Annotated in this window: 47 protein-coding genes (1 of these 47 running past the window's edge); 20 read left to right on the forward strand and 27 right to left on the reverse strand. The window is 36.0% G+C overall.

Going from position 1 to position 57,671, the window contains the following annotated elements:
* From DDY94_RS05065 to DDY94_RS05080, 4 genes are all read left to right on the forward strand, one after another.
* Window positions 1-57 carry the end of a sensor histidine kinase gene (locus tag DDY94_RS05065; RefSeq protein ID WP_111682953.1) on the forward strand. The gene continues 1,830 nt to the left of window position 1, outside the view, so only the last 57 of its 1,887 coding nucleotides appear in the window; its start codon lies beyond the left edge, outside the window; the stop codon is at window positions 55-57.
* Between the two features lie 45 nt (window positions 58-102).
* Window positions 103-726 carry a response regulator gene (locus DDY94_RS05070; RefSeq protein ID WP_111682954.1) on the forward strand — a complete coding sequence of 208 codons (624 nt, stop codon included), beginning with the start codon at window positions 103-105 and terminating at the stop codon, window positions 724-726.
* A gap of 75 nt (window positions 727-801) precedes the next feature.
* Window positions 802-2,487, forward strand: a complete 1,686-nt coding sequence (locus DDY94_RS05075; protein ID WP_111682955.1) for an ELWxxDGT repeat protein — start codon at window positions 802-804, stop codon at window positions 2,485-2,487.
* A gap of 313 nt (window positions 2,488-2,800) precedes the next feature.
* Entirely contained in the window at window positions 2,801-3,982 is a 1,182-nt protein-coding gene (locus DDY94_RS05080; protein WP_232817819.1) for a hypothetical protein, read from the forward strand.
* A 29-nt stretch (window positions 3,983-4,011) separates the two neighbouring features.
* Here the strand turns inward: DDY94_RS05080 and DDY94_RS05085 are convergent, their stop codons facing one another.
* The 3 genes from DDY94_RS05085 to DDY94_RS05095 are packed head-to-tail and all read right to left on the reverse strand — an operon-like array spanning window position 4,012 to window position 5,642.
* Window positions 4,012-4,734, reverse strand: a complete 723-nt coding sequence (locus tag DDY94_RS05085; RefSeq protein WP_111682956.1) for a VOC family protein — start codon at window positions 4,732-4,734, stop codon at window positions 4,012-4,014.
* A 12-nt stretch (window positions 4,735-4,746) separates the two neighbouring features.
* Window positions 4,747-5,127 carry a bacillithiol system redox-active protein YtxJ gene (ytxJ, locus tag DDY94_RS05090; RefSeq protein ID WP_111682957.1) on the reverse strand — a complete coding sequence of 127 codons (381 nt, stop codon included), beginning with the start codon at window positions 5,125-5,127 and terminating at the stop codon, window positions 4,747-4,749.
* Window positions 5,128-5,168: 41 nt separating this feature from the next.
* Window positions 5,169-5,642, reverse strand: a complete 474-nt coding sequence (locus tag DDY94_RS05095) for a methyltransferase family protein (RefSeq protein ID WP_111682958.1) — start codon at window positions 5,640-5,642, stop codon at window positions 5,169-5,171.
* A 142-nt stretch (window positions 5,643-5,784) separates the two neighbouring features.
* Between DDY94_RS05095 and clpB the strand changes: the two genes are divergently transcribed.
* The 5 genes from clpB (at window position 5,785) to DDY94_RS05120 (ending at window position 12,075) form a co-directional block, all read left to right on the forward strand.
* A complete protein-coding gene (gene clpB / locus DDY94_RS05100) occupies window positions 5,785-8,391 on the forward strand; it encodes an ATP-dependent chaperone ClpB (protein ID WP_111682959.1) in 2,607 nt (868 codons plus the stop codon).
* 163 nt (window positions 8,392-8,554) lie between these two features.
* Window positions 8,555-9,418: a TraB/GumN family protein gene (locus DDY94_RS05105; protein ID WP_111682960.1), complete on the forward strand. Its 864-nt coding sequence runs from the start codon at window positions 8,555-8,557 to the stop codon at window positions 9,416-9,418.
* A 301-nt stretch (window positions 9,419-9,719) separates the two neighbouring features.
* Window positions 9,720-10,382 carry a deoxyribose-phosphate aldolase gene (gene deoC, locus DDY94_RS05110; protein WP_111682961.1) on the forward strand — a complete coding sequence of 221 codons (663 nt, stop codon included), beginning with the start codon at window positions 9,720-9,722 and terminating at the stop codon, window positions 10,380-10,382.
* 28 nt (window positions 10,383-10,410) lie between these two features.
* On the forward strand, window positions 10,411-11,109 hold the full coding sequence (deoD, locus tag DDY94_RS05115; protein WP_111682962.1) for a purine-nucleoside phosphorylase: 699 nt from the start codon (window positions 10,411-10,413) through the stop codon (window positions 11,107-11,109).
* A gap of 75 nt (window positions 11,110-11,184) precedes the next feature.
* Complete coding sequence (locus DDY94_RS05120) at window positions 11,185-12,075, forward strand: histidine phosphatase family protein (RefSeq protein ID WP_111682963.1); 891 nt, start codon at window positions 11,185-11,187, stop codon at window positions 12,073-12,075.
* Here DDY94_RS05120 and DDY94_RS05125 read toward each other — a convergent pair.
* From DDY94_RS05125 to DDY94_RS05145, 5 genes are all read right to left on the reverse strand, one after another.
* Window positions 12,061-12,816 carry a DUF6503 family protein gene (locus tag DDY94_RS05125; RefSeq protein WP_111682964.1) on the reverse strand — a complete coding sequence of 252 codons (756 nt, stop codon included), beginning with the start codon at window positions 12,814-12,816 and terminating at the stop codon, window positions 12,061-12,063. The two genes, DDY94_RS05120 and DDY94_RS05125, sit on opposite strands and share 15 nt — an antisense overlap.
* Window positions 12,817-13,113: 297 nt before the next feature.
* Window positions 13,114-14,820: a hypothetical protein gene (locus tag DDY94_RS05130; protein WP_111682965.1), complete on the reverse strand. Its 1,707-nt coding sequence runs from the start codon at window positions 14,818-14,820 to the stop codon at window positions 13,114-13,116.
* 141 nt (window positions 14,821-14,961) lie between these two features.
* Window positions 14,962-17,181, reverse strand: a complete 2,220-nt coding sequence (locus tag DDY94_RS05135) for a BspA family leucine-rich repeat surface protein (RefSeq protein WP_111682966.1) — start codon at window positions 17,179-17,181, stop codon at window positions 14,962-14,964.
* 213 nt (window positions 17,182-17,394) lie between these two features.
* Entirely contained in the window at window positions 17,395-18,012 is a 618-nt protein-coding gene (locus DDY94_RS05140) for a response regulator transcription factor (RefSeq protein WP_232817820.1), read from the reverse strand.
* Between the two features lie 44 nt (window positions 18,013-18,056).
* The gene (locus DDY94_RS05145) at window positions 18,057-20,855 is read right to left on the reverse strand and encodes a sensor histidine kinase (RefSeq protein ID WP_111682968.1); all 2,799 of its coding nucleotides are present in this window, start codon (window positions 20,853-20,855) and stop codon (window positions 18,057-18,059) included.
* A 166-nt stretch (window positions 20,856-21,021) separates the two neighbouring features.
* On the opposite strand from DDY94_RS05145, the gene smpB reads away from it, so the two are divergent.
* The 4 genes from smpB to DDY94_RS05165 all read left to right on the forward strand — a co-directional run bounded on the left by smpB (window position 21,022) and on the right by DDY94_RS05165 (window position 26,582).
* Complete coding sequence (smpB, locus tag DDY94_RS05150) at window positions 21,022-21,480, forward strand: SsrA-binding protein SmpB (RefSeq protein WP_111682969.1); 459 nt, start codon at window positions 21,022-21,024, stop codon at window positions 21,478-21,480.
* A gap of 114 nt (window positions 21,481-21,594) precedes the next feature.
* The gene (locus DDY94_RS05155) at window positions 21,595-24,057 is read left to right on the forward strand and encodes a DUF5686 and carboxypeptidase regulatory-like domain-containing protein (protein ID WP_111682970.1); all 2,463 of its coding nucleotides are present in this window, start codon (window positions 21,595-21,597) and stop codon (window positions 24,055-24,057) included.
* A 71-nt stretch (window positions 24,058-24,128) separates the two neighbouring features.
* On the forward strand, window positions 24,129-24,650 hold the full coding sequence (locus DDY94_RS05160) for a nuclear transport factor 2 family protein (protein ID WP_111682971.1): 522 nt from the start codon (window positions 24,129-24,131) through the stop codon (window positions 24,648-24,650).
* 90 nt (window positions 24,651-24,740) lie between these two features.
* A complete protein-coding gene (locus DDY94_RS05165; protein WP_111682972.1) occupies window positions 24,741-26,582 on the forward strand; it encodes a Xaa-Pro dipeptidyl-peptidase in 1,842 nt (613 codons plus the stop codon).
* Here the strand turns inward: DDY94_RS05165 and DDY94_RS05170 are convergent.
* Entirely contained in the window at window positions 26,579-27,223 is a 645-nt protein-coding gene (locus DDY94_RS05170; protein ID WP_111682973.1) for a protein-L-isoaspartate(D-aspartate) O-methyltransferase, read from the reverse strand. The two genes, DDY94_RS05165 and DDY94_RS05170, sit on opposite strands and share 4 nt — an antisense overlap.
* A 142-nt stretch (window positions 27,224-27,365) precedes the next feature.
* Here DDY94_RS05170 and DDY94_RS05175 point away from each other — a divergent pair, with 142 nt between their 5' ends.
* From DDY94_RS05175 to miaA, 7 genes are all read left to right on the forward strand, one after another.
* Window positions 27,366-28,325, forward strand: a complete 960-nt coding sequence (locus DDY94_RS05175) for a Gfo/Idh/MocA family protein (protein WP_111682974.1) — start codon at window positions 27,366-27,368, stop codon at window positions 28,323-28,325.
* Window positions 28,326-28,371: 46 nt separating this feature from the next.
* Window positions 28,372-29,262, forward strand: a complete 891-nt coding sequence (locus DDY94_RS05180; protein WP_111682975.1) for a 3-hydroxybutyryl-CoA dehydrogenase — start codon at window positions 28,372-28,374, stop codon at window positions 29,260-29,262.
* 65 nt (window positions 29,263-29,327) lie between these two features.
* Window positions 29,328-30,566: a DUF1015 domain-containing protein gene (locus tag DDY94_RS05185; protein ID WP_111682976.1), complete on the forward strand. Its 1,239-nt coding sequence runs from the start codon at window positions 29,328-29,330 to the stop codon at window positions 30,564-30,566.
* Window positions 30,556-31,227, forward strand: coding sequence for a YggS family pyridoxal phosphate-dependent enzyme (locus DDY94_RS05190; protein WP_111682977.1), 672 nt, complete (start codon window positions 30,556-30,558; stop codon window positions 31,225-31,227). The genes DDY94_RS05185 and DDY94_RS05190 overlap by 11 nt, the downstream gene beginning before the upstream one ends.
* A gap of 11 nt (window positions 31,228-31,238) precedes the next feature.
* The gene (locus DDY94_RS05195; protein ID WP_111682978.1) at window positions 31,239-32,606 is read left to right on the forward strand and encodes an exonuclease domain-containing protein; all 1,368 of its coding nucleotides are present in this window, start codon (window positions 31,239-31,241) and stop codon (window positions 32,604-32,606) included.
* 23 nt (window positions 32,607-32,629) lie between these two features.
* Window positions 32,630-33,460: an ion transporter gene (locus tag DDY94_RS05200; protein WP_111682979.1), complete on the forward strand. Its 831-nt coding sequence runs from the start codon at window positions 32,630-32,632 to the stop codon at window positions 33,458-33,460.
* Window positions 33,453-34,358, forward strand: a complete 906-nt coding sequence (miaA, locus tag DDY94_RS05205; RefSeq protein ID WP_111682980.1) for a tRNA (adenosine(37)-N6)-dimethylallyltransferase MiaA — start codon at window positions 33,453-33,455, stop codon at window positions 34,356-34,358. The genes DDY94_RS05200 and miaA overlap by 8 nt, the downstream gene beginning before the upstream one ends.
* A gap of 35 nt (window positions 34,359-34,393) precedes the next feature.
* Here miaA and DDY94_RS05210 read toward each other — a convergent pair whose 3' ends face one another.
* From DDY94_RS05210 to DDY94_RS05295, 18 genes are all read right to left on the reverse strand, one after another.
* Window positions 34,394-35,104, reverse strand: a complete 711-nt coding sequence (locus DDY94_RS05210; RefSeq protein ID WP_111682981.1) for a response regulator transcription factor — start codon at window positions 35,102-35,104, stop codon at window positions 34,394-34,396.
* 9 nt (window positions 35,105-35,113) lie between these two features.
* Window positions 35,114-36,682: a sensor histidine kinase gene (locus DDY94_RS05215; RefSeq protein ID WP_232817821.1), complete on the reverse strand. Its 1,569-nt coding sequence runs from the start codon at window positions 36,680-36,682 to the stop codon at window positions 35,114-35,116.
* Between the two features lie 67 nt (window positions 36,683-36,749).
* Complete coding sequence (coaE, locus tag DDY94_RS05220) at window positions 36,750-37,343, reverse strand: dephospho-CoA kinase (protein WP_111682982.1); 594 nt, start codon at window positions 37,341-37,343, stop codon at window positions 36,750-36,752.
* Window position 37,344: 1 nt separating this feature from the next.
* Complete coding sequence (locus DDY94_RS05225; RefSeq protein ID WP_157957254.1) at window positions 37,345-38,229, reverse strand: YbbR-like domain-containing protein; 885 nt, start codon at window positions 38,227-38,229, stop codon at window positions 37,345-37,347.
* 78 nt (window positions 38,230-38,307) lie between these two features.
* Window positions 38,308-39,309, reverse strand: coding sequence for a glycosyltransferase (locus tag DDY94_RS05230; protein ID WP_111682984.1), 1,002 nt, complete (start codon window positions 39,307-39,309; stop codon window positions 38,308-38,310).
* Window positions 39,310-39,360: 51 nt separating this feature from the next.
* Window positions 39,361-41,115, reverse strand: a complete 1,755-nt coding sequence (locus DDY94_RS05235; RefSeq protein WP_111682985.1) for an FG-GAP-like repeat-containing protein — start codon at window positions 41,113-41,115, stop codon at window positions 39,361-39,363.
* A gap of 46 nt (window positions 41,116-41,161) precedes the next feature.
* Window positions 41,162-42,865 (reverse strand): FG-GAP-like repeat-containing protein, encoded by a 1,704-nt coding sequence (locus DDY94_RS05240; RefSeq protein WP_111682986.1) that lies wholly within the window; start codon window positions 42,863-42,865, stop codon window positions 41,162-41,164.
* A gap of 79 nt (window positions 42,866-42,944) precedes the next feature.
* A complete protein-coding gene (locus DDY94_RS05245) occupies window positions 42,945-44,426 on the reverse strand; it encodes a T9SS type A sorting domain-containing protein (RefSeq protein WP_111682987.1) in 1,482 nt (493 codons plus the stop codon).
* Between the two features lie 242 nt (window positions 44,427-44,668).
* Window positions 44,669-48,706, reverse strand: coding sequence for an FG-GAP-like repeat-containing protein (locus DDY94_RS05250; RefSeq protein WP_111682988.1), 4,038 nt, complete (start codon window positions 48,704-48,706; stop codon window positions 44,669-44,671).
* A gap of 192 nt (window positions 48,707-48,898) precedes the next feature.
* Entirely contained in the window at window positions 48,899-50,041 is a 1,143-nt protein-coding gene (locus tag DDY94_RS05255; RefSeq protein WP_111682989.1) for a T9SS type A sorting domain-containing protein, read from the reverse strand.
* A 177-nt stretch (window positions 50,042-50,218) separates the two neighbouring features.
* Window positions 50,219-51,034: an enoyl-ACP reductase FabI gene (locus tag DDY94_RS05260; RefSeq protein ID WP_111682990.1), complete on the reverse strand. Its 816-nt coding sequence runs from the start codon at window positions 51,032-51,034 to the stop codon at window positions 50,219-50,221.
* Between the two features lie 49 nt (window positions 51,035-51,083).
* A complete protein-coding gene (recN, locus tag DDY94_RS05265; RefSeq protein WP_111682991.1) occupies window positions 51,084-52,736 on the reverse strand; it encodes a DNA repair protein RecN in 1,653 nt (550 codons plus the stop codon).
* 79 nt (window positions 52,737-52,815) lie between these two features.
* On the reverse strand, window positions 52,816-53,703 hold the full coding sequence (gene porD, locus DDY94_RS05270; RefSeq protein ID WP_111682992.1) for a type IX secretion system protein PorD: 888 nt from the start codon (window positions 53,701-53,703) through the stop codon (window positions 52,816-52,818).
* Window positions 53,696-54,907, reverse strand: a complete 1,212-nt coding sequence (gene coaBC, locus DDY94_RS05275; protein WP_111682993.1) for a bifunctional phosphopantothenoylcysteine decarboxylase/phosphopantothenate--cysteine ligase CoaBC — start codon at window positions 54,905-54,907, stop codon at window positions 53,696-53,698. The genes porD and coaBC overlap by 8 nt, the downstream gene beginning before the upstream one ends.
* Window positions 54,908-55,004: 97 nt before the next feature.
* Window positions 55,005-55,331 carry a DNA-directed RNA polymerase subunit omega gene (locus tag DDY94_RS05280; protein ID WP_111682994.1) on the reverse strand — a complete coding sequence of 109 codons (327 nt, stop codon included), beginning with the start codon at window positions 55,329-55,331 and terminating at the stop codon, window positions 55,005-55,007.
* Window positions 55,332-55,342: 11 nt separating this feature from the next.
* Window positions 55,343-56,143, reverse strand: coding sequence for an outer membrane protein assembly factor BamD (locus tag DDY94_RS05285; RefSeq protein ID WP_198658914.1), 801 nt, complete (start codon window positions 56,141-56,143; stop codon window positions 55,343-55,345).
* Window positions 56,144-56,251: 108 nt separating this feature from the next.
* Window positions 56,252-57,136 carry a 4-hydroxy-tetrahydrodipicolinate synthase gene (gene dapA, locus DDY94_RS05290; protein ID WP_111682996.1) on the reverse strand — a complete coding sequence of 295 codons (885 nt, stop codon included), beginning with the start codon at window positions 57,134-57,136 and terminating at the stop codon, window positions 56,252-56,254.
* Window positions 57,136-57,654: a DUF6913 domain-containing protein gene (locus DDY94_RS05295; RefSeq protein WP_111682997.1), complete on the reverse strand. Its 519-nt coding sequence runs from the start codon at window positions 57,652-57,654 to the stop codon at window positions 57,136-57,138. Before DDY94_RS05295 ends, dapA begins: the two co-directional genes overlap by 1 nt.
* Window positions 57,655-57,671 lie beyond the last annotated feature (17 nt).

The following is a 57,671-nucleotide window of genomic DNA, read 5'->3' on the forward strand; positions in this document are numbered from 1 at the left end:
TTCATTTCAACCCAAAACGATGGCACAACCGTTTATTTTAAGGGAAAAACCACCTAAAAAGGTAGTAACAGTCGAGATCGGTTAGTTTAATTTTGTAGAAGCATGAAACATAAAGTTGTACTTATAGAAGATAATATTCCCTTGAGAGATGGGTTTAAGGAAGTGATAGACGGCACTCAAAATTTCAAGGTTGTCGCTAGCTACGCACAGTGCGAAGAAGCACTCAAGAACCTTTCTTATGACAATCCTGATATTCTTCTTGTTGATATTGAATTACCTGGCATTAATGGTGTTGAAGGCACAAAACGAATCAAGCAACTAAAACCAAATACCGACATCATTATGGTAACGGTTTATGAAAATTCAGAGATGGTTTTCAATGCTCTATGTGCCGGTGCTTCGGGCTATTTAACCAAGAGTATTACTCCAGATGAATTAATAGAAGCCTTAAATGAGACGGTGTCTGGAGGAGCGCCAATGAGTATTAAGATTGCCAAGATGGTTGTGGGTTCTTTCCGAAGGAAACAAAGTAAAATAGCGCTTTCAAATCGCGAAAAAGAAGTACTAACGCTTTTGGCAGAAGGTAATAGTTACGATAGTATTGCCGAGCAGCTATTCATAAGTAAAAACACCATAAAATTTCATTTGAAAAACATCTATATTAAGTTGCAGGTAAATTCTAATATTGAAGCTGTTAATAAAGCAAATAAGGAAAACCTCATCTAATTCTACCCATATGGGTAGCACAAGCAAATAGGTCTAAAAGTAATTTTATCCCATAACTTTTAAAACCTATTTATTATGAAAAAATATCTACTCTTTACTTTGTTAACTACGACTATATTATCACAAGCACAGGTTAGTTTAGTACTTGATATTAATCCTACTGGTGATGGTGTTGCAGTTTACCCCAACAATAGGATATCTTATAATGGCTCACTACTATTTGCTGCGGATAATGGTGTAAATGGTATGGAACTTTGGATTTCCGATGGCACTGAAAATGGAACATTCTTATTGAGAAATATCAATAACGCTTTTGATAGTAACCCTAATGGTTTCTATCTTATGCCTACAGATGGTAGAGTCTATTTTTCAGCATCTGGTCTTGGTGAAATTGGAGTAAATCCAAATTTTGAACTTATGGTTACTGATGGTACGACTAGCGGAACTATAATTCATAGAGAATTCAATCAAGAAAACTTTCAGTCTGTTCGTGGGAGTGACCCGTCAAATATCACATCCTTAAATGATAAATTAATTTTTTCAGCACGGTTTAGATGGTTAAGTGCTAATATCGATTGGGGTACCGAATATTGTTTCGCAAGTACGCTAAGTAATGGCACAACGCCTTCAACTTCTGACGGATTTGGTGTTAATTTAAACGCAGGAGCATCAAGCAGTCTACCGTCCAATTTCGTTGAATTTAATGGTGATATGTACTTCAGTGCCACAAGTTCTTCTGGAGCTAATTTCAATGTTGGAAGAGAACTATGGAGAACCAATGGTGTGCCAGGAACCAGTGGAAGTGGAACAGCCCTTGGAGTAGATGCGAATCCTGGTCCTGATAGTAGTAATCCAGAAAATCTATTTGTTTATAATAATCGATTGTATTTTACTGCTAACGTACCAGGTTTCGGTAATGAAATCTTTAGAATAACTTCAAATGGCAACTTAACTAATTTGAAGAATATTAGCAGTGGTGCTGCAAGCAGTGACGCCTCTAATTTCACCATTATGAACGGTACCATTTTCTTTACTGCCAATGATGGAATCAACGGTAGAGAAATTTGGTCAAGTACTGGCTTTCCTTCAACCACAAATTTGCTAAGTAACATTAATCCTACAGGAAATAGTAACCCAAATGAATTGTTCGTTTTTAACGGTAAATTATATTTCAGCGCTGATAACGGTACTAATGGCGTAGAACTCTGGGTTTCGGATGGTACAAATGCAGGTACACAAATGCTTGCGGATATTAATCCAACAGGAGAAAGTACACCACAAGGTTTTACAGAATATAACGGTAAACTCTATTTTAATGCTGACGATGGCGTTAATGGTCGTGAGTTATGGGTAACTGATGGAACCACCGTTGGTACTCAATTAGTGGAAGATATTTGGACCGGTGTTGCAAGTAGTGATCCATTAGATTTAATAGTAGTAAATAACATTTTATTCTTTTCAGCAAATAATGGCTCTACAGGTTATGAACTCTTTAAATACGAAGACCCAACACTTTCAGTAAACAATCAAGAGCTATATAATACTGTAACTTTTTCCCCCAACCCAACAATTTCAAGTTTTACTCTAAATACCAATCAGACCATTTCATACCTAAATATTTTCAACCTTCGAGGGCAACTGGTAAAATCCTTTATTGGTAGTCAAAACGACTACAACATCGAAGATTTAAATTCTGGAATTTACCTCGTAACCCTTCAAACAAAAAACGGAAGTATCACCAAAAAACTCATCAAAGAATAACACTTGATATGCAATGTTTGCGAGTTGGCGTTCTGCAAAAGAACGCCGACTTTAAAACTACCCATAACGTGTAGTTTAGCCTAAGACTCTGCTTTATATCTTGTATTCACAAAACAACATGGATAAAATAGAAAAATACAAGCTCGAAATATTTCTGGTCACCTTTTACGGTTTGATAGGTTTTGTTACATGGCTTCTTTTCAGTTAAGTCATTGTAGTAGTTGAGGAGAAAAAAGCATTCATTTATTGAATGCTTTTTTAGTTTGGCATAGAGATTGGATTTCAATTTATATAACCCTTAAAACGCAAGATTATGAAACGATTTTTACTTTTAACAGTCCTTGTTTCGGTACTCGTATCTTGTAGTGCCAAAAAACAAATTGAACAAGCAATCAGTCATGGTAATTATGACGAAGCAATTTCCGATGCTTTGCAAAAACTAGAAAACAACAAAGACAAAAAACGTAAGCAAGCTTATATTTTTATGCTCAAAGATGCTTACGATAAAGTCTTATCTGAGGATTTGGTACAGATTGCACATTGGGAAAAAGATGGCAATCCGGAGTTATATAAAACCATTTATGAATCTTATTCTGATCTCGAACAAAGACAAGCAGCTATAAAACGCGTTATGCCCTTAAAAATAGATGGAAAAACCATTCACTTTAGCTTCAATGATTACAGCGAAGAACTTGTAGACTATAGATACAAAACATCAGACTATTTAATGGATAAAGCCCTGGATCTCTTAGATTCTGAAGATAAAATCAATGCACGTGAAGCCTATAGCTTATTTGAATATGTAGATCGTATTAATCCAAATTTTGAAAATGTTAGAGACCTTATGCTAGAAGCTCATTCGGTAGGAATGGATTATGTACACGTATCCATCTCAAATGAGACTTATCAAGTTATTCCTCAGCGTCTTGAAGTCGAACTTTTAGATTTCAACACTTATGGTCTTAATCAGTTTTGGACGACTTATCACGCCATTGTAGACGATAGCATAGACTATGATTTTGCTATGGAGCTTCAACTTAAAAGAATTAATGTCTCTCCTGAACGTATTAATGAAAGACAATTGTTGAGAGAGCGCGAAATTATTGATGGCTGGGAATATCTATTAGATCAGTACGGTAATGTTGTTCAAGACAGTTTAGGAAATGATATCAAAGTTGATCGAATTATCAATGTTAGAGCGCGATTTTTTGAAGTTATTCAGACTAAATCAGCTCAGGTGATAGCAGAAGTCGTATATACAGATCTAAAAAGAAATCAAGTAATGGATAACTTTGCTATAGATAGTGGTTTTACTTTTGAAAATGTTTTTGGTCGATTTAGAGGCGACCGAAGAGCACTTAACAGAGGCGACAGAGCCTTACTCATGCAAGACCAGATTCCATTCCCAAGTGATGAGCAAATGGTATTCGATTCTGGTGAAGACCTTAAAATGAAACTAAAGCACATCATTAGGAGCTATCGTTTGAATAGTTAAATAAAAACCTCCTGATTATAGGAGGTTTTTTATGATACTGCTCTAATATAAAAAAACGCCTCGCCTGAATTATCAGTCATTAGAATACGTTGGCCTTCATCCAAGATCTGATGACCGCCATTTTTAATTACTAACTGTTGAGTGTCTTCAAGATTGGTAACACCATAAGTGCATACCCAATATTCATATTTTCCTTTGAATTCGTTAGAAATTACTCTAGCATCTGCAATGTAATCTGAATTTCGACTTTTTATTTTGAAATGTTCTGAACTCGTTTTCTCAAACGTCCAGTCAAAAATACCTTCATAGAATGGTATGATCTTACTGATGTCCGAAACATGAAGCTCGTTCCAAATTAAAGTATTCGCAACATTATCGGTCCGAGTAGACTTCAAATTATCACCTTCATAAATAGTAAATCCCGCACCTTGAGGATCACGAATTAAGGCAACTTTGCCAAAACCAGAAATAGTCTGCTGCATTTCTACAATACCTCCAAGGGCTTTTGCATTCTTAACTGTTTCTTCAACTGAATTTACCTGAATGTAAGTCATCCAAAAATGCGGCATACCCAAGGCTTGAAATTTTGCTGGGGTTTCATATAAACCAGCCACCGCATTATCACCACTAAAACCAACATAATAATCTGCCTCCAGATAAAAGGTCCAACCGAACACTGCTTCGTAAAATGCCATGCTATCCTTTGGCAAATACGTAGATAAATCAGAAAATACGATGGTGTTTGGTTTCATAGATATCTTCAATTAAGACATAAAACGACTTAAATCAAGGTCATTAATTGCCCCATGAGATGCGTGTGCAACGGCAACTCCATTCTTAATAATTAACAATTGAGGCGATTGATGCATCACTTGAAACTTATAACCCACTTCATTAGAAACATCACGAAAACTCAATAAATCAAGGTAATATAAATCAACATCAGCAGATTCATCATACAATTCTATAAACTGATTCATTACCATTCTGCTAATTCCACATCGTGTAGAATGTTTGAAGATTAATTGTGTTTTTATCTTAGACTGTTCTTCAATCATCTTTAATTGCTCTAAAGAATTAAGGGCAATCCACGGTAGTTCTTTTTCTTCTTTTGGAGACTTACTCCCAAACATTTTTTTAAACATATTTCTTTTCTGATTTCTGCAATAGCAGATATTCAACTTAATTAAATCCAGCGCCTTACCTCATTCATATAACGTAAGTAATCCGATTTAAAATCTCTTGTTAGTCTCGGTTCTTCAACAAAAATTACAAACAGATGAAAGGCGATTGCAACACCTATTGCATATACAAGCAGACGTAATGAACCCGTAAACATAACTTCACCAACCAGCACCAATAACATCCCTACATACATAGGGTTTCGGCTATATTTATACAATCCTTTTACAACGAGTGCTTTTGTTCTGCGAACTGGCGACAGTGTTCCTCTACCATCAATAATAAAACGATAAACACAATAAAGTGCAATGCACAGACCGGCTATTATTAAGATAATTCCAAGATATTTAATTAATCCTAATTCAGCATTAATTATTAAGTCAAATCGTCGTCTCAATAACAAATACGGAATTAACCCAACCACTATTCCTGGTTGAAGAATAAAAAAGATAAGATTCTTTATATAGAGTGAAAACATATCCCATTAAAAAGGACAAAACGTCACCCGAAAGCACACTATATCAGTCATTTTGTCGTTTTTTTCTTGCCAATCTTCAATGGTAAGATTATTGAATAAAGATAGTCAAACACAACAAAAAAATTGAATAACATATAAAAAGATGAATTTTAATAATTATACCATAAAGTCACAAGAGGCTATACAAAGAGCACAGCAGATCGCTCAAAGTTATGGCCATCAGCAAATTGAAAATGAACATATTTTCAAGGCACTTTTTGATGTTGACGAAAATGTATTACCATTCTTACTTAAGAAGCTGAATGTTAATATTCCTATTCTTCAACAAATATTAGATAAAGAATTAGAGAGTTTCTCAAAAGTTTCAGGAGCAGATCTAATGCTTTCTCGTGAAGCTGGAAAAGCATTAAACGAAGCGTCTATTATTGCTAAAAACATGAATGACGACTTCGTATCGATAGAGCACCTCATCTTGGCAATTTTTAAAACGAAAAGTAAAATCGCTCAGATATTAAAAGATCAAGGTGTAACTGAAAAAGGCCTTAACGCGGCTATTCAGGAATTGAGAAAAGGAGACCGAGTAACGTCTCAAAGTCAGGAAGAAACCTACAACTCTTTAAATAAATACGCGAAAAACCTTAACCAATTGGCACGCGATGCCAAACTAGATCCTGTTATAGGTCGCGATGAGGAAATCCGTAGAATTCTTCAGATTCTATCACGTAGAACAAAAAACAACCCGATTTTAGTAGGTGAACCCGGAACAGGTAAAACAGCCATTGCAGAAGGTTTAGCCCACCGCATCATTGATGGTGATGTTCCTGAAAACCTGAAGGACAAGCAAATTTTTGCACTCGATATGGGTGCCTTAATCGCTGGTGCTAAATTTAAAGGTGAGTTTGAGGAACGTCTGAAAGCGGTTATTAAAGAGGTCACAACGAGTGAAGGCGATATCGTTTTATTTATTGACGAAATTCACACTCTAGTTGGCGCTGGTGGTGGTCAAGGTGCTATGGATGCCGCCAATATCTTAAAACCTGCACTAGCACGTGGTGAATTGAGAGCAATTGGTGCTACGACCTTAGATGAATATCAAAAGTATTTCGAGAAAGACAAAGCTCTTGAGCGTCGTTTTCAGAAAGTAATGGTTGAAGAACCTGATACTGAAAGTGCAATTTCCATCTTAAGAGGTATTAAAGAAAAGTATGAAACTCATCACAAAGTTCGCATAAAAGATGAGGCCATCATTGGTGCTGTAGAGCTTTCAAACCGATATATCACAAATAGATTCCTTCCAGATAAGGCCATTGACCTTATGGATGAGGCAGCTTCAAAATTAAGGATGGAAATCAATTCAAAACCTGAAGAACTCGATGTTCTCGATAGAAAAATTATGCAACTTGAAATTGAGCACGAGGCCATCAAACGTGAAAAAGACGAATCAAAATTGAAGTCTCTAAAAGCCGATTTAGCAAATCTCAAAGAAGAACGTAATGAGCTTAATGCCAAATGGAAAAGTGAAAAGGAAATCGTTGAAAACGTTCAGAATATAAAGCAGGATATCGAAAACTTTAAGCTTGAAGCAGAGCGTGCTGAGCGTGAAGGTAATTACGGAAAGGTTGCGGAGATCCGATACGGAAAGATTAAGGAAGCTACCGAGCAACTTGAAAAATTCCAGAAGCAGTTAGTTGAACAACAAGAAACAGCTCTGATCAAAGAGGAAGTTACTTATGAGGATATTGCTGATGTTGTGGCCAAGTGGACGGGGATTCCGGTAACCAAAATGATACAAAGTGAGCGTGAGAAATTGCTAAAACTTGAAGACGAACTGCACAAGCGCGTAGTCGGGCAAGAAGAAGCCATCGAAGCTGTAAGTGATGCCGTTAGACGCTCTAGAGCTGGTTTACAAAACCCACAAAAACCTATAGGTACTTTCTTGTTCCTAGGAACTACTGGTGTTGGTAAAACAGAATTAGCAAAAGCTTTGGCGGAATATTTATTTGACGATGAAAATGCCATGACACGCATTGATATGAGTGAATACCAAGAACGTCATGCGGTTAGCAGACTTGTTGGTGCGCCTCCAGGATATGTTGGTTATGATGAAGGTGGCCAGTTAACTGAAGCCGTGAGACGTAAACCTTATTCGGTGGTTTTACTAGATGAAATAGAGAAAGCACATCCAGACACCTTCAATATTTTATTACAGGTATTGGATGAAGGCAGATTGACAGATAATAAAGGTCGTATCGCTGATTTTAAGAATACCATTATTATCATGACATCCAATTTAGGAAGTCAGATCATTCAAGAACGCTTCGAAGCTACTAAAGATATTCCAACAGCCATTGAAGGTGCAAAACTAGATGTGCTAGGCTTACTGAAACAAAGTGTAAGACCAGAATTTTTAAATCGAATTGACGATACCATTATGTTTACGCCACTTTCAAAAGCTAATATTGTGGATATTGTTGGTCTTCAACTTAAAAGCGTTACTAAGATGATTGCAAAACAAGGAATCACATTCGATGCTACACCTGAAGCTAAGGCGTATTTAGCAGAAAAGGGATATAATCCTGAGTATGGTGCGAGACCTGTAAAACGTGTGATTCAGAAAGAAGTTTTGAATCAGTTAAGTAAAGAAATACTTGCAGGACGTGTCACTACGGATAGCATTATTTTGCTTGACGAATTTGACGATAAATTAGTTTTTAGAAATCAAGGCGACCTGGTCGTTGAAGAGTTATAAACAGACTGTAACAAACAAGCTAGTTATCAGTCTATAATATGATTGGTTGGTTTAAGCAACACTGAAAATAATTTGAAAAGCTATCGAATTTTGGACGTGTTGCTTTCCTTTTGTAACAAATTTGATCTCTAGGCTACAAATGGAATAAAAAATAATACATTAAATGAAACGAATCTTATCGCTAAGTATTGTGGCACTATTATCCATAGTTGCTACATATGCACAGAAATTAGAAAATTCAACACTTTGGAAAATTGAAGGAAACGGCTTAGAACAGCCATCTTATTTGTTTGGTACAATCCATCTTACCTGTGATGCAACCATTGAAGCTGATGTTCAAGAAGCCTTAGATCAGACGTCTAGAATTGTCTTGGAGTTAGACATGGATGACCCCAATATGTCGCTCAAAATGATGAAGGGGACTTATCTTCCGGATGGGCAGACTGCTAAAGATTTTGTTTCAGAAGAAGATTTTGTTGCCTTAGACTCCCTTTTTACAAAAAATATGGGAATGTCGATGAAATTGATTTCTAACGTTAAGCCATTTTTCTTAACGTCAATGCTTTATCCAAAGTTAATTGACTGTCCGATGCAATCTTTTGAGTTAGAGCTTATCAAAATAGCTAAGGAACAAAACGAAGAGATCGATGGATTAGAAACCATTGAAGATCAAATGAAGGTTTTTGAAGATATTCCTTTGGAAGATCAATACGCCGACTTAGTGCGAATGGCTAAAGAAAATCTTGAATATGATAAAACACTATTTGCTAAAATGCTAGATGTCTATAAAAGCGAAGACATTGAATCCTTATTAAGCATTATGGATGATGAAAGCTATCAGACCGTTTCAGACCATCAGGATGTGCTTTTAGAAAATCGTAATAAGAATTGGATCTCTAAAATTGAAGATTACGCCAAAGAGGAACCTACATTTTTTGGTGTCGGAGCTGGTCATTTAGCAGGAGAAAATGGCGTGATTAATTTATTGAGACAAGCCGGATACACCGTAACCGCTTTTGAATTATAAATCATTAATAAAATGAATAAGCCTCAAGTTTTTGAGGCTGTTTTTTTCATTTAAAATAGGTTCATTTTCGAATCAATTTAAGCCCTTGTTTTACAGATATTTGTCTATGAAGTGAATTATTTTTCGATGAAATGCACAATAATATTTTAGTTTTAACGTGTATTTTAACGGATAAATCATTAATTTTATCGAGCTATTTAATTCCAACACGACTTATTACTTAGTTAATCTTGTCTAGTTTTCCCTCCAACTGAAAGGGAATTACTATAGTTAATTATTTTATAAACCCTACTTATAATAAATGGATTTAAATAGATATATAGATCATACATTATTGAGTCCTACAGCGACTGAAACAGACATTCTTAATCTTTGTGAAGAAGCATTAAAATATAATTTCTATTCGGTATGTGTAAATAGCAGCTATGTACCTTTTGCAAAACAAGCCTTAGGCCGTTCAGATGTAAAGGTTTGTACTGTAGTTGGTTTTCCCTTAGGAGCCATGTCTACTGAAGCAAAAATATTTGAAGCCAAAAAAGCCATTGAGCAAGGTGCCTCAGAAATAGACATGGTGATGAATATTGGTCGCTTGAAAAGTAAAAACCACGTAGCAGTACTCAAAGATATCAGTGATGTGAAACGGGCTATTGGCCTTACACCTCTAAAGGTTATCTTAGAAATTAGTGAGCTATCGAAGAATGAGATTGTAAAAGCTTGCGAAATTTGTATCGATGCCAAAGCCGATTTTGTAAAAACCTCTACAGGATTTTCAAAAAGTGGTGCCACACTTACTGCTGTAAAGATCATGAAAAAGAGTGTAAAAGATCAATTGAAAATAAAAGCTTCTGGTGGAATTAGAGATGCCGAAACTGCCTTAAAATATATAGAAGTCGGTGTTCATAGAATTGGTGCTTCATCGGGAGTTGCCATGATGACTAATCAAACATCACATTCTACCTATTAGTTTCAAACACTTTGCTTAACTTTATGGCATGAGTGTACATATCGGTGCCAAAAAAGGCGAAATTGCAGAAACCATTTTATTACCAGGAGATCCCTTAAGAGCCAAGTGGATCGCTGAAACTTTCCTTGAAGATTACTTTTGTTTCAATGAAGTAAGAGGCATGTATGGCTATACAGGAACTTACAATGGTAAGCGTATTTCAACAATGGGAAGTGGTATGGGAATTCCAAGTATTTCGATTTATGCTAATGAACTCATTAAAGATTTCGGCGTAAAGAATCTTATTCGCGTTGGAAGTGCAGGGTCTTACCAGAAAGAAGTAAAGATCAGGGATGTGGTCTTAGCCATGGCGGCTTCATCAACATCAGGTGTTAACGAGCTGCGTTTTGGTGGCGCTGATTATGCACCTACGGCAGATTTTGGATTATTTATAAAAGCTGTTGAAGTAGCAAAATCTAAAAATATTCCAATTAAAGCAGGGAATGTTCTATCATCAGATGAATTCTATGAAGACGATATTGAATCTTATAAAAAATGGTCCAAATTTGGTGTTCTATGTGTTGAAATGGAGGCTGCTGGTTTATATACTGTTGCTGCAAAACACAATGTAAATGCTTTAGCGATACTCACTATTTCAGATTCACTTGTAACTGGAGAACATACCACAAGTAAAGAACGCGAAACAACCTTCAAAAGCATGATGGAAATTGCTTTAGACCTAGCGTAGAGTTATTTAACATACTTTTTGAATCTCATCTCCTTTTCTAATTTATCTTTGAAGGACTAACTATTAGTTCTTATTATGAAATCGATCATCACTACCCTATTGCTCCTATTCACGTTTATATCTTTTAGTCAAGATACTTCTGATAAAGCACAGATTGAAGCTACGCTCAATAATTATATTGACGGATTTTATCAAGGTGACACCACCAAATTAAAAGCCGCATTAAAACCAAGACTTTATAAATTTGGATATCTGAAAGATAAAGAAACCGGCGAGTATAAATACTATCAGCATTTAAGTTATGAAAATGCACTGAAGCTTGCACAAACACTTAAGGATCAGGGACGCACAAGAGATGAGACTAAAATGCGTAGTGTGAAAGTGCTTGAAATTAGCAATCATATTGCAGCTGCAAAAGTGACCGCCGCTTGGGGTCTAGATTATGTATTGCTCTCTAAAGATGATGGCAAATGGTTAATTGAAGAAGTGATATGGGAAGGACCATTTGAAGAAAAATTTATTGAAGAACCAAAAACCACAACTTACTATTTGATAAGGCATGCTGAGAAGGATAAATCAGATATATCAAATAGAGATCCACACCTCACTGAAGACGGCGAAAAACGTGCTAAAGAATGGGCTAGCACATTTAAAGATGTCGAATTTGACATGATTTATTCTACAGATTACAATAGAACAAAAGAAACGGCAAGACCAACAGCAGAGATGCATAATATAGACATTACCTATTACGATCCTCGAAGTATGAAAAAAGAAGATTTTTTAAAAGAGACTGCCGGTAAAACCGTTCTAATTGTAGGTCATGGTAATACAACACCAATGTTCGCTAATTTACTATTAGGTGATAAAAAATACGAGCAAATGAGTGAGGACAATAATGCCAATCTTTATATTGTTACAATTACTGAAGATTCAAAAACTTCAACATTGTTAAAGGTCAATTAATTCAACCTCAACATTTTCAAGTTCTATTTTAGATAATAAGATCAATTGATCATTATCAAAGGCCTTACCTAGGTTTTCAAGACTTGTAGATTCGTCTTCAGGTTTATAATTGCTATAATCTACAAAACGTAAGCCGTCTATAAATCGTTCGTTATAGGCTTTTCTAAAACGTAATCCCTTGCCATCATCCTCATTAAAAGAATAGGCTAAATAGTCGGGTTTAAAACTCTCTTTGTTTACCCAATAAATAAAGACATCTTCAAAATCTTCACCACCACCATTTTCACTGAAAGTCACCTTAATTTTGAAGTAGTCCTTTTTCTTAATCTGCTCCGCGCCTATAAGCTCTTTGTTTACAGCAGCGTCGTTTAAACCAAAAGGTAAAACTGAAAAATAGTGAACAGAATTTACCGAAGCCGAATAGACCGTTTTAAGGGAGTCCGACAAGGCTGCTCTATCGTTGTTTACGAAGCGTTCAAATCCATTATTCGACAAGAGGTCAAATACCGAATCTTCTTCTATTTTAAACATCCGGATCAATGAAAAATTACCTTTATTCCTTCTCGCTACATAGTATTTATCCCTGAAATTAAAACGAATCACAGATGCTTCAAACTTTTCACCACCAGAAATTTCAATAGACTTGTTGATTATTTCGTCAGCCGTAAGTGTTTCGACCTTCGCATTTTCCTGACAGGACAACATCAAAATTGCAACTAGGATAATTGAAATATACTTCATGAACTTGTAGAATATTATAAGACTTCAAAATTGCAATTTATTTCTCAAATACCACCACTTTAGGGTAGTTGATTACTTGTGAATTGTTATTAGGTTTATTAAAAATAAACGCACTACTATGAATACTTTCACAACAATTTCTACAAAAATTTTGTCATTATCCGTTCAATCTTCTTTTGAATTAGGACAACAAGTCGGAAAATTTGTTTTCTACTTGGGTATTTTAATATTGATTATCTACTTGGTTAGACGATATAAAAAGCGCAATAACAACTAATTTATTTCAGAAATCTATCATTACATTTTTTTGCAACTGATACGCTGTCTTTGGTCTGCACCTCCCCATTTCTGAGGCGCGGACCAGCCACCACTTCCATTTTTAAAACTTCTGAAGGAATAGGTCTGCCAACCACATTTACCATCAGCTGTGGTATAAGTGAAAGATGCCTTCATTTCGCGATAGGGTTCTTCAAACGTTGGCTTAAATAGTTGCCAGTCTTTTTGAATATAAGTCTTCTTGAATTGCTCTTGAAATCCTTGTCGATTCATTTCTGAAATCAACTGCGCCTCTAGTGCACTATTACTCAATTTAGCGGTTGGTAGCGGTGCTGATTCTAATAATTTATCCATTTGAAGTCGTTCTACATTCTTGTAATAATCCGGTCCCTCACCTTGAGCTAAATCAATTTTAAAACTCCCCTTATACTCTACATAGCCCGTTTTTGAACCAGAAGACTTTATTTTAACGTTATAGGTTTTGAGTCGTTCAGATTCGAGGCTGAGACCACGTGCCATCAGAATTGGCGTTATATTTTTACATTTTGTTGGAATTCTCAAATCTGAATCCGCATTAGGAATGAGCACAAATTGAACATAACTCTGATCCTTATTTACATTATCATCTATAGAAACCTCATAGTTTGAATAGCTCGATACTTCCCACGATTCGAACCTACGATTTAAGAAATCGCCTTTAGTATCTTCCACCTCAATAGCCATTGTACCACCTTTCCCATAGCCCTTCCAGCTACTTACAGCATCTTTTATAGACGCTGGTAGATAAATTGTAGCTATGATAGCATCTCCAGGTTTAAAGGTTGGATTAATCTCAACACTGCTCTCATCTCCTGGCGAAAACCTTGTTCGTGTAAAAACAACTTTTTTCAAATTTTCCTTATGAAAATCGGAGGTGAAAATATCACCCATATTGGCATTCGCCTTAGACAATTGCTTGTCTGCAAATGCCAATAGCCGATCTACATTGCTATTATCACCAGCAATATTCTTCAATCCGGTTGCCGCTTTTTTCACAGTAGTTGCCATAGCTATCAACTGGTCTGGCGAATCGCTATTCACCTCGTCTAACTTATCCATCAAATAATCTACTAAGCCTTCACGATCAATAAAAGCGCTATAGTCATCTAAAATAGATTTTACCTCCTCTGCCTTTCTGTGATTAGAGCTTTCAATTTTGCGATAAGCCTTTTCACGATTAAAATTTGAAGCCTGACTGATAAAATCATCATAGATCATCCCGAAACGCTCTGGTTTCGATGGTGTGCCTTCCACACTGTAGTATCGCCCTAAAAAATAGGCGATCTTAGAAAAATATTCGTCATCACCTTCAGTTTCTTGGGCATCAGATTTTAAGGCAATTATACGTTGGCATAGAGATGAAATATCGGCGTTGGGCTCCTTTTTCAAAAGACTACCTAAATAGCGTTCGGCATTTGCTATATTTCTTTCTGAACTTTTCGTGAGACCCCTAGAGACAAAGCTTTCTGCAAGTTCTATTTGCTTAACTACGTTTTTATATAAGGTATAAGCCTTACTAGCTTCAGTAATTGTTACGGTTCCATTGTTGTCGCAAGGATTTGATGTCATTTTATTTTCAGAATTAGAGGTTAGTGTTTTTTTAGCCTTTTTTAAATTGAATTGCCCCTGAATAGACCAACAAATTGAAAGACTAAGAAGGAAGAATAATACAGGTTTAATTGATTGCATAATTACATTGATTTTCAATAAATGTATTTATCAATCACGGTTGGTCATCTACCCTAAGCGGGTAGTTTTAAAAACATAAAGCACGCTTAACCAAAAAGTAGCGTGCTTTACTGACATTTACAGAATTAGTGATTTTTGCCACTAAGTTTTCACCAGTTTAATGGTTGTTACGCTATTATCAATTTCAATATTTACAAAATAAATTCCCGAGTTGAAACCACTTATATCAATTGCTGAATCTTTCCTATAGTTGATGTTAGAATAAACTTGTTTCCCTGAAACGTCGTGGATTATTACCCGAGATTCAGATATATCAAATCCAGTAATATGAACTGTTGAATTTGATGGATTCGGAAATAATTTCACTTGCGAAAGTTCAATATCATCAATGGATAAAGTTGGGCATGCTCCGCCGTCATTGATAGTCCAGCCATCAGAATTGATCATATTATTTCTTGCGTTTTGAGCCGCAATGGAGCAGTATTGTGAACTACCTGCTTGAAAGGTCACATTAGGCTGTAGATTTTGTGCTTCCCAACCGATCAAGATGGCATCGTAATTAGGACTAGAAAGCGTAACACCGTCGAACATAAAGTCGAGATCTGTTGCGCCTTCAACGTTCCAAGATCCTAAATTTTGATCAAAGGAGGTTGCTCCAAAAAACATTCCGGCCAACCCAGCACCAGTGATTGAAGAGGTATTCCAATTACTTACATCACCATTAAATGCTGTTGCAAAGGCAAACATAGTATTCATGTTAGTGACGTTAGACGTATCCCAATTGGTTAGATCTTGATTGAAGGAAGAAGCGAACGCAAACATAAAATTCATATCCGTAACATTAGATACGTTCCATGTTGAAATATCACCATTAAATGACGTTGCACCCGAAAACATTGCATTCATATTTTGGACGTTTGACGTGTCCCAATTACTAAGATCTTGATTAAATGAGGTTGCACCGTCGAAGAGTAGTTTCATTTCAGTAACATTTGAAGTATCCCAATTATCTATATTATCGTTCATCGATGTTGCATTCAAAAACATACTGTCCATACTTAAAACGTTGCTTAAATCTGGTGTATCTGTTGCATTAATAGATAAATTTTCACATCTATTAAATGCTCTAACCATGGAAGTCCAAGGATTCGTTCCCCATTGATCTACTGAAATTATCTTACGGTTATCGCCGCCTGAAGAGGCGTGCGATATTCTTGGAAAAGTACCTCTAATTGCAACGGTATAAATTCCAACAACTCCATAATCATGAACGATATTTCCGGTAACTCCGAGATCATCAAAAATTCCATCATTTTCCCAATCAACATCATAGTTATAAGTTTCCCCTGAAAAAGTCGGGATGGTAATAGATGTGGAATTTGTAAGGCCCGGAAGGTTAGTCTGCCATGTTGTAATAAATAAATAAGAACAGTCTTGACCAGCATCAATAATAATCCAACCATCAGAGTTAATAAGATTTGTTCTAGCTGCTATGGCTTGTGGTGAACAATATGTAGAACTACCCGCATCGAGCGTTAGATTGGCATTTAGATTTTGACTATCCCATCCAATTAATAGATTATCATAATTCCCTGTTGAAAGTCCGGCCATATTAAACATCAAATTAAAGTTTTGGACAGTCTCCACATTCCAAGATCCTATGTCCTGATCGAAGGCAAAGGCACTATTGAACATGTTAGACATATTTGTGGCATTAACCGTATTCCAGTTGCTTATATCCTGATTAAAAACCACGGCTTCAAAAAACATACCTGCAAAATTAGTTCCGCTAGAAACATCCCAGCTCCCAATATCTTGATTGAAGGAAGTGGCTGCTCCCAACATACTCGAAAAGTCAGTGATGGTAGAAACATTCCAGTTACCAATATTTTGATTAAATGATGGGCAGTTCGAAAACATACGTCTTAGACTTGTAACATTCGATAAATTTGGTGCATCGGAAGCATTTCCTGCGAGGTTTGAAGCTCCGAAAAACGCATTTTCAAAAGACGACCAGACAATGTTTCCCCATTGATCGATGGACAACAATTTATCTTTATCACCGCCATTATTAAAATAGATTCGTGGGAAGGTACCACGGATGCGTATGGTATACGTTCCAGGTGTTCCAAAATCAAAAGTGGCATTACCAGTATAACCAATATCAACTAAATCATAATTCCCATCATTATTCCAGTCGACATCGTAGTTATAGGTTTCTCCAAAAAATGTTGGAATTGTAATTGAAGTAGAATTTGAAGTCCCTGGATTATCAGTTTTCCAAGTTGTAATAAATTCATTTTGAGCAAACCCAAATAAGGTTAACAATAGAGTAAAGCAAGAAAGTAAAATTTTTTTCATAAGTAGAATGTTTGAAATTCATAAACAAAACTATAGGATAGGCAAAGCGAGGCATCTACCCTAAGCGGGTAGTTTTAAAATAAAAAAGCACAGAATAAATCTGTGCTTTGATGAATTTCATTTGGTTATTACTAACTAAATCCAATATGAAAATTACTCTAAATGTAATACGTTTATTACGACTGGCTGTCGCCAAAATGGATAATTCATTATTTAAATTAGGCGCTGGTCGCTAGCCTTTTTAAGGGCATCTTCCTTACTATTAACCTGCAGCTTCTCATAGATGTTTTTTATATGAAATTTTATCGTGTTTCTACTAATAAATAAGGCCTCCCCAATACTTTTATAACTCTTTCCTGTGGCTAATAAATTTAGTACCTCAGTTTCACGATCCGATAAAATTGAGCGTGTGGCTTTTTTAAATGAATCTACCACCATCCGTGCAATTTTTATACTCATTGGTGCACCACCAGAAATAAGTTCTTCCAGAGCTTCAACAATTTGATTACTCGATGCATTTTTAGTGAGATACCCTGTAGCCCCAGAGCAAAGCGCGTCGAAGACCGTTTTGGAGTCTTCATAAACGGTCACCACTAAAACCAGAAGGGAAGGCTTTATATCCTTCATTGCTTTTGTGGCATCAACACCATTCATTTTTGGCAATTCAATATCCATTAAAACAATATCTGGCGCATCAGATCTAAAATGCTGAAGTGCTTCCTCTGCGTTGTGATAAATATTCTGAACCTTAAAACCTACAGCACCATTAATTACGGTTTTAAAACCTTGACTTAAAGAAATATTATCCTCAACAATTACAACTTTCTTCATTATTACAAAGGTAGGGTGATGTTTTAATTATTATAGCTACCCCTTTATGGTAGTTTTCCAATAAACTTTATGTTTGTACCGTCATGCTTTGACGAACTAACCTCCAAATTACAGTCAATTTTTTTAGCTCTATTCTTCATATTATTCAATCCATTACTACTTACGTTGAACGTTTCAAAACCTACACCATCATCTGTAAATTCGATGATTAACTGGTCGTCTTCAAGATTAAATATCATTTTTGCGCATTTCGCTTCCGCATACTTAACCGTATTTGTGATGGCTTCTTTAAAAATAAATATAATTTGCTTACTCCAATAATGGGGTAATTTAATGTTATGATTTGCTTTAGATTGTACTTCAAAATCAATTCCAAATTGATGTAAATAATCCTCTGCAAAGTCGCTCAAATACACCTGTAATTCATCCAAATAATTGCTTTTCTCCTGAAGTGAGAAAATAAAGTCTTTAGTGCCTTTGTACAGATAATCAGCGTCGGTTTTAATGGTTCTAACAATAGCGCTTTCTTCAGAAGCTACCTTTCCAGAGAGTACATCAGACAAAAGTGAAATACTAGCCAGTTTATTCCCGAGGTCATCATGAAAATCTTGTGCTATATTATCTCTAACTTCACTTAACTCCTGCTCTGCGGTGATGCGCTTATCAATTTCGTTTTGAAGAGCTTTCCGACGATTTGCTTCGGCTTTCAATCTTGAGTAAAACAGTAGGGCCAACAAACAGGTAGAGCCTAAAACAAACAATAGAATTACCCACCAAATTTTATACCATGGTGATTTTATTTTGAAATAATATGGAGCGCTATATATCCAATCACTATTGTCTTTTCTCGACCTAAACTGCAACTGGTAATCGTCGTAGGCGTAAGAACTAAAGTCTAGTGTATTATTAGAACTCTCAGTTGTAATCCAGTCTTCGCCATTCAGTTGGTACTGTGTCACAATTCCTACATTGCTAAAGGAAATGGTATTTATTTTGAATTCGGTATGTACCTGTTTGATATCAATCTTAGGTGAAGGTGTTTTGTGAAGATCATTTTTGTTAACTATAGAAATCCCATTTTCGCCAGCTAACCAAAGGGTTTCTCCAACAGAAAGAATGCTATTAATGGATAAGGATTTTAATCCGAAGGATTTAGAAAAATTGAGAACCTCATCATTATTAATAACCGACAACCCACCCTGAGTAGCTAAATAGAGAACCTCATCACTAAAGATATCGTTTATTCGTTCGTTTTCTAAACCATTAGATTCGTTATAGAGCGTCTGGCGATTATTTGAGAAAATCACTAAACCCTTATCGGTTAAGATGTATTCCTTATTTTCAGTTTCGCAATGACCATTAATACGCTCGGTTTGGTTTATAAGCTGAAATTCTGCATCGTTATAAAAACGTTTTGTTTCGGGATTGTAGTTCCATTTTCCTTTATTGGTATAAAGTGCCAACTCATTTTTTTCATCTTTAAAATCGCTTATAATAATTTCATTATCGGAGTAAATTGGATACTCGTTTACAAAAATGGTATCCTCTTGCCGAATGATCCCGAATTTAGACTCTCCCAGATAGCGCCCCTTAATTGCCTGTACTTCTTCACGATTAATTTGTTCCGTTAAACTTAGGGCCGAGATCCTAATTTCGTCATTTACCAAAGCGATTTTTTTTGCAAATCCATCAATTGTGAAAGAATCTACCAAGCTATCACCATCAAATTTATAGACCTTAGAAGGGGTTAATGCGTATAAATGTGATTTGTGTTTTTTCAAATCGAGTACATACTGGTTGACTAATTTTGAAGTGATCTTAGGATTTGAATAGTACAAACAATAAACACCATCGCCAAAGGTGGTAATCCACAAATTTCCTTCAAAATCGAAAGTCGCATCAGATACGGTTGTGGTGATCGCCAAACTTTGAATGAGATCTACAGTTTTTTTGGTAGAACAATCGTAACTAAATATTCTCTTAAATCCATCTTTGTCTTGAGCTAGCAGCACAAATTCGTCTTTATTTGATGGGGACAACAGGATTTTTGAAATTCTATAATCCTCAGTGATTTCAGGAATATGATAGATTTTATTAATACCGCTTTCCGAAGTAAAAATTAGTCGATCATCACTAGCACAGATGTAATTATTTACACCTAATTTTTTTATAGCAGAAATACGATAGCTATCTAAAAAAGGAAAAACTGATTCGGTGGAATGATCACTATTTAAAATTCTAATACCAAAAAAATCATCTTTAAACCGCCCTTGATCATGAAGAAAAAGTGTATCACCGACAATACTGACATCAACCAAATTGAAATCCAAAACTACTTCGTTATGCGTTCCAAAAACATTGTTGCGTTTGTAGCCCAATTTTTCGAAAATTGAATCTTTCAGATTGTAGAAAAAATAACTACTCCCAGAAAAACCGAATACATTACTCCCATTAGTTTTTATGTCATAAATCTTACTGTTTTGATCGGAGAATTTACCACTTTTCCTAATGGTATCATTTTCTAAAAGATGCAGGCCTCTTCCCCAAGTTGAAATTGCAAAAGAATAATCAGGTAGTTCTACAATATCCATTACATAATTGGATAATAATCCGTCTTTTAGTCCATAATTGGTGAACTTTTGACCATCAAATTTTGAAAGTCCATCGTCAGTTCCAATCCAGATATACCCTTTAGAATCTTGTATAATATTGTAGGTTATATCGTGTGTTAAACCGTCTGATGCTGTATAGCGTGCAAACTTATTCTGTGCATTCAAAAATGTAAGCTGAAAGACACATATGGTTAAAAGTGATAGGCGAGAAAGATTAACTAGGTTTATCATTTCCTCTAAATAAAATAAAAATTTGCGACCTTCAATGCGTTAAAAGCTTCTTTTTAATTTCATTTTATAAACAACTACCCCATTGGGGTAGGCATCTCGAAGAAATAATAGTCTCTACAGTGATTTCAACGATGTGATTATCAAAATTTATCTACCTTTGCCGTCCATGCAAAAAACGGTCAACATACTCAATAAAAAAGCTAAATTTCAATATGAGATATTGGACAAATACACGGCTGGAATTGTACTTACTGGCACCGAAATTAAATCGATCAGAGCGAGTAAGGCATCTATTGCCGAAAGTTTCTGTGAGTTCAATGATCATGGTGAGCTTTTCGTAATCAATATGACCATCGAAGAGTATGTCTTTGGAAATTATTATAACCACAAACCAAAAGCCGAACGTAAACTTTTACTTAATAAGCGCGAACTTAAAAAACTTGAAAAAGAAGTAAATGTGAAAGGTAATGCTATTATTCCATTACGTCTTTTTATAAATGACAAAGGGCTAGCCAAATTAGAGGTCGCATTAGCCAAGGGGAAAAAGCTATACGATAAGCGCGAAACCATTAAAGACCGCGACAATAAGCGCAACCTAGACCGCATTAAGAAAAGTTTTCGATAACTTTAAGATTGCTATAACTTTTCTTACATAAATTTTCTTCTATGTTTGAAACAATATAAGCAACCATTCGTTTAATTGTTGCGTCTATATAGTTATAACCATCAATCTTAATTTATGAACAGATCTTTACTAGGCTTACTTTTTTTATTATTCAGTACAGTCATTTCAGCCCAGATCACCGGTACCATTACTGACACAAAAAATAACCCACTACCCTTTGTAAATGTCATTATTGAAAACACCTTCAAAGGCACAACCACTAATGACGACGGTTATTACGAACTCAATATTTCAGAACCTAAGAATTATACCATTGTGTATACCTATTTGGGTTATAAAACGGTGAAGAAAAATGTTGAGATCGATAAATTTCCATTCCGAATAGATATTACTCTTGAAGAAGAATCAGTATCTCTAAATGAGGTTGTGGTTAATGCCGAAGACAATCCCGCCAACGCCATCATAAGGCAAGCCATCGCTAAGCGCAAAGAAAATCTGGATAAGATCAATTCATTTAAAGCTGATTTTTACTCGCGCGGATTAATTAGAATCAAAGACGCACCAGAGAAAATTCTTGGACAGGAAGTCGGTGACCTTGGTGGCGGATTAGACTCAACACGAAGTGGCATAATTTACCTTTCTGAGACCATTTCGAAAATTCAATATTTAAGACCAAACCTTCTTAAAGAGAAAATAACAGCTTCAAAAGTTAGTGGTGACGACAGTGGTTTTAGTTTTAACAATGCCCAAGATGTTGATTTCAATTTATACAATAACACTATCGAATTTGGAAACGAAATAGTATCGCCTATTGCCAATAACGCTTTTGGTTATTACCGCTATAAACTTGAAGGTGTATTTTATGACGACCGCGGTAACCTCATCAATAAAATAACAGTGACACCAAAACGAGAAAACGACCCTGTGTTTTCAGGTACTATTTACATCGTTGAGGAGCAATGGAATATCTACGCTATTGAACTCAATATTACTGGTATCCAAGCACGAATTCCTGCCGCAGATTTGATCTCACTTAAACAGAGTTTTTCTTATTCAGAAAAGGACAATTTATGGGCGTTGATCTCCCAAAGTATCGACTTTCAATATGGCATATTTGGTATAAAAGGCGATGGAAGATTTACCGCAGTTTACAGCAATTATGAGTTCAATTTAGATTTAGATCGTAAAGATTTCGGACCAGAATTGGTAGCTTTTGAAAATGAAGCTAATAAGAAAGATTCGCTATTCTGGAAAACGATAAGACCTGTTCCATTAACCTCAGAAGAACGTATCGATTATATCAAAAAAGATAGCATTCAGATCGTTCGTGAATCTAAGACCTATTTAGATTCTATAGATCGTGTTGAAAACAAATTCAAGTTAGGTGATGTTTTGGGCTACACGTATCGCAATTCTTATAAAAATTACAGCTTAGGTTTCGATATTCCGATAAGTGGTGTTCAATTTAATACGGTGCAAGGCTATACAGGCAAACTAAATCTGTTCTTCACGCAGCGTTACGATGATTTCAGACGTTATTTAGCCTTTAATGCCGGACTCCAATACGGTTTTTCCGACGAACGATTACGCTTCACAGGTTCGGTATCGTATAAATTCAATAATACCAACCGACGTATCATTACTTTATCTGGAGGTGAACAAGTGCAACAATTCAATCCTGCAAACCCGATTACTCCTATAGGAAACACAATCGCCTCGTTATTCTTCGAGGAAAACTATATGAAATTGTACGAACGTCGATTCATTCAACTTAATTATTCTGAAGAGCTATTTAATGGGTTTAGATTGTTCTCTAGTATTTCCTACGAAACACGAAATGCACTTTTCAATACAACAGATCAAAGTTTTTACCCAAGAGCTGACCAGGAATATACAAGCAATAATCCGCTAGACCCAACTAGTGCCACTGCACCTTTTGAAAACCACAACATTGTTAAATTGAATGTTACCGGACGCATTAATTTCGGACAAAAGTTTTTGAGTTATCCCGACAGCAAATTCAATATCGGTAGCGATGCTTATCCGACTTTAGTGCTGAGCTACGAAAAAGGGTTTGGCGCCACTAATTCTGATTACGATTTCGATCAGATCAAAGCACGGATTTATCAGTCCTTCAATATAGCTGATAAAGGGCGATTTAGATATAACATTAGAACAGGTAAATTCTTTAATGCCGATGATATTGCGTTTATGGATTTCCAACATTTTAATGGTAACCAGATCAATGTAAGCCGACGTGGTAATTACACCGATGTCTTTAATAATCTGGGCTATTATGATCTTAGCACCAATGATAGTTATCTAGAAATGCATGCAGAGCACGACTTCAATGGTTTCATTTTAGGTAAAATTCCGTTGCTTAATAAACTGAATTTTAACCTTATTGTAGGTGCGCATAATTTAGCAACACCAGGAAATAAGCCTTATCAGGAGTTTACTATAGGAATTGATAATATTGGATGGGGTAAGTTCCGCTTCTTGAGATTCGATTACATCCGTTCTTATCAAGGCGGTTTTCAAGGTGATGCCATTTTGTTTGGTTTGAAATTCTTTTAACTTTACAGTGATGCCATCGCTACAATTTTGACAGTTCGGCACATTTTTAAATCAATTACAAAATAGCTTTCATGAAGAAATTAATAGTAGGCTTTATGCTCTTAACATTAGCAATCCATGCCCAAGAAGACACCAACGACTATTCAAACAACGTAGCAACTTTAGATAGTACCATAGAAACCTTATACAATGTGATTTCTGGAGATGCTGGTGTAGAGCGCGATTGGGAATTGTTCAAACATCTTTTTCACAAGGATGCAAAATTAATTCCGAGCGGTAAATCTCCTGAAGGTAAACATGTCGCCCGTTATATGACTCCAGATGATTATATTCAATCTTCTGGAAAATGGTTATTAGAAAATGGTTTTCACGAAGTTGAACTCAACCGTGAAACACATACCTTCGGAAATATTACGCAAGTGTTTAGCACTTATGAATCCTATCGAAAAAAAGACGACAAGGAACCATTTATGCGAGGTATTAACAGCATACAATTAATGAATGACGGTGAACGTTGGTGGATCATCAACATCTTTTGGATGCAAGAATCGAAGGCCAACCCAATTCCTGAAGACTACCTTCCTAAAAATTAATACCTAAATCCAAACAAGTTTAATCTGAAACTTATCTTAAAGAATTTGAGGACTAAGCGATACTCCTTATTTTTATAAAAAACTTATAAGATGAAATACTTCACTATCAAATCCAATTCATTATTAATCGCAGCCCTTGCATTTAGTATTTTAAGCTGTGCTCAAAATTCAACCGTAAAAGCCCAACCTGTTTTTAAGGATGGCGAAGCTCAAATTGTTGAGGCCTTTAGCAATCCAGATAATTGGTTGCGCCACGATCTATGGGTTGAAACTGAATTTGATACGGATGGTGATGGAGATCTAGACCGAATGCATGTTTCTGTAACGCGACCAAATCAAACAGAAACTGTAGGATTACAACTGCCAGTGATCTATGTTACGAGTCCATACTTTGCTGGTGTTGCGGGTGATGTTCCAGGTATTATGTGGGATGTTAAACGGGAACTTGGGGGCAAATCTAAAGAACGCACACATCCCGAAGTTCAACGACGTGGTAAACGTCCTATCATTTCAAATTCTCACCTAAGAAAGTGGGTGCCTAGAGGCTACATTGTGGTACATTCGTCTTCTCCTGGAACTGGACTTTCAGATGGTGCACCAACGGTTGGAGGACCAAATGAATCTTTAGCTCCGAAGGCTGTGATAGAATGGTTGTGCGGACGTGCAAAAGGTTACACCGAGCGCAATGGCGATGAGGAAGTCAAAGCTTATTGGTCGACTGGTAAGGTTGGAATGACAGGAACTTCATATAATGGCACATTACCTTTAGCAGCGGCAACTACTGGCGTTGAAGGGTTAGAAGTAATCATTCCAATTGCACCTAATACGTCTTATTATCATTATTATCGTTCAAACGGTTTAGTGCGTTCTCCTGGCGGCTATCTTGGTGAAGATATAGATGTGCTTTATGATTTTATCCACAGTGGCGACGAATCTAAACGTGAATATAATAACAAGACCGTTCGTGATACTGAAATGATGAACGGAATGGATAGACAAACTGGAGATTACAATGAATTTTGGGAAGGTAGAGATTACCTCAATCAAATGGATAACATGAAAGCTGCCTTATTGATGTCTCACGGTTTTAATGACTGGAATGTGATGCCAGAGCATAGCTACCGCATTTACAAAGCAGCTAAAGAAAAAGGATTACCGCATCAAATTTATTACCACCAAAATGGACATGGTGGTCCACCACCAACCTCAATGATGAACAAGTGGTTTACAAAGTATCTACATGGTATAGACAACGGTGTGGATAAGGAAGAAAATAAAGCGTACATTGTTAGAGAATACGACGATAGACAGCAGCCAACAGCTTATTTAGATTATCCAAATCCAGCAGCGAAAGAAGTGACCTTTAATCTTACGCCTGGAGGAAACGGAATAGGCGGATTGACTCTTAATTCTACAGCTTCCACAAGTGAAACGCTTGTAGATAATGTTTCTATTTCTGGCAAGGAATTGGCTAAGCAATCGAGTTCAAAAAATAGATTGATGTATGCAACGCCAATACTGAAGGAAGACCTTCATATTTCTGGTGTTCCGAAGGTTAGTATAACGCTTTCTTGTAATCAACCGGCCGCAAATTTATCAGTTTGGCTAGTGTCATTACCATGGGATGATAATGCCAAAAAGATAACGGATAATATCATAACACGTGGTTGGGCAGATCCTAAAAATTATAAATCCTTAACGAATGAGGAAGATCTGGTTCCGGGGAAATCTTACACCGTCAATTTTGAATTACAACCAGACGATCAGATCATTAAGGCCGGGCAACAAATAGGTTTGATGATCTTTTCGAGTGATCAGGATTTTACCATCCATCCGAAAGCAGGTACAGAATTGACAATTGAATTAGATAAAACCACCTTAACACTACCGATTGTTGGTGGCAAAGACGCTTTTAATAAAGTGACAAATTAGTTTTTGTCTTCTAAAAGTGGAACAAATCTGAATTTACCAAACTCTTGTTTTTCAAACTCTTTTGGCCCTTTTCTAATGAAGAGGGTCATAGTTTGAACATCGTCACCTACGGGGATAACCAATCGCCCTCCCACTTTAAGTTGGCTTAAAAGTGGCGTAGGCACAAACGGTGCTCCTGCAGTAACAATAATACCGTCGAATGGCGCTTCCTCTGGCAGCCCTTTATAGCCATCACCAAAAACTAATTTTTTGGCCCTGTATCCAATTTTTGGAAGAAACTTAGAGGTCTTTTTAAAAAGTTCTTGCTGACGCTCTATACTATAGACCTTTGCTCCTAGTTCTATTAAAACCGCACATTGGTATCCGCTACCTGTACCAACTTCTAAGATCTTATCTCCTGATTTCACATCTAACAATTCAGTTTGAAACGCTACAGTATAAGGTTGAGAAATCGTTTGGTCAGCCGCAATCGGGAAGGCTTTATCAACATAAGCATGATCAATAAAACTTGAATCCATAAATAGATGTCGTGGAACTTTATTTAAAGCGCTTAGTACAGCTTCATCCTTAATACCACCATGTTCTCTAATCGAATCAACAAGTTGTTGACGCATTCCTTTATGCTTAAATGTATCTTTCAAAATTTAGTTTAGTTTCACACAAAATTAATTCAAAGAAAAGCAAAATCCTACCCAAATTTCAATTATTGAATTCACAGTTTTTTATAGTTCCTTTTTGAAATTTTTCATGCAAAACGCCTATTTTTGTTAAAAATTGAAAAACATGCTAAAAGCGGGTGTTCTTGGTGCTGGTCACCTTGGAAAAATTCATTTGAGATTACTCAATCAATCAGATAAATATGAACTTGTTGGCTTTTATGATGCTGACCCGGAAAATGCAAAACGCGTTGCCGATGAATTTGGCTATACTTACTTCGATTCCATCGATGCACTAATTGATGCTGTGGATGTGGTTGACATTGTAACACCTACTCTTTCGCATTACGACTGTGCAAAGAAAGCAATTAAAAAAGGCAAGCATATTTTTATTGAAAAGCCAATAACTAATACCGTTGAAGAAGCTGAAACCATCAGAACATTAGTAGCCGAGCATGGTGTTAAAGGACAAGTTGGACATGTTGAACGCTTCAACCCTGCGTTTCTAGCTGTAAAAGACAAGATCGACAACCCCATGTTTATTGAGACCCATCGTTTGGCTGAATTCAATCCACGTGGCACTGACGTTCCTGTGGTTCTCGACCTTATGATTCACGATATAGATATTATTTTAAGTGTGGTGAATTCACCGGTAAAACATATTTCAGCAAGTGGCGTTTCGGTAGTAAGTGAGACACCAGATATCGCCAATGCCCGCATTGAGTTCAAAAATGGATGCGTAGCCAATTTAACTGCTAGTCGAATTTCACTTAAAAACATGCGCAAAACTCGTTTCTTCCAGAAAGATGCGTATATCTCTGTTGATTTTCTTGAGAAAAAATGTGAAGTCGTAAAAATGAAGGATGCACCTGAAAATCCGGGTGATTTCGATATGATTCTTCAAAATGCAGAAGGCGTAAAAAAGCAGATTTATTTCGACAACCCTGAAATAGCAAGTAACAACGCCATCTTAGACGAATTAGAAACATTCGCAGACGCCATTAATAACAATACAAAGCCAATAGTAACACTTCATGATGGTACCGAGGCGTTACGCGTGGCAACAATGATCATAAATCAGTTTTAATTTCCATTAATTTGGAAGTTTCATAATACCAATAAATTTTTATTAAATGAAAAACGTAGCTGTAATTGGAGCAGGAACCATGGGAAATGGAATTGCACACACTTTTGCACAATCTGGATTTAAAGTTCAACTTATAGATATTAGCGAGGCTGCCCTAAAAAAAGGTGTAGATACCATTTCGAGAAACTTGGATCGTATGGTAGCCAAGGAGAAAATTACCGAAGCCGATAAAGAGGCAACATTAAATAATATCACAGTATATACAGATGTCTCTGAAGGTGTAGAGTATGCGAGCTTAGTGGTTGAAGCCGCTACTGAAAATGTGGACTTGAAAATGAAGATCTTCAAGCAGCTAGATGAGGCTTGTCCGGACGACACCATTTTAGCAACAAATACCTCTTCAATATCGATTACTCAGATTGCAGCTGTGACCTCACGCCCTGATATGGTAATTGGGATGCACTTTATGAACCCAGTTCCGATCATGAAATTAGTTGAGATCATTAGAGGCTACAATACTAGTGATGAAGTAACGAATACCATCATGGAGTTATCGAGAACACTTGGCAAGATTCCGACTGAGGTTAACGATTATCCAGGCTTTGTTGCCAATCGTATTTTGATGCCAATGATCAACGAATCTATTGAAACTCTTTATAACGGTGTTGCTGGCGTTGAAGAGATCGATACGGTTATGAAATTAGGAATGGCGCATCCTATGGGGCCATTGCAATTAGCAGATTTCATAGGGCTCGATGTTTGTTTGTCCATACTTCACGTGATGTATGACGGCTTCAAAAATCCGAAATATGCACCATGTCCATTGTTAGTTAATATGGTAAGAGCAGGAAAACTCGGTGTGAAATCGGGTGAAGGATTTTATGATTATTCAGAAAGTAGAAAGGCTGAAAAAATTGCGAAGCAGTTTTTAAAGTAGGCAGTGACAGTAGTCAGTTTACATTTATTTCTAAAAACTGATAACTGCGACTGAAAACTTAGAATATGGCAAAAATAATTCCATTTAAAGCAGTAAAACCGACACGAGCAATCGTTGGTTTAGTAGCCGCAAGACCTTATCAAAGTTATACGGTTGATGAGCGCGAGTCTCGTATGGATTACAATCCGTACAGTTTTCTTCATATCGTAAATCCGGGCTATAAATATTCTCAAGAGGTTACTGGTAATGAGCGCTATAAACTTGTGAGGAATCGCTATATGGAATTTAAAGAAGATGGTGTGTTTGTAACCGATAAAAAACCATCGCTTTATGTTTACAAAATTGTCAATAGACATAAGCAAGAATTCAATGGAATAATTGCAGCCACAAGCGCCGAAGACTACGAGCGAGATGTCATTAAAAAACATGAAGAAACTATTGCGAAGCGCGAGCAAACCTTCAAAAATTATCTTCAGACGGTTGGGTTTAACGCTGAGCCTGTTTTACTGACATATCCAGATAATAGTGTTATTTCCGATATTATAAAAGACACTCAAAAAGCGCATGCAGAGTTTGAGTTTACTATGACCTATCGCGATACCCATTATCTTTGGAAAATTGATAATGACGAAACAATAGCGATTGTTCAAGAAGAATTCAAGAAAATGGAAACCATCTATATCGCTGATGGTCACCACAGATCGGCATCGTCATTTTTACTTTATCAGGACGAAAAACAAAAGAATCCTGAGCACAACGGTACTGAAACTTACAACTTTTTCATGTCGTATCTAATTCCTGAATCGGATCTAGTGATTCAAGAGTTTAGCAGACTGATTAAGGACCTAAATGGTTTAACTAAGGAAGAATTCTTAATTAAACTCGACGCTAAATTCAGAATAGACAATAGAGGTTCTGTACCTTATCATCCTTCTAAACCACATCATTTTAGTATGTATTTGGACGGTGAGTTTTATTCACTCTACTTAAGAAAAACGAACTACAAATTTCAGACTGCATTAGATAAGCTCGATGCACAATTACTCTACAAAACCATTTTACAACCCATACTAGGCATTGAAGATCTAAGAAACGACAGTAGGATTGAATATGTTCATGGGAAACACGAAATGATCACCATTAAAAGTAGTGTTGATAGTGGCGAATTTAAAGTAGGTTTTGGTATGTGTCCTGCCACCGTTCAGCAAATGAAGGAAATTGCAGACGAAGGCCTTATAATGCCACCAAAAAGCACCTATATATTACCTAAATTACGAAGTGGAATTACGATCTATGAGTATTAGTGAAAATCTTCAGAAGATAACATCGAGAATACCAAACGAGGTTACCCTAGTTGCTGTTTCAAAAACCAAGCCTGTTAGCGACCTTATGGAAGCCTATAATTCTGGTCAGCGCATCTTTGGCGAGAACAAAGTTCAGGAAATGGTTGAGAAATACGAGCAAATGCCTAAAGACATTGAATGGCACATGATTGGTCATTTACAGCGTAACAAAGTAAAATATATGGCAGGGTTTGTGAGTTTAATACATGGCGTGGATAGTTTTAAGCTATTAATTGAAATAGACAAGCAAGCTAAAAAACATAACAGAGTGATAGACTGTTTGATTCAAATTAAAATTGCAGAAGAAGACAGTAAATTTGGTATGTCGGAAGCCGATGCCCACTGGATGTTGAATTCCGAAGAATTTTTGCAATTAGAACATATCAAAGTTAAAGGATTAATGGGAATGGCAACGTTTACCAATAATATGGCTCAGGTTGAAAACGAATTTAATTATCTGAACCAGACTTTTCAAAATTTTCAAGAATTTGAAAGTACCAACTTCCAACCTGAAATTATTAGTATGGGAATGAGTGGTGATTATGAATTAGCCATTGCATGTGGTAGTACTATGATCCGCGTAGGAAGTAATATCTTTGGAGCAAGGAATTACAGCAATTAAAACGATTCGATATTTACGCAATTATTGACATAGAAACTACAGGTGGCAAGTACAATGAAGAAGGTATTACAGAAATTGCCATTTACCGCTATGATGGACATAAAGTTGTAGATCAGTTTATTTCGTTGGTGAATCCTGAGCGCGAAATTCAACCCTTCGTTGTCAACCTAACAGGAATCAATTCGCACATGCTCAGAAATGCACCTAAATTCTACGAAGTTGCCAAGCGTATTGTAGAAATTACCGAAGACACCATTCTTGTGGCTCATAATGCAGATTTTGATTATCGCATTTTAAAAACTGAATTCAGCAGGTTAGGTTTTGCTTTCAAACGTAAAACTATATGTACTGTGGAATTGTCGCAACAACTCATTCCTGATATGGAATCTTACAGCTTAGGCAAGTTAACCAGAGCACTCGGAATTCCGGTTAGTGATAGACACCGTGCCAATGGTGATGCATTAGCTACCGTGAAGCTTTTCAAAATGTTATTGAATAAAGATTCGGATAAGACCATCATTAAACAAGCGATTCGAATTGAAAAAAAATCAACCTTAGCCCCTAACCTAAAAGATATTATTGAAGAATTACCCAGTGATACTGGCGTATATTATATTCATGACGCCAATGGCAATATTATTTATATAGGTAAAAGCAACAATATTAGAAAACGAATAACACAGCACTTCACCAATAAAAATTCAAAATCAAAGAAAATTCAGGTTCAGGTTGCAGCAGTGACTTATGAAAAAACCGGGAGCGAGCTTGTGGCACTTCTGAAGGAAAGTGAAGAAATTAAAACCAACAAACCGTTACTAAATAGAGCACTTAAAAGAAATAATTTCACCCAAGGCTTGTATAGTTTTACAGATGAAAACGGCTATATCAACTTAAGAATAACTCATATAAAAAAAGGTCAGAAACCTATCACTACCTTTACCAACAGGAAAAGTGGTGTTTCATTTATGAACCGAATGGTAGAATCCTATGAGCTTTGTAATAAGTTGTGTGGTTTAGAGAAATCTGAAACGAGTTGCTTTGATTACGAAATAGAACAATGCCACGGTGCATGTGTTCTTAATGAATCTCCAGAATCTTATAATAAGAGAGCCCAAGCTGTTATTGAGAATAATTCGTACGATAATAAAGACATGATACTTATTGATCGCGGGAGAGATATCGACGAGAAAAGTGTGATTCTTATTGTTGATGGCGTATTTAAAGGTATTGGATTTTTCGACCTCAATCATCAGATCAATAATCGCGATATCTTGGAATCTTTAATTACGCCGATGGATAATAATAGAGACACTCAGCATATTATCCAAAGTTATATGCGTAAGAACAAACGGCTCAAAATTGTAGATTTAGGCAACTAACATTTCTTTTGTACATTTAGAGCATGGAAGGCACATCAAAACATACCTGGCGTACAAAACTCCATGAAATTATCTATGAGGCAGATACACCTTCTGGAAGGTTATTTGATGTTGTATTGTTAATCGCTATTCTTGCAAGTATTCTTTTTGTAATGCTTGAAAGTGTTCAGAGCTTTGATGAAAAATATCACGATTTTCTAAACATTTCAGAATGGGTTATAACCATTCTTTTTTCCATTGAATATATAGCGAGAATCGTTTCAGTAAAAAAGCCTTTAAAGTATGTGACCAGTTTTTATGGCATTATCGATCTACTGTCAACTATACCAAAATATTTGTCATTAATTTTCGTTGGAACACACTCATTAGTGGCGCTCAGAGCACTTCGCTTATTAAGAGTTTTCAGAATATTAAAGCTAACGCGCTACATAGGAGCCTCCACAAATTTCATAAGAGCATTAAAAATGAGTCGCGCCAAGATTGGTGTGTTTTTATTGTTCGTTGTCATTCTATGTGTCATTCTTGGAACAATCATGTATTTAGTTGAAAGTGAAGAAGGCAGTGGATTTACAAGTATACCTAGAAGTGTGTATTGGGCTATTGTGACCTTAACAACTGTAGGCTATGGCGATATTGCTCCCGCCACTCCACTCGGTCAGCTAATTGCTTCAGTTATTATGATTATGGGTTACGCCATTATCGCAGTCCCAACTGGAATTGTCTCTTCTGAAATGACTCGATTTAGTACAAAGTCTGTAAACACAAATACACAATCTTGTTCAAATTGCTTGGCTGGTAACCATAGTGACGACGCCAAATATTGCCATAACTGCGGACATACTCTTCATGACTAATACGTATCTTATTTCGATTGTTGGGCCAACGGCTATAGGTAAAACAGCACTTAGTATTAAGTTAGCACGGCATTTTAAAACAGAAATCCTATCAGCCGATTCTAGACAATTCTATAAGGAAATGGCTATTGGTACTGCAGTTCCGTCAGAAGATGAATTAGCTGCCGCAAAACACCATTTTATTCAGCATAAATCAATAAATGATAATTATACAGTTGGTGATTTTGAACGCGATGCCATAAAGGTCGTCGAAGACATCCATAAACAAAATGAATTAGCTATTATGGTTGGTGGCTCAGGATTATATGTAAAAGCCGTTACCAAAGGATTAGATGACTTTCCTGATGTGGATAAAAGCATCAGAGAAGACTTAAATGAAACGCTTCAAAATGACGGTCTAAAATCGCTTCAAGAAAAACTCAAGGTACTCGATCCAGTAGCATATCAAACCATTGCTATTGATAATCCGCAACGCGTTGTAAGGGCTTTAGAAATCTGTATTGGCACAAGTAAACCCTACTCTTCATTTCTCACTAACCCTGAAAAAAAGCGATCTTTTAAAACAATCTCCATTGGTTTAGATGCTGAGCGTGCTGAGATTTACGATAGAATTAATCAGCGTGTGGATATCATGATAGATAATAGTCTTATTGATGAGGCGAAAGCTCTTTTTCCTTTCAGGCACTTGAACGCACTCAACACTGTGGGCTATAAAGAGTTGTTTCAATATTTCGATGGAACGATGACGCTAGACTTTGCGATTTCAGAAATAAAAAAGAATACACGGCGCTTTGCGAAGCGACAACTGACATGGTTTAGGAAAGACGAAAGTATTAAATGGTTTAATTACAAAACTGATATAAATACAATTACTGATTATATCGAAGAGCAGCTATAAAAAATCCGGCACTTGGCCGGATTATTAGTTTATAATTAACTGTCTTTATTGATAACCAGCCTGAAGCCTTCACCGTGAATATTAAGTATTTCTACTTTCGGATCTGGTTTAAGATATTTACGCAATTTAGCGATATATACATCCATACTTCTCGAGGTGAAGTAATTATCGTCTCTCCAAATCTTGGTTAGCGCTAGTTCTCGTGGCATTAAGTCATTTTCATGAAGAGCCAACAAACGCAATAATTCATTTTCTTTAGGTGAAAGTTTTGTTGGTTCACCACCGTCAAATTTTAAGAAACGAAGTTTAGAGTTAAGATCAAACCTTCCGATTTTAAATTCAAACTGCTTACTATCAGCAACTGAGTCGGTAGCTTTGCGTTGCATGATTGCTTTGATCTTCATAAGTAGCACTTCGCTATCAAATGGCTTGTTAAGATAATCATCAGCACCAACTTTATAACCTTTAAGAACATCTTCTTTCATGGCCTTTGCTGTTAAGAAAATGATTGGCACATCGGTGTTCTTTTCTCTTATTTCTTTTGCTAAAGTAAATCCGTCTTTATAAGGCATCATGACGTCTAGGATACATAGATCGTAGTCATCTTTCTTGAACTTTTCAAAACCTTCCATTCCGTTTTTGGCATGGACAACATCGTAATCGTTCATCATTAAATAATCTTTTAAAACGGTTCCAAAATTTGGATCGTCTTCTACCAAAAGAATTTTCTTGTTTTGTTCTTCCATAATTCGTTTTTATGATATTAATGGCATCCTTATAATAAAAGTACTGCCTTTTCCTTTTTCACTTTCTACTGATACATGACCTTGATGGTCATCTACCATTCGTTTTACATAGGCCAATCCTAGACCATGTCCTTTCACATTATGTACGTTACCCGTATGCTCTCTATAAAATTTCTCGAACACACGTTTAGCAACTTGCTTAGACATTCCACTTCCCTGATCGCTTATTCTCAAAATAATGTTATTCCCAATATTTTCGGTATAAACATCAATTTTTGGGGCGCCTTCAGAGTATTTCACCGCGTTGTCTAATATATTTACGATCACATTTGTAAAATGCGTATCGTTAGCTAAAACTGATGATTTAGCAGCATTGAGATGTGTTTTAACGTAACCCTTACGATCTTCAACAATTAATTGAACATGTGTTACAGCATCATTAATTAGGTCGTGTAACTTTAAGCGTTCCTTACTTATGTTAAGTTCATTTTTCTCCAATTTAGAAATTCGCAACACGTTCTCAACCTGCGCATGCATGCGCTTGTTTTCGTCTTTGATCATTCCTAAATAACGCTTCACCTTTTCCTGATCTTCAATGATCTTAGGATTTTTAATAGCATCTAAAGCCAAGTTAATCGTGGCAATTGGTGTTTTAAACTCGTGCGTCATGTTATTAATAAAATCGGTCTTTATCTGTGAGATCTGACGCTGCTTTATTAATTGATAAATCGCACTAGAATAAGCAACTATAATAACACTAGTAAAGATTATTGATAATACGATCATCCAAAGTATGGTAGATAATAGGTACTGTTTCCTATCCGGAAAGTCTACCCAAAGTCTGTAATTACTTTCACTATTATTATCTCTAAAAATTGGTATTCCAAAAAACGCATTACTCTTTCTGAAATTTTGGGTTTGCACTTTGGTTGCCAAATCATCATCGTAAATGGCAAATTCAAAATCGAGTTCAACGCCTTCTCCTTTTAAAGATCGTTCTAATAATTTCTCTACTTGTTCTACGGTAACTCTTTTATAAATGGGCACATCTCGCAATAAGGTCTTAAATGAGTCTTCATAGGCCTGCTTATCGAGATCGGTGAGCTTAGAAAACTCTACTAGACTTTTAGTTGGCTTTATTCCTAAATTACCATCTATGGTTGATCTGTCGTAATAATCGGTGGTGCGCTCGCTAGTAAAATTACTTACATCTATACTGTCTGCATCAATTTCAAAGAACAAGGAAGGCACCCTAAAGCGCTCTTCTAAAATGGTGTTTCGATGAATAATAGTTTTATCGTTGTCGATATCATCTCTAGTAATATAAAGCTGACGTAACGCCGTTGAATCTGGAGTTCTATCATCAGCGATATAAGGCTGAATTAAACCATAAAACTTTCTAATCTCGTAGTTTTGAATATCTCTCGACACAAAACTTAGAGCAATCGTAACACTACGGGTAAAATTCTTTTCCTCATTTTCTAAACTGTTGTTTATAAAAAATGATTGCACAAAGATGATACCAATGAGCGATAAGCTCATTAAAACCACTAATAAGATGAATAGTCTTTTACCCATCAGCCAAATTTAACATTTTAACATTTAGCACAAATTATGTTTAACCTTACATTAACAATCGGAAAGGCTAGGATTGTTTTGATTTTTCAAGAATCTCTTGATGGATTTTGAAGGCTTGTTTTGCTGAAGTTTCTAGATCATTATTCTCAATAACAAAATCGGATTTTTCAATCTTTTCCTTATCAGGCAGTTGATTTCTAATTATTGACTGAACCTTTTCTGCAGTTACGTCATCGCGTTGCATAACACGTTCAATCCTCAAATCTTCATCAGTAATGACGGTAATGATATAATCGTATTGATATTCTAAATTATTTTCAAAAATAATCGCCGCTTCCTTAATAATATAAGGAGCATCTTGTCTTTTAAGCCAGCGTTTAAAATGTGAAGCCACTTTAGGATGAACTATGGCATTCATCTCAGCTAATAGGGATTTGTTGTTAAAAATCTTTGAAGCCAAATATGGTCTATTTAATCGGCCATTTTTATAGGCAGATTCACCAAAAATCTGAATCAACTTACGCTTAATAACTTTCGATCGATTCATTAAGGCCTTGGCTTCCTTATCAGCAATATAGATTGGAATACCATAAGATTCAAAATACTTTCCTATGGTGGTTTTACCACTTCCAATACCGCCAGTGAGTCCTACAATTATCATGCTATAATTTAATGAAATCTACGCGCTTTTGTTTTATACTTAAACGTTTAATAAAGTTAGGGCTTTTTGTAATCTTAGGTTCAAAATAGGTTTGTCCTTCATTGTCTTTGTCGTAATGACATTGCACTTCAAAATCATTGACCGAAATGGAACTATAGCTTTCAAGGTCCACATAGTATGAAATTGTTACCGTTTTGGGAAAGTAATTTAAATTGAGGTCTTCGGGTTTACCAGTTATGGTAATTGGAACTTCAATAGTACCTTCAGTAAACCGCTGAACCTCTGCTTTAACACGGACCTCTTTTGGAAAAATTTCAATGTCTTCTAGTTCAATGAGATCAATCTCTTCATCAATAAGATTACTGACCTTGTTAAGTTTTAAAGGTTGTGTTTGAATAGACTTAATACCCTGTATCTTATCCTCTGCTCCAACGATCTTAACGCTATCTACATCAAACGTAAAATTGCCTTTGATATCAAACCCCGTAGCATATTCAATATCCGAGTTTAATACGACTGGGATGTATTTAGATGCACGTTTAGAATAAGGCAAAAAAAGTGTATCCGGACTTATTGTAAGCAATTTATACGAAGATCCTAGTTGCTCTTCAATGAGATAACGATGCTTTCTAACATCGAAAATAAAATAGGTCTCTCTATTAATAATATCCTCTTTTGAATCGATATCTATATCCTTATAATCACTAAAAATATAAGGTACTAATGCAAAGCCTTTTGCCTCTACCAAAATATCGATGACGTTTGAAGAATCTTGTTTAACAATAATCTCCTCTTCGAGATTAGCCAAATTAATTTGAAGTTTTATCCGCTGTTTATAATCGTTTGAAAGCTTTGAAATTAGTAAAAACACAAAAGCAATTGCCATAAAAATGCTGAAGCGATTAATATCACGCTTCTTGAGCTTCTTAAATATGTTCGATTTACTTCTAGAATTCATAACGATCTAAAAAAACAATTTCGGAAATGCTTCTTTTGGATTTCTACGCAAAACGAATATACTCATCGTAGATTTAAGAAATCCATAGCCATAACCACTAAATTGAATAAGTATGGCCAATATTGATTGAAGGGCTACACCAATATTCCTCGTTGAAATTAAGGCCAATACAAAGGCCATAACAAAATACAATAGATAGAGTAAAAATGGCAGTTTAATACCAAAAAATAATAATCCTATTGAAACTATTAAGCCCAATAAAAACAGCGTAGGAAACCAATACACCAAACTCTTTGATCTAGGATGCCATAGGTTTAGAATAGGTCTCACCAATCCGAATTTATGAACTTGTTTATAAAATTTTGACCAAGAAATTCTTCGTTTGTGGTAGACATAAGCATTTTCAATAAGCGTTGTTTTATATCCTAGTTTCTTTAGACGTAATGACAAGTCTGGATCTTCACCTGGGTGAATTTTCCCAAAACCAGCAGAGTCTAAAAATGCCTTTTTAGATAAACCCATATTGAAGCTTCTAGGTTGAAAATTCTCAACGCTCTGTTTTCCGCCTCTAATTCCTCCGGTGGTTATAAATGAGGTCATGGCAAAATTGATCGCCTTTTGAAGGTTAGTAAACGATTCGTGTGCAGCATCTGGCCCACCAAAGCAATCGTAATAAGTCGAATCTAAGAATGAGGTTACCTCATTTAAATAATTTGAAGGCAATATGACATCTGAATCTAAAATGATAAAATAATTGCCGTTTGCTCTTTTCATTCCGAAGTTTCTAGAATCTCCTGGCCCAGAATTCTCTTTGAAATAATAGGATATATTCAAATTTGTATTGAATGAAGAAATAACCGCCTCTGAAGTTTCTGTCGATCCGTCTTCAACAATAACAATCTCGTAGTGATGATTGCCTTCAAGTGCTGAAAAACTTTCGAGAAGTTCACGAATCTCTTCTGGCCTATTGAATACCGGAATAATAAATGAAAACTGAATACCCTTCATAGGTCACAAAGGTAATACTAAGTTGTTATATGAATGGATTTCAAACCTGGTTTATTCCTTAATAAACTTTACAGATTTCTTACGGAAATTATCGGCCTCAACCTGAGCAAAATAAATTCCATTGCTGTAAGACGAAATATCGAGCGTCACTTCATTTTGATCGAACTCAGTTCGGGAGATCTTTCTACCTAATTCGTCTAAAATTGTAATGACTTTAATAGTACTGTTCGAATTAAAACTGAGTTTTGTTTTACAAGGATTCGGAAAGTATTGAAGTGCAAACTCATTCGAATGATCGTCTAGTGATAAGGTTGATCCTTCAACAATAGTTATTTTTTGATTAGGCGTAACATTAAAAATAGTGTCCTCTATTCCGCTCAGCCATTTTACTTTAACGTAATCAATAGTGTTTGCCACGTCCACCCCAAAATGCTCCGTATAGCTATTCTGTGATAAATACCCTTCACCGCTCATAATGAGTCGATATTGCTTATTTCCATTTATCGAAATTTCTATGAGAGAGCCAATACCATCTTTGTTACTAACGTTGCCTTCAAGCGCAACAGAAATGTAGTTTCTGGTATTAACAGCGATATTTTCCCATAGACACGGGTTGGTATCTAGGTCATTGTTGACGATTATTTCGAGATGACCATCGTTATTATAATCTCCAATAGCAGATGAATAACTGCGATATGAATTAGTACTGAAACCCGAATATCCTGAACCATCAAAGGTTTCATCACCATTACTCTCATAAAAGGCATATGAAGGATAACTATCACTATCCGTGTACATAGTATTTACGTAAAGATCGAGATGACTGTCATTATCTGCATCGAGAAAATTGGAGCCCCACGCAAAACTATCGAGATCGGTACCTGAGGTACTAGAAATATTTGTAAAAGTATCGTCTCCGTTATTTTTCAAAAGTACACATCCAGGATCTGGTGTACTTATAGTTGCAGGCGTATTGGTGATGTAAATATCGAAAAATCCATCGGCATTAAAATCGTCGACAGTGACGGACATTGCATCGATAACGATGTCAGCTCCCGACGATTCGCTGATATCTGTAAACGTGCCATCGCCATTATTTTTATAGAGATAATTTGGCTTAAACTTATCATTAGCAACATAGAGATCTTGCCATCCGTCATTATTAATATCGAAAAACCCAGAGCAAAAACTTAGTGCCGGTTGATTAGTAAGACCTATGCTATCGGTAACTTCAGAGAAGGTACCATCACAGTTATTTTGAAATAGGTAATTGGTAATTGTGGTATTTCCAATTCTGTTTGATAAATACACGTCGATGCAGCCATCATTATTGATATCTCCCCATGAAGCACCGTAAGTAAACAGATTGTCTAAAGGAAAGCCTGAAGCCACTGTAACGTCATCTAAATTATTATTCTGACGTTCAAAAAGTCTATTACCGTCTGAATCACTTGTTAGGAATAAATCTTTATCACCATCATTGTCATAGTCAATCCATGTTACACTTCGTGTTTGATAATTATATGCCAAAGGGTTTGAAAAAAAGTCGACTTCTACGAAGAAAAAACCATCAATATTTTTGTAAAACCGAACAGGTTCATTGACGCTAGACGCTAGCGTAATGTCATCAAAACCATCATTATCGAAATCTGCAAAACTTACACCTGTACCACCAAAAGAAGAAAATCCGGTATGAGAGGTTATACCTAAAACTGTGGCCCTGTCAACATAATCGATTTGGCTATAACTTTCAGAATGAAAGACTAATAACAAAATAATAATATTGACAAACCCTAGCTTTTTCATAACTCCATTATTTAATCCTATTTTACCTTTCTACATTTACTGTAATTTATTCCTTCAGAACTTTAATAGTTCTGGTTGTATTTGCGCCCCTTAATTTTATAAAGTAAGCACCGTTATTTAAGCTCGACAAGTCCATTAAAACATTTGACTGTTTTGGAGCGATCGTTAAAACTTCTTGTCCAACAATATTGTAAACCGTTACATCCTCTATAATTTGTTGAGAACGTAGGTTTAATTTATCCTTAACCGGATTTGGATAATGGGAGAAATTCAAAGCATCATTTTCATCGATTGAAAGCGTTGATCCTTCAACAATGTTTAGTAATTGATTGGTAGAAACATCATATAGTACATCTTCAATACCACTTAACCAAGTAACTTTCACATAGTCTATAATTGTATTTCCTCCTACTCCGAACATCTCTGTTCCCGAATTTTGTGATAGATAACCTTCGCCACAAAGTGTGTATCTGTATTGTTTATCGTCATTTATTGAGATCTCTATAAGCGATCCTATACCATTTCGATTACTAGTTGTGCCTTCGAGCTTCACCTTAAGCCAGTTATTATTTCGCGAGGTGCCATTTTCCCAAAGAGAAATATTGTAATTATTGATATGATTAACGGCAATTTCAGGATAACCGTCGTTATCAATATCACCAATGGCATTTGAATAACTCTCAGCGAAATCATTTGGAATTACTGTATTATCTAAAATAAATTGAACATTGCTATTATTTTCATAAAATGCTGAGGACAAGTACTGCGGAAACGAACCGTTTGTTTCACCACTTACGTAGAGATCCATATCGGCATCATTATCGGCATCTAGAAACACTGCTCCCCAACCCAAACTATTAAAGGTTACCTGATATTGAGCAGCCATATCTGAGAAGGTTCCATCCTGATTATTTATAAGCAATGCCGAGTCATTATCATCATTAGTCACATAGATATCTAACCAACCGTCGTGGTTAATGTCATCAACGGTAACTGACATAGCATCAATGTACAAATTCGTTCCAGTTAGAGCACCTACCTCAGTAAATGTACCATCACCATTATTCTGATACATCAAATTGGGTGTAGTAGGCTTATCGTTAGAAACGTATATGTCCTGATCACCATCCTTGTCATAATCTAAAAATGCTGAACAAAACGATGTGAAAGCAGTAGTTAATAACCCAGCCTCATTATTTACCAGAGTGAAGGTATTATCGCCATTATTCTTATACAGAATATTAGGGATAGTTAAATCTCGTATGCTTAAAAATACATCCAAATAACCGTCATTATTATAATCGCCCCACGAGGCACCATAGGTAGGAAAAGGATCAGTCAACATACCTGAAGAATTGGTAATATCTTCCATGATCATATTACCCAGATTTTCGTAAAGTTTTACTGAACTATTATCACTGGTGAGGAATAGATCATTATCACCATCATTATCAATATCAACCCAGTTTGCCTGCTTTGTCTGTTTGTTATTGTCTGGCAGGCTTAAATTATGAACAACAAAAGTGCCGTTAATATTCTTTAAAAAGTGAACAGGATCACCTTGGGCTGAACATATGGTAAGATCGTCCCAACCGTCGTTATCATAATCAAAGAAAGTAATGCCATTCCCTAGAAAGGTGTTACCACAAACCACATTTATTCCGATACCTGAAGCATCATCTAAAAAGGTTATTTGGGCATGCATTCCGAAAAAGGAAGCACTAAGGATTAAGAGGATTAACTTTCTCATGATAAGACTACTTTTAGTTTTATCATCTTAACATAAAAAGCCGCTAATAAGCGGCTTTCTATGTTTACAAATTATAGAATTACTGCTTAATTACTCTAATTGTCTTAGTGATATTAGCAATAGTTACTTTTACAAAATAAGTACCCGTTTGTAATCCTGACATATCGATATCACTATCAACATTATTAGGATTAGCACGTAAAACTTCTTGACCTAACATGTTGTACATTGTTACATTCTCAATATTATTCTGAGCGCTCAATGACAACGTATTTTTTACAGGGTTTGGATAGTAAGTGAATGAAGTAGTATCATCTAAATCATCAACACCTAAAGTTGCACTGTAAGCAGAAATTGAATATGGCTCGAATTCATCATCACCGAATCCCCATAATCTAATATAAAGCGTCTGTCCAGGAGTAAGACCTGTTAATTCTAAGAATGAATAAGCACCTGTTGCAGCACCATCATCATCACATCCAATAGAAGTTAATGATCCAGTACAATCAGAATCACTTGTATACACTTCAAGAGCAGTATCATTACCAGTAGTACCGGTAGCCACATCTGCTGCAGTTTCAATTGTTATATCGCCAGCTGCTGGTACAACAACCGTATACCATACATCATTTGTAGCAGTACCACCACAAGAATTTGTAAAACCAGAATCGGTTGCTCCAATTAAGGTTCCATCAACTGGGTTATCACCATAAACAGCTCCTGCTGTTAACGGCACTGCATTAGCACAAGAATCATTTGATGGTGGACAATCATATTGCTGCTCAGATAAATCAAAATCACAAGCCGCTACCGAGTGCTCAACTGAAAGTGTTACAGCAGTTCCTGTTGGATAAGGTCCAGCTATTACTGTTCCTACTGATAAAGCATATGTATTTGTACCATCGTTAAGCTGAGTACCATCATTTACTGCACTAACAACCACATCAATGGTAAATTGGTTGTTACCACAATCGTCTACAACGGTTGTAGAATCTATTACAGCTGCAGTACATCCTAAATCTTGCTGTGCCACAAAATTATCTACATAAAAGTAATAATCTCCTGCAACCCAAGTATTTAAAATTTGTAATTGAATATCCGACCCGTTTGGCAGACTTGCTGCTGGTATAGTCACCATCATATTTGCACAAGCTTCCTGTACAACGTGGTTAAGGTCGTCTATAGTTAATACCGTAGTCCAATTCATACCAGCATCAGTAGAATACTGAACTTCAGCAGAACCCCATCCAGCTACAGTTGCTGGTCCTGGTGGATCTCCAAAACCTGCAGGGTAATCTAAAATAGCATAATCAAAACTAATGTCTAAATCAGTTCCATTAGAAATAGCTGCGTAATTAGGCGAGGTTAGAGTATTTGAGGTATTTGAAGACCACATGTTCTCTCTAATTGCACCTGCACCTGAACAAGGAAGTTCGGTAGTATAAGAATAACCACCACTCCAAGTACCAGGCAATGAAGCATCAAAGTTTTCATTCACATTTAACTGCCCATATGCTGTATAACCAATTAAACAAATAAGCATCAAAGTAATTTTTTTCATAAACACATTTAATTTAAGTTAGTAATTCCTTAAAAATATGTTAATTATTGGAAATACCTCTGATACTCAATTACAAATCGACTAAAGACAAAAAACAACGACTAAAAGTTTAATTATAAATTAAAGAATCCTAATTGACTTCCTCGTTTTTAATTCAATATTTTATGAGCTACAACTAATGGTACTAAATAATTATTTAGTCAGCAGAAAGGAAATTTAATTGTATTAATATTTTAGACTTACTAATTCACCACAATCATTCTAATGAATTCATCGATTTTTAGCAAGTATAATCCTGAAGATGAAGTATTAAACTTTAATACAGTTTTATTATTCAAATCATTATAAGCAATATTAGCCAAGTCTATACGGCGTCCACTAATGTCAAAAACTTCTATTGTTTCTGTTCCGTTAGTATTACTTATAAAAATCTCATGGTTGTAAGTTGGATTAGGGTAAATATTCATTGACTTTTCTTGCTCATCAATATTTAGAGAACCGTTAAAATATGGTACCGCAAAATTAAATACGTCATCAGCAACAACCTGACCAATAAATCGTCCAGGAATGTCATCTGCCGGAGGATGTATACCTCCCCAAATTCTGCTTAAACTAGTTTGATCTGACGCATCTCTATACGTAGCCCATTGAAGAACAACATCAACTGAAGGACCTTCTTCGAACACCAAAAATTCATTAGCCTTTGCTTTAAACTCACCCAATCCTCCGGGAAAAAACTCACTTCCAGTCATCATTGTCATCAATTCAGCAGCAGCTCTAGAAAAGGTTGAATGTCCTGATACATAACCTGCAAAAGGAGGTGTTACAAAGGTCGGTCTTTGATAAGGATACCAATTTTCGGCCAAGATCCATCCTACACCGGCCTGATCAATCTCAGTATCGCCAATGAAGTCGTGCCCTCGCCAAGTATACAGTTTTATCTTGCCTACGTGTTGGTTAGCAAAGCCCGCTAAGGGGTCACCCATTTCCACAACCTCAACATAACCGTCTACAAGAGGAATTCCGGCAACATCATAATTGCTTAATGTATTATCCGTGCTCTGTCCACGTTCTGCCATTGAACGTATGGCGGATATAGGTCTAATGTAATCATACCACCCTTTAACACTCCAGGCAGATATAGCTGCATCATGCATACCTCCACCAAGGATAAAGTATGCTTTTACATCCCATTCTAATGGGTCCAGTATGTCTCCTTGCCCTTCAAAGCGCTTTTCAAATTGTGGATGATCGCTTACATAATTCAAAATTGTGAACCAATGTCCTGGTGGGGTTTCTGAATCAGGACCGTCAGCCCAAAACTCGGCAAGAACTCTGGCATAATCACCTCTTGGCACCATATTAGTCTCATAAGGGCTTCCTGTTATTGGGTTTAATGCATGTCCAATACTATTAGCACCTCCTTCAAAGAAATCGTAAAAACTTGGATAATCTGAATAATCGGTAGGAAAGGTACTTATATCAACATTTCCTATAGAATTTGGCGAGATATCCCACATAACGCCATCACTTGGGTCTAAATGAGACTGCCAAACTGAAACCATCGAAAATCCCCATTTATAATTATCACTTTCGATGTTATCTTCAGATAAACTTATATATGGTGGGTCTGAAGGATCATGAAATACATGATAATCATTTCCATCTCTTTGGTAGGTGATCTTATTCTCTTCCTTAAGGGCAAACCCTAATACATTTCCCCATTCTGGACTTAAAAATGGTGGTACATTTCCATCAACCAGATTACCACCTTGATCGATAAAAGAGTCTAAACCCAATGGTTGCCAACGATTAGGATCATTAATTGGCGGATTGTCATTAATATCGAGAGCATATGCTTCGTTCACAGGTTCATAATATGCATTGTCATATCCTGTAGTTTCTCTCGACCCATCTTGTAAACCATAATCAATTATGGTTTGAGCCACAAAATTCCCAAGAGCAGCTGCATCGCCATCTTCATACATCAATGATACTATGCTTGTATCATAGCCAAGTCTATCCATCAACAGATCAAATCTTGCCTGTGATTCGTTCACGCCAGGTGAATTTTGAAAACGATGAGACAACAAGCGGTACATCGCATAGCTTATAGCTTTGTTAAGAGAAGTTTCCAAATCTTCCGAAGGTGTAAAATCCTCCAACGTACTAGTATAACCATTTAAGGTATTGCCAATCAGGTATGGTACAGCTAGATTGTCATAAATAGCCCATATATCATACATAGCTACACTAGTATGAAATAAGTTCCTTGCATGTACCGTTGGTCTGGCAAAATCATCCCTAATCGCCTCTAATAAGGCTTCATTCCATAATCTCGAAATGGATATGCCTTCGGGTAAATCGTCAGTACCCAAAGTAACATCTATGGAAACTTCCATACTAGAACATAAATTATCAGACTCAACAACTGAGACGCTACCCATACCTTCTAAGTGCCAGATTACATTTATGGTATCGGTGCCTTCGCCATTTAAAATTTCACCTCCCGAAACCTGCCAATTGGCAGTTGATCCTGGTGCTAAATTATAGCTATAGGTCTCGGTTCTTAAAAACGAAGAACTTGTATTTCCTATAATACTTTGAGAGTCTAGATAGGTACACGAACCATCATCTAATGTAGCATCGGGGTTGTAGTTGCACGACACTGGATCAGTACATCCATAAACTTTCTGACTAGGTTCGATGGTTAATACTTCTAAGCCAACGCCTTCCGTTAATTTAATTGTTGTATTTGAAGTTATATTTGAATAATTTTCAACTAAACCTGATGGCCATTCGACTTGAAGCGTCGAAACCTCAGTAGCATTATCCAGCCCAAAATGAACGGCCTGTAAACTCTGACCCAAAAACCCTACACCAGAGTAGTAACGCTTTAATGTGCCATTAGTAGTGGAAATAGTTAGCGTTGTGCCAATGGCGTCGCGGTTAGAGGTTGTACCTTCTAGTTGAACCTTCAGCCAATTTAACGTCGTTTCAGTATCGTCAAAATTCAAGAGCTTATTTTCATAAAAAAAGCTCTCCCTGTCACTATTGGTAACTAGCAAATCTAAATCCCCATCATTATCGTAATCAAAATCTAAGGCTTCTACACTATTGCTTAATTCATTTAATGAGGATTCCAAAGAAATATCAACAAAACTTCCTTCTGCCTCATTGAGTTTATTTTCAAAATAAAAATTCTTTTCAGGTCCAAAGCCTGTATTTTCAACAGCGAAACCATTTGCTATGAATAAATCCTCATCACCATCCAAATCAAAATCCGAAAAACTAATACCCCATGACCAATCGGTATCATTTAAATTAAACAGATTCGCGTTTTCGGTAAATGTGTTATCCCCGTTATTGGTTAAAAGAAAATTTAAGTCAATCGCAGTTACAAACAAATCAAAATTACCGTCATTATTATAGTCGCAAATTGAAATCCCCATATCATCACCTTGGGTGTCAACGCCATATAAAGAAGCTTCCTGACTAAATGTTAGGCCATTACTATTAATAAAAAGATCATTGGCTTTGTTTAAGTCATTAGACACATATAAATCGATATAATCATCATCATTAAAATCAAAAGGTAATGCAACAAAACTTGCAATTTCACCTACCCCTTGAATATTAGATGATATCGTTACATTTTCGAAAGTGCCATCACCATTATTTTTATATAAGGTATTACTATCGCATTCTTTCCAGTCACTTATATAAATATCTAAAAAACCGTCATTGTTATAATCGAACCATGTTGCACCAGTATTACTACAACCATTACTAGTATTTAGACCTGCTATTTCGGTGATATTTGCAAATGTGCCATTACCTAGGTTTTGCCACAACTGATACTTTTGCGAATAGGTTAAAAATAAATCTGGAAAACCATCATTATTATAATCACCCCAAGAAGCGCCATATTTAAAGCCATCTAGGCCTACAAACCCTTCAGCACCTTCCTCTTGAGAAAATAAATTTGTTAGTCCAGATTCAGTAGTTACATCTGTAAAAGAGCCATCGTTATCGTTGCGAAATAATCGGCTTAAAGTTTTTGGACTTTCTACATTATCTTTGGCTGTAGCGACTACAAAAATGTCCAAGTCGTTGTCGCCATCATAGTCTGCAACGGCAACACCATTATTTTCTTTTAAAACACCTAAACCAGCCAGATTTTCAATTCTTTCAAAAGTTTGGACTTGAGCGAGCAGTGGCGTTGAGAATAATAGAATTCCTAATGATAGCTTTATGATTAATAGTAAAGTTCTTTCCATAAAATAGCCTAGAAAATTTAACCTTTCTGATGGATTTCAGCTCTGCAATATAAAATTATATTCGATTCAATGCAACGAACAGAGCAATGAGAGGTTACACGTTAATGGCGACTAAGCCTAATATGGTAGATTTCAAGGCAAAAAAAGCACCCTGATATAGAGTGCTTTTAGCTATCGTATATTTTTAATAGGTTATTGTTTGATGATTTTAAAAGTTTCAGTATTGTCACCAAGTTTTACTGAAGCAAAATAAACCCCAGAATTCAACTCGGACATATCGGCTTGATAATTCTTCCGTTGGGGTTCATAACTGACTACTTTTTCACCTACAATGTTATAAATAGAAATTCTTTCAATAATGTCGGTTGTATTTAATGTCCATACGTCTTTAACAGGATTTGGATAGTACTTAATTTTCGGAGTAATTGTTTCTTTTTTAAGGTCTAAAGTGGCACTATATGCTGAAATTCGGAAATCAATTAAGTTGTTACCAAAATCATTCCAAACTCTAATGTAAATTAACTGGTTAGCTAAACCATCACTATTAACAATTTCCAACCTACTATTTGTTATATAATAACCAGGGTCTATATCATCATTACACATGACATGAGTTAGACTTCCGCAAGACCCGGTGTAAACTGCAATAGCAGTATCATCATAAGTAGTGGGTGTAACGCCTTCAGTTTCAATTGTTAAAATACCATCTGCTGGAACAGTTACCGAATACCATTGGTCTCCACCATAATTATGAGGGCTATTGGGAAGGTAATTACCACAACTAGGATCTGGCAATTCACCTGAACCTGTAGCAGCAATATTGTCACTAGTTGCAGGGTTATCATTAAATGTAGCCCCAGGTGTAAGTGTAATAGCATCAGAACAGTCGTCATTAGTAGGGCTAGTGACTGTGGTGGTTTCTAAGCAAAACGAAGTAGGGTTTTCCTGTCCTGTGCGCACATCATGAATTTGGATGATGAGATCTTGACCAACGGTCCAACCATAAATTGAAGCATTAAATCCAGTTCTATCACAGACAATTTCGTCACCAGTTGCAGCATCTCTGATAATAATTCCAGGGGCAGCAGCGCCAGAGTTCCAAATTAATGCATTAGTTGTAGCTGTCCAAGTATAAAATACATCTACTCCTGTATCGTTTCCATGACACCCACCATCCATACCACTATCAGTGAATTGTGTTCCGTCATAAGAAGGACAAACCGTTCCCGAGGTAGGAATTGCTAGTGCTGTTGCAGTGGCAAAAGTATCGCCTTGGGCAAAGGCATTTGTAAAGCCAATAAAGCATAAAATAATAAGGGGTATTAGTTTTTTCATAAGTATAAGATTTGAGGTTATAAAAATTCAAATATAAGAATAATCTTACATTTACTTACATTTTATTGTAAATTTTATACTAATTTTCTTACAAATAAAATTCCTCTTTAAATCAAAATACAAGGCAAAAAAAAAGCACTCTAAAAAGAGTGCTTTGTAAATCAATTATGTTTTTTTCTATTCTTCTGTGAAGGCATCCATAACAGCATCACTAACACCCATATTGCTGAAACCACCATCATTATATAAATTCTGTAATGTTACTCGTTTGGTAAGATCACTGAATAGTGTTACTGTATAATTAGCACAGTCTAATGCTGTAGCGTTACCTAATGGTGACATCTTTTCAGCATAGTTGATGAAGCCATCAAATCCTTTTACACCGCTACCTGCAGTAGTTGGTGTAGGTGATTGAGATATGGTGTTAACTCGTACTTTTTTATCTCTTCCGAAGAAATAACCAAAACTACGTGCAATGCTCTCTAAATAGGCTTTATTATCAGCCATGTCATTGTAATCAGGAAATACGCGTTGTGCAGCCATATAGGTTAAAGCGACAATGCTTCCCCATTCGTTCATGGCATCGGCTTTGTACAGCGTTTGCATCACCTTGTGAAACGACATCGCAGATACGTCTGTTCCTTTTTGAGTCCAATCGTATTTTTGATCGGTATAATGTCTTCCCTTTCTCACGTTTATAGACATTCCGATAGAATGCAAAACAAAATCAATTTTACCACCAAGGATCTCCATGGATTGATCTACAAGATTCTTTAGGTCTTCTTCTGAAGTTGCATCAGCAGGAATAATCTGAGAACCTGTTTTTTCAGCAAGTGCATTGATCTGCCCCATTCTCATAGCAACAGGTGCATTGGTTAGTACAAATTCACCACCTTCTTCGTGTACTCTTTCAGCAGTTTTCCATGCAATAGAATTTTCGTCTAGTGCACCAAAAATGATTCCTTTTTTTCCTTTGAGTAAGTTATACATAATTAAATATTTTAGTCAGTTGTCGATTAGTATTTATCCGGCAAATATAGTATTAATTTAATAGTTGTTTCGCATGTGCCATAGCCGATTCGGTAATATTAGCACCGCCTAACATCTGAGCAATTTCAACAATGCGCTCTTCTTCATCCAAACGTTTGAGTTGCGTATGCGTTACGTCGTTGGTATCTGTTTTAAACACCTTATAATGCGAATCGCCTTTGGCAGCAATTTGAGGTAAATGCGTAATACTAAATACCTGCATTTTACTACTCATTTGTTTCATTATAGCTCCCATTTTATTCGATATTTCGCCAGAAACTCCTGTATCGATCTCATCAAACATAATCGATGGTAGTTGCATGTATTCTGACAAAACTGATTTTATGGTGAGCATAATGCGTGATAATTCTCCTCCTGAAGCCGCCTTTTTAAGCGTATTGTAATTTGAACCTTTATTCGCTGTAAATAAAAAGCTTAAAGCGTCTTTTCCGTTGGAAGTAAAATCATCGCGTTTTTCAAGGTCAATTTTGAATCTGGCATTTGGCATGCCCAATCCAGATAACAGATCTTCGAGTTTTTGGGTGAGCTCTGGAATAATTGCACTGCGTTTTGAACTTATGTCCGTAGCGATTTGATCGAGCTCCTTTTGAAGCTTTAATAGAGTCTCCTCGGTTTCAGCTATGTGATCATCTAAACTTTCGGTATTAGAAATTTTAGATTGAAGCTCTTCCTTGATCTTTATTAATTCTTCAACATCGATTACCGCATGCTTTTGTAGCAGGTTATTCACCAATTGCAGCTTTTCGCTTATGCGTTCTAACTCCTGTGGTTCTGAGGACAATTGTGATTCGAGATTATCTAATTCAGTTAAAATATCGTCTAGCTCTATGGCAGTACTAGATACTCTTTCTTCTAATTCTTCATAGGCTTTACCAAAGCTAGAAATTCTATTTAATTCTTGCTTAACAAGGTTTAATTGATCAATTATACCTTGATTCTCAAGACTTAGGATCATTTTCGAATTGCCTAACTTCTCTCCTATTATTTCTACATTATTAAGCTGCTCATATTGAGTTTCTAATTCTTCAATATTTAATGATTCAAGGTCAATTTCATTCAATTCCTTAGTTAAAAACAAATTGTAATCATATTCCTTGATCATATCAGACTTTGACGCCTTTAATTGCTCTAATGATTTCTGAAGTGCTCGATATGAATTCAACTTTGCTGTATACAATTCGAGGTTTTGTTTGTTGTCCGCTAAAGCATCTAAAACTTTGAACTGATAATCATCTTGAATTAATTGTTGTGTTTGATGTTGCGAATGAATATCGATAAGATGTGTACTAAGCGCCACCAAACTTTCTAAAGTGGTTGGTGTATCATTTACAAACGCTCTCGATTTGCCTGAAGGTAATATTTCTCGACGAATGATGGTTTGCACATCATAATCTAAATCTAAATCAGCAAAAAGTGATTTCAGATGGTAATTGGCAATATCGAAACTGGCCTCAATAATACATTTTTCAGATGTATTCTTCACCTGACTAACATCTGCCCGCTTCCCTAATACTAAAGATAAACCGCCTAGTAAAATCGATTTACCTGCACCTGTTTCGCCAGTAATAATGGTTAAGCCACTATTAAACTGAACGTTTAATTCATCTATAAGCGCATAGTTCTTTATGTAAAGTGAAGTCAGCAAATTAGTTGTATTTGGCTATTACAAAAGTAAAGATTCTGAACTAAGTTCAGAACGTCAATAGTAAAATAAAACAGAAAAATTAATACTTAATTTTTCGCCACTTTTGAGAGTGCATAGGCGCAATTCTATTCAGAATTTCTATGGCATCTACCACGCTTACTGTAGGTCCGCCTGAAAGAATATCCATGAGCTCATCGGATTTGGCATCGAAAAATACACGTAATAGGTAGGAATTAGGTCGTCTTCTGTTGATCTTATTTAATTCTGAGAGCTGATCAATTATAACATTCTTTCCGCCTTTTGCATCCTCAGCCATAATGTCTAATCCACCAATATGATAGTTATACATGGTCGATCGTATTTCCTTAAAAGTTGGAGAAAGTAAATTATCAATTAAGGCAAAACGAGATTGCAGACCATCTTCTAATTTCCAGCCCTGGCCATTCAATTGTTGTGAATAATTTGCAATGGTTTGTGCCTGCGCAAAATACTCGTCGCCTCCATTAAGTGCGAATGTATCTGCATCGATTCCTAAGATCATGTAAATATGAAAGGTAAGAACTGAAACTAGATTCGATTCAAATTGAAGTGGATTAAAGACTAAATTCTGAAATTCTAAATACTGAAAATTAAAATCTTTGTCATTATAGTTATAAACTGGCGAACTATAAGAGGAATTAAACACAGGGCGCGAAGAAGATACTTGTAACGTTGCGCTAAAGTTATCATTCTCATAGTTAGTTACTGTGATGACCATGCTGCAATTGATGCGCTCTTCTGGACTAAAATTTTTCTCTGTCCATTTGGTGTTATTGATGAATTCCGTTAACTGTTTTTCGAGCGTTTTGAAAACCACATTATTGTCGTTACCTGTTAACTGAGCAATAACGTTAACCGTACAATTGAGCTCTTGCGAAATGGCAATTGAAGAGCATAAAAACGTGAATAAAACTATTAACTTACGCATGTAACTGTTTTAATATTTGTTGCATTAAATCTTGTGCTACGTCGGCCTTCGATTTCAGCTCATTTTCAATGATATCGTTGGTCGATGTGATAAATGTAACCTTATTTGTTGATACTCCAAAACCTGCACCCTTATCTTGCAAAGAATTAAGCACTATTAGATCTAAATTCTTCGATTGTAATTTACCCTTGGCATTTACTATTTCATTATTGGTTTCGAGAGCAAAACCTACTAAAAACTGGTTCTTTTTAATCTCACCTAATGATTTTAGAATGTCCTTGGTTTTTTCCAACTCTATACTAAACGTCGTTTCTTTCTTTTTTATTTTCTGGTCAGCTACAGTTTTTGGTCTATAATCTGCCACAGCAGCTGAAAGAATAGCAATATCAGACGACTCATAATATTTATGGACTTCAGTATACATTTCTTCAGCACTGACTACCGGTTTCACCTCTACGAGGCTATGTGTTATCTTTTGATGCGTTGGTCCTGATACTAATATAACCTTAGCACCAAGATTGGCTGCCGCTCGCGCAATTTCGAAGCCCATTTTTCCACTCGAATGATTACCAATAAATCGAACAGGATCAATGGCTTCATACGTTGGGCCAGCCGTAATTAAAACCTGCTTACCTCTTAATGGCAACTGATCTAATATGTCTTTTTCAATAAAGTCAATAATGTCTTCTGGCTCTGCCATTCGGCCTTCTCCTACCAAACCACTGGCTAATTCGCCTGTGCCTGCAGGTATCATTTTATTACCGTAGGAAGTGAGCTTTTCAAAAGAAGTCTTCGTAGACTCGTGCTTGTACATATCTAAGTCCATTGCTGGTGCAAAGTAAACTGGGCATTTTGCAGAAAGATATGTGGCTAATAAAATATTATCACAAACCCCATTGGCCATTTTCGCCATGGTATTTGCGGTTGCTGGAGCAATTACAAAATAGTCGGCCCATAGGCCTAATTCGACATGGTTATTCCAAACCTGGCCATCATCCTCTTCATCCACAAATGAGGAATACACCGGATTTTTTGATAAGGTCGAAAGAGTAAGTGGTGTGATAAAGTCTTTAGAAGCAGGCGTCATAACTACTTTAACGTTAGCGCCTGCTTTAATGAATAATCGGACTAAACTCGCCGATTTATATGCGGCAATACCTGCGGTAATGCCTAATAAAATATTTTTGTCTTTTAAAATAGACATGAAAGTAACTCGATAATCGAGATTTGAATGTCCCGAGATTTTCCTCGAAGTTAAAGATTATTTTCTTATGACCTCCTAAAAAATGAAGTTAAGAAAATTACTCCTGAGAATCTTCGGTATTTCTGTGATAGATCTTATCGTCTAACCATTCTTTCACAGCTAAAGCATGTGGCTTTGGTAGTTTTTCATAAAATTTAGAAACCTCGATCTGCTCCTTGTTTTCAAAAATTTCTTCAAGACTATCGTTGTAAGTTGCAAACTCTTCTAATTTGTCGATCAACTCACGTCTAATATCTGTATTGATTTGTTCAGCACGCTTTGCAATCACAGAAATAGCCTCATAAATATTATCGGTAGGCGCATCAACTTCGTTTCTGTTGTAAGTTACTGTTGTAACAGGTGCATCTGTCTTTTTTAAATCCATCTTTATAATGATTAACTTTTTGTACTAAATGTTCTTAATTCTTCCTCTAACTCCTCATTCATTTTAATGGCATCTTCCATATATTCTGAATTTGGATAGGCCTTTTTCAATGCTTTGAAATAACTAATTGCGTCGTTAAGACGTTCTTCTTTAAGTTCGTCTATACTCAATATGGCCAAATTAAAAGCGGCATCTAATCTGTAATACATTGCTTTATTTCTCAGGGTTGACCCTGGGAATTCTAACAAGAAATTATTAAAAGACTTCACTGACGCCTTGAAATCTCTAATCTGATCGTATTGTTTTGCTATTTCAAATGCTTTCTTTTCAAGTTTAAAATCGAGCTCCTTAACCAGAGTATTTGCTTCTGCTAGATATTCTGAATTTGGATAAGCATTTACAAACAACTGTAATTTCTCAATAGCTTCAACCGTTTCTTTTTGCTCTTTCGAATAAATTGGCGAGTTGAAATAGAAGCCTTTAGCAGCTAAAAACGCTGCCTCTTCAGATTTTTCACTCTTAGGGTAAATATCTGTGAACTTCTCAAAGTGATAGCTCGAAATATAATAGTCACCCATTTGATACGAGCACATGGCATGCATAAACGTTAGTTTCTCCGCCTGAGGTTTTCCTCTGTATTTAGGAAGAATCTGATCTAACAGTCTATAAGCTTTACTCCACTTACCAGCTTCATACAGTTCGTTACCCAATTTGAATTTCTCAGCAACATCTTCAGATTTTAAGGCCTTCTGAAAATCGCTACAGGACACTAACAAAACGGCTAGTAATAGTATGTAAAATGCTTGTTTCATAAATTTTAAACAGGACGCAAAAGTACACATAATTAACGGATTATAAAAACAAAAATTATATGCTAAAATAAGCGTAGATGAAGTGGTTCAACCTAATTTAAATTAAGTTTAACTTTTGGCCAGTTCAGCAAGTGCTAATTTAATGTCATTTTTCAGCTTATCCGTAGCCTCAACAAGCGGCAAACGCACATGCGAATTTGATATGTTTAGCGCTTCTAAAACTGCTTTAATTCCGGCAGGGTTATTTTCAGAAAAAATAAGTCCTGTTATAGGCATAAGTTTGAAGTGAATTTCATAGGCTTCCTTGGCTTTACCCGCAATTCCTAGTCTTATCATTTCAGTGAATTCCTTTGGTAAGGCTTGTCCGATCACAGAAATCACACCAGATCCGCCAGCAAGAGCAACGCCAAGTGCAAGGTCATCATCTCCGGATAATATCAGAAAATCGTCTGGTTTGGTTCTGAGTAATTCTAAATATTGATGCACATTGTTCCCCGCTTCTTTTACGGCAATGATGTTTTCAAAATCATTTGCCAATCGAATGGTAGTCTCTGGTAGCATGTTCGACGATGTTCTGCCAGGCACGTTGTACAAAATAATAGGCAAAGGCGAAACCTCAGCTACAGCCTTAAAATGCTGATATATCCCTTCCTGAGTAGGTTTACTGTAATAAGGAGATACTGATAAAATGGCACTAATATCGCTTAAATCTGTAGTTTTTATTTCTTCAATAATTGCAGAGGTATTATTTCCGCCAATTCCTAAAACCAGTGGCAATCTACCTTTATTAACCTTTGCTATAAACTTTATTAAAGCCTTCTTCTCTTCAGATGTTACCGTAACACTTTCGCCTGTAGTACCGCTAATTACTAAGTATTCGGTTCCATTTTCAATATTATGTTCTACTAATCGCTCTAATGCATCAAAATCTATACTTAGATCTGATTTAAAGGGTGTTATCAGTGCAACTCCCGTGCCTATAAACTTGGTCATTATAATTTATTTAAAATGTTTAAATATTTTTTGAATTCAACTTTAAATAAGTCTATTTCATTTGGTTTTACATCTATAATGAGATCGTACAGACGTTCATCTTTGCGGCTCAATCCAACCTTAAGATTAGCCTTTGAAGCCGCTGTAATGAAGTTTAATGGAAGTTTGTCTTCCCGGTAAAAACTAATCAAAACATCGTACGATTCATCAATAAAAAGTTGTAAGTCGGTATTGTTTATTTTTCCTTTCCAGCCAAAATCTTTCGGACTAAAATAGGTTTCCCATTGACTTCTTTCAAACTTGTCGTCATTTGTAAAAGCCACAATCTTGTGCTTTGGCGACGTTAAATTTAGTGCTTTAAAATAGTGTCTAAAAACTTCAAAATCAACAAACTCATCGGCATTTAAAAGCACAGCAATAGTCTTCACTTTTTGGCTATTCACGGCAGCTTTGCGCGACGCCAACAATTTGTTGACATATTTTTGATTTGATTTTTCCTTAAATGCCTTTAAAATCATTTATCTTTAGACTTTGT

The sequence above is a fragment of the Winogradskyella tangerina genome, assembly GCF_003260205.1.
GTDB classification, from domain to species: domain Bacteria; phylum Bacteroidota; class Bacteroidia; order Flavobacteriales; family Flavobacteriaceae; genus Winogradskyella; species Winogradskyella tangerina.

Coding starts and splice junctions, on each gene's coding strand:
- DDY94_RS05070 (WP_111682954.1), top strand. CDS start 103: ATGAAACATAAAGTTGTACTTATAGAAGATAATATTCCCTTGAGAGAT.
- DDY94_RS05075 (WP_111682955.1), top strand. CDS start 802: ATGAAAAAATATCTACTCTTTACTTTGTTAACTACGACTATATTATCA.
- DDY94_RS05080 (WP_232817819.1), top strand. CDS start 2,801: ATGAAACGATTTTTACTTTTAACAGTCCTTGTTTCGGTACTCGTATCT.
- DDY94_RS05085 (WP_111682956.1), bottom strand. CDS start 4,734: ATGAAACCAAACACCATCGTATTTTCTGATTTATCTACGTATTTGCCA.
- ytxJ (WP_111682957.1), bottom strand. CDS start 5,127: ATGTTTAAAAAAATGTTTGGGAGTAAGTCTCCAAAAGAAGAAAAAGAA.
- DDY94_RS05095 (WP_111682958.1), bottom strand. CDS start 5,642: ATGTTTTCACTCTATATAAAGAATCTTATCTTTTTTATTCTTCAACCA.
- clpB (WP_111682959.1), top strand. CDS start 5,785: ATGAATTTTAATAATTATACCATAAAGTCACAAGAGGCTATACAAAGA.
- DDY94_RS05105 (WP_111682960.1), top strand. CDS start 8,555: ATGAAACGAATCTTATCGCTAAGTATTGTGGCACTATTATCCATAGTT.
- deoC (WP_111682961.1), top strand. CDS start 9,720: ATGGATTTAAATAGATATATAGATCATACATTATTGAGTCCTACAGCG.
- deoD (WP_111682962.1), top strand. CDS start 10,411: ATGAGTGTACATATCGGTGCCAAAAAAGGCGAAATTGCAGAAACCATT.
- DDY94_RS05120 (WP_111682963.1), top strand. CDS start 11,185: ATGAAATCGATCATCACTACCCTATTGCTCCTATTCACGTTTATATCT.
- DDY94_RS05125 (WP_111682964.1), bottom strand. CDS start 12,816: ATGAAGTATATTTCAATTATCCTAGTTGCAATTTTGATGTTGTCCTGT.
- DDY94_RS05130 (WP_111682965.1), bottom strand. CDS start 14,820: ATGCAATCAATTAAACCTGTATTATTCTTCCTTCTTAGTCTTTCAATT.
- DDY94_RS05135 (WP_111682966.1), bottom strand. CDS start 17,181: ATGAAAAAAATTTTACTTTCTTGCTTTACTCTATTGTTAACCTTATTT.
- DDY94_RS05140 (WP_232817820.1), bottom strand. CDS start 18,012: ATGAAGAAAGTTGTAATTGTTGAGGATAATATTTCTTTAAGTCAAGGT.
- DDY94_RS05145 (WP_111682968.1), bottom strand. CDS start 20,855: ATGATAAACCTAGTTAATCTTTCTCGCCTATCACTTTTAACCATATGT.
- smpB (WP_111682969.1), top strand. CDS start 21,022: ATGCAAAAAACGGTCAACATACTCAATAAAAAAGCTAAATTTCAATAT.
- DDY94_RS05155 (WP_111682970.1), top strand. CDS start 21,595: ATGAACAGATCTTTACTAGGCTTACTTTTTTTATTATTCAGTACAGTC.
- DDY94_RS05160 (WP_111682971.1), top strand. CDS start 24,129: ATGAAGAAATTAATAGTAGGCTTTATGCTCTTAACATTAGCAATCCAT.
- DDY94_RS05165 (WP_111682972.1), top strand. CDS start 24,741: ATGAAATACTTCACTATCAAATCCAATTCATTATTAATCGCAGCCCTT.
- DDY94_RS05175 (WP_111682974.1), top strand. CDS start 27,366: ATGCTAAAAGCGGGTGTTCTTGGTGCTGGTCACCTTGGAAAAATTCAT.
- DDY94_RS05180 (WP_111682975.1), top strand. CDS start 28,372: ATGAAAAACGTAGCTGTAATTGGAGCAGGAACCATGGGAAATGGAATT.
- DDY94_RS05185 (WP_111682976.1), top strand. CDS start 29,328: ATGGCAAAAATAATTCCATTTAAAGCAGTAAAACCGACACGAGCAATC.
- DDY94_RS05190 (WP_111682977.1), top strand. CDS start 30,556: ATGAGTATTAGTGAAAATCTTCAGAAGATAACATCGAGAATACCAAAC.
- DDY94_RS05200 (WP_111682979.1), top strand. CDS start 32,630: ATGGAAGGCACATCAAAACATACCTGGCGTACAAAACTCCATGAAATT.
- miaA (WP_111682980.1), top strand. CDS start 33,453: ATGACTAATACGTATCTTATTTCGATTGTTGGGCCAACGGCTATAGGT.
- DDY94_RS05210 (WP_111682981.1), bottom strand. CDS start 35,104: ATGGAAGAACAAAACAAGAAAATTCTTTTGGTAGAAGACGATCCAAAT.
- DDY94_RS05215 (WP_232817821.1), bottom strand. CDS start 36,682: ATGGGTAAAAGACTATTCATCTTATTAGTGGTTTTAATGAGCTTATCG.
- coaE (WP_111682982.1), bottom strand. CDS start 37,343: ATGATAATTGTAGGACTCACTGGCGGTATTGGAAGTGGTAAAACCACC.
- DDY94_RS05225 (WP_157957254.1), bottom strand. CDS start 38,229: ATGGCAATTGCTTTTGTGTTTTTACTAATTTCAAAGCTTTCAAACGAT.
- DDY94_RS05230 (WP_111682984.1), bottom strand. CDS start 39,309: ATGAAGGGTATTCAGTTTTCATTTATTATTCCGGTATTCAATAGGCCA.
- DDY94_RS05235 (WP_111682985.1), bottom strand. CDS start 41,115: ATGAAAAAGCTAGGGTTTGTCAATATTATTATTTTGTTATTAGTCTTT.
- DDY94_RS05240 (WP_111682986.1), bottom strand. CDS start 42,865: ATGAGAAAGTTAATCCTCTTAATCCTTAGTGCTTCCTTTTTCGGAATG.
- DDY94_RS05245 (WP_111682987.1), bottom strand. CDS start 44,426: ATGAAAAAAATTACTTTGATGCTTATTTGTTTAATTGGTTATACAGCA.
- DDY94_RS05250 (WP_111682988.1), bottom strand. CDS start 48,706: ATGGAAAGAACTTTACTATTAATCATAAAGCTATCATTAGGAATTCTA.
- DDY94_RS05255 (WP_111682989.1), bottom strand. CDS start 50,041: ATGAAAAAACTAATACCCCTTATTATTTTATGCTTTATTGGCTTTACA.
- porD (WP_111682992.1), bottom strand. CDS start 53,703: ATGCGTAAGTTAATAGTTTTATTCACGTTTTTATGCTCTTCAATTGCC.
- coaBC (WP_111682993.1), bottom strand. CDS start 54,907: ATGTCTATTTTAAAAGACAAAAATATTTTATTAGGCATTACCGCAGGT.
- DDY94_RS05280 (WP_111682994.1), bottom strand. CDS start 55,331: ATGGATTTAAAAAAGACAGATGCACCTGTTACAACAGTAACTTACAAC.
- DDY94_RS05285 (WP_198658914.1), bottom strand. CDS start 56,143: ATGAAACAAGCATTTTACATACTATTACTAGCCGTTTTGTTAGTGTCC.
- dapA (WP_111682996.1), bottom strand. CDS start 57,136: ATGACCAAGTTTATAGGCACGGGAGTTGCACTGATAACACCCTTTAAA.
- DDY94_RS05295 (WP_111682997.1), bottom strand. CDS start 57,654: ATGATTTTAAAGGCATTTAAGGAAAAATCAAATCAAAAATATGTCAAC.